The organism is Dactylosporangium sp. NPDC050688 (assembly GCF_040654515.1).
Lineage (GTDB): Bacteria > Actinomycetota > Actinomycetes > Mycobacteriales > Micromonosporaceae > Dactylosporangium.
In genome coordinates this window covers 1-56,726 of sequence record NZ_JBFAIC010000034.1, presented here as the reverse complement: position 1 = coordinate 56,726, position 56,726 = coordinate 1, and the positions used below count along the sequence as shown (strand labels likewise).

General features: G+C 72.9%; 52 protein-coding genes (1 of these 52 running past the window's edge). 25 read left to right on the top strand and 27 right to left on the bottom strand.

Features of this window, described 5'->3' with window-relative positions; all coding sequences use genetic code 11:
• A protein-coding gene (locus tag AB0H83_RS28715; protein WP_360099803.1) for an aliphatic sulfonate ABC transporter substrate-binding protein crosses the window boundary here: on the bottom strand, nt 1-645 show its 5' portion. 321 nt of this gene lie to the left of the window's left edge; only the first 645 of its 966 coding nucleotides appear in the window; the start codon lies at nt 643-645; its stop codon lies off the left edge, out of view.
• A gap of 109 nt (nt 646-754) precedes the next feature.
• On the opposite strand from AB0H83_RS28715, the gene AB0H83_RS28710 reads away from it, so the two are divergent.
• The 3 genes from AB0H83_RS28710 (at nt 755) to AB0H83_RS28700 (ending at nt 2,661) form a co-directional block, all read left to right on the top strand.
• A complete protein-coding gene (locus AB0H83_RS28710) occupies nt 755-1,537 on the top strand; it encodes a hypothetical protein (RefSeq protein ID WP_360099801.1) in 783 nt (260 codons plus the stop codon).
• Between the two features lie 2 nt (nt 1,538-1,539).
• Complete coding sequence (locus AB0H83_RS28705; protein ID WP_360099799.1) at nt 1,540-2,283, top strand: DUF5995 family protein; 744 nt, start codon at nt 1,540-1,542, stop codon at nt 2,281-2,283.
• Between the two features lie 81 nt (nt 2,284-2,364).
• Nucleotides 2,365-2,661 (top strand): peptidoglycan-binding domain-containing protein, encoded by a 297-nt coding sequence (locus AB0H83_RS28700; RefSeq protein ID WP_360099797.1) that lies wholly within the window; start codon nt 2,365-2,367, stop codon nt 2,659-2,661.
• Between the two features lie 21 nt (nt 2,662-2,682).
• On the opposite strand, the gene corA is transcribed toward AB0H83_RS28700, so the two are convergent.
• Nucleotides 2,683-3,699, bottom strand: coding sequence for a magnesium/cobalt transporter CorA (gene corA / locus AB0H83_RS28695; protein ID WP_360099795.1), 1,017 nt, complete (start codon nt 3,697-3,699; stop codon nt 2,683-2,685).
• A gap of 215 nt (nt 3,700-3,914) precedes the next feature.
• On the opposite strand from corA, the gene AB0H83_RS28690 reads away from it, so the two are divergent.
• The gene (locus AB0H83_RS28690; RefSeq protein ID WP_360099793.1) at nt 3,915-4,343 is read left to right on the top strand and encodes an STAS domain-containing protein; all 429 of its coding nucleotides are present in this window, start codon (nt 3,915-3,917) and stop codon (nt 4,341-4,343) included.
• A gap of 18 nt (nt 4,344-4,361) precedes the next feature.
• On the opposite strand, the gene AB0H83_RS28685 is transcribed toward AB0H83_RS28690, so the two are convergent.
• From AB0H83_RS28685 to AB0H83_RS28665, 5 genes are all read right to left on the bottom strand, one after another.
• Nucleotides 4,362-4,796: a VOC family protein gene (locus AB0H83_RS28685; protein WP_360099791.1), complete on the bottom strand. Its 435-nt coding sequence runs from the start codon at nt 4,794-4,796 to the stop codon at nt 4,362-4,364.
• Entirely contained in the window at nt 4,793-5,644 is an 852-nt protein-coding gene (locus AB0H83_RS28680; protein ID WP_360099789.1) for a helix-turn-helix domain-containing protein, read from the bottom strand. The genes AB0H83_RS28685 and AB0H83_RS28680 overlap by 4 nt, the downstream gene beginning before the upstream one ends.
• Before the next feature lie 16 nt (nt 5,645-5,660).
• Entirely contained in the window at nt 5,661-5,984 is a 324-nt protein-coding gene (locus tag AB0H83_RS28675; protein WP_360099787.1) for a plasmid stabilization protein, read from the bottom strand.
• 17 nt (nt 5,985-6,001) lie between these two features.
• Complete coding sequence (locus AB0H83_RS28670; protein ID WP_360099785.1) at nt 6,002-6,940, bottom strand: TIGR03557 family F420-dependent LLM class oxidoreductase; 939 nt, start codon at nt 6,938-6,940, stop codon at nt 6,002-6,004.
• Between the two features lie 116 nt (nt 6,941-7,056).
• Nucleotides 7,057-8,157: a glycosyltransferase gene (locus AB0H83_RS28665; RefSeq protein ID WP_360099783.1), complete on the bottom strand. Its 1,101-nt coding sequence runs from the start codon at nt 8,155-8,157 to the stop codon at nt 7,057-7,059.
• A 79-nt stretch (nt 8,158-8,236) separates the two neighbouring features.
• On the opposite strand from AB0H83_RS28665, the gene AB0H83_RS28660 reads away from it, so the two are divergent.
• Together AB0H83_RS28660 and AB0H83_RS28655 are read left to right on the top strand one after the other, a co-directional pair.
• The gene (locus tag AB0H83_RS28660; protein WP_360099781.1) at nt 8,237-8,425 is read left to right on the top strand and encodes a hypothetical protein; all 189 of its coding nucleotides are present in this window, start codon (nt 8,237-8,239) and stop codon (nt 8,423-8,425) included.
• Nucleotides 8,422-9,666 (top strand): multidrug effflux MFS transporter, encoded by a 1,245-nt coding sequence (locus AB0H83_RS28655; protein WP_360099779.1) that lies wholly within the window; start codon nt 8,422-8,424, stop codon nt 9,664-9,666. The genes AB0H83_RS28660 and AB0H83_RS28655 overlap by 4 nt, the downstream gene beginning before the upstream one ends.
• 95 nt (nt 9,667-9,761) lie before the next feature.
• Here AB0H83_RS28655 and AB0H83_RS28650 read toward each other — a convergent pair whose 3' ends face one another.
• Nucleotides 9,762-10,115, bottom strand: coding sequence for an Lsr2 family protein (locus AB0H83_RS28650; protein ID WP_360099777.1), 354 nt, complete (start codon nt 10,113-10,115; stop codon nt 9,762-9,764).
• A gap of 194 nt (nt 10,116-10,309) precedes the next feature.
• Here AB0H83_RS28650 and AB0H83_RS28645 point away from each other — a divergent pair, with 194 nt between their 5' ends.
• Entirely contained in the window at nt 10,310-10,915 is a 606-nt protein-coding gene (locus AB0H83_RS28645; protein WP_360099775.1) for a DinB family protein, read from the top strand.
• Between the two features lie 72 nt (nt 10,916-10,987).
• Complete coding sequence (locus tag AB0H83_RS28640) at nt 10,988-12,232, top strand: AMP-binding protein (RefSeq protein WP_360099773.1); 1,245 nt, start codon at nt 10,988-10,990, stop codon at nt 12,230-12,232.
• A 77-nt stretch (nt 12,233-12,309) separates the two neighbouring features.
• Here the strand turns inward: AB0H83_RS28640 and AB0H83_RS28635 are convergent, their stop codons facing one another.
• From AB0H83_RS28635 to AB0H83_RS28605, 7 genes are read right to left on the bottom strand one after another with little or no spacing between them, the layout of a single operon-like run.
• Nucleotides 12,310-13,335: a hypothetical protein gene (locus AB0H83_RS28635; protein WP_360099771.1), complete on the bottom strand. Its 1,026-nt coding sequence runs from the start codon at nt 13,333-13,335 to the stop codon at nt 12,310-12,312.
• 16 nt (nt 13,336-13,351) lie between these two features.
• Nucleotides 13,352-14,362 (bottom strand): hypothetical protein, encoded by a 1,011-nt coding sequence (locus AB0H83_RS28630; RefSeq protein ID WP_360099769.1) that lies wholly within the window; start codon nt 14,360-14,362, stop codon nt 13,352-13,354.
• Nucleotides 14,363-14,379: 17 nt separating this feature from the next.
• Nucleotides 14,380-15,690, bottom strand: a complete 1,311-nt coding sequence (locus AB0H83_RS28625; protein WP_360099767.1) for a hypothetical protein — start codon at nt 15,688-15,690, stop codon at nt 14,380-14,382.
• Complete coding sequence (locus AB0H83_RS28620; protein ID WP_360099765.1) at nt 15,665-16,339, bottom strand: hypothetical protein; 675 nt, start codon at nt 16,337-16,339, stop codon at nt 15,665-15,667. The genes AB0H83_RS28625 and AB0H83_RS28620 overlap by 26 nt, the downstream gene beginning before the upstream one ends.
• Nucleotides 16,336-17,520 (bottom strand): ATP-grasp domain-containing protein, encoded by a 1,185-nt coding sequence (locus AB0H83_RS28615; RefSeq protein WP_360099763.1) that lies wholly within the window; start codon nt 17,518-17,520, stop codon nt 16,336-16,338. The genes AB0H83_RS28620 and AB0H83_RS28615 overlap by 4 nt, the downstream gene beginning before the upstream one ends.
• Nucleotides 17,517-18,491 carry a glycosyltransferase family 2 protein gene (locus AB0H83_RS28610; RefSeq protein ID WP_360099761.1) on the bottom strand — a complete coding sequence of 325 codons (975 nt, stop codon included), beginning with the start codon at nt 18,489-18,491 and terminating at the stop codon, nt 17,517-17,519. Before AB0H83_RS28610 ends, AB0H83_RS28615 begins: the two co-directional genes overlap by 4 nt.
• Nucleotides 18,492-18,505: 14 nt before the next feature.
• Nucleotides 18,506-19,474, bottom strand: coding sequence for an NAD-dependent epimerase/dehydratase family protein (locus tag AB0H83_RS28605; RefSeq protein ID WP_360099759.1), 969 nt, complete (start codon nt 19,472-19,474; stop codon nt 18,506-18,508).
• 431 nt (nt 19,475-19,905) lie between these two features.
• On the opposite strand from AB0H83_RS28605, the gene AB0H83_RS28600 reads away from it, so the two are divergent.
• The 6 genes from AB0H83_RS28600 to AB0H83_RS28575 all read left to right on the top strand — a co-directional run bounded on the left by AB0H83_RS28600 (nt 19,906) and on the right by AB0H83_RS28575 (nt 28,512).
• Nucleotides 19,906-20,502 (top strand): helix-turn-helix domain-containing protein, encoded by a 597-nt coding sequence (locus AB0H83_RS28600; protein WP_360099757.1) that lies wholly within the window; start codon nt 19,906-19,908, stop codon nt 20,500-20,502.
• Entirely contained in the window at nt 20,499-21,734 is a 1,236-nt protein-coding gene (locus AB0H83_RS28595) for a nucleotide disphospho-sugar-binding domain-containing protein (protein WP_360099755.1), read from the top strand. The genes AB0H83_RS28600 and AB0H83_RS28595 overlap by 4 nt, the downstream gene beginning before the upstream one ends.
• Nucleotides 21,735-21,866: 132 nt before the next feature.
• Nucleotides 21,867-23,177, top strand: coding sequence for an RICIN domain-containing protein (locus AB0H83_RS28590; RefSeq protein WP_360099753.1), 1,311 nt, complete (start codon nt 21,867-21,869; stop codon nt 23,175-23,177).
• A 203-nt stretch (nt 23,178-23,380) separates the two neighbouring features.
• Nucleotides 23,381-25,561 (top strand): cellulose binding domain-containing protein, encoded by a 2,181-nt coding sequence (locus AB0H83_RS28585; RefSeq protein ID WP_360099909.1) that lies wholly within the window; start codon nt 23,381-23,383, stop codon nt 25,559-25,561.
• Between the two features lie 63 nt (nt 25,562-25,624).
• Nucleotides 25,625-27,829 (top strand): discoidin domain-containing protein, encoded by a 2,205-nt coding sequence (locus AB0H83_RS28580; protein ID WP_360099751.1) that lies wholly within the window; start codon nt 25,625-25,627, stop codon nt 27,827-27,829.
• A gap of 239 nt (nt 27,830-28,068) precedes the next feature.
• Nucleotides 28,069-28,512 (top strand): DUF5990 family protein, encoded by a 444-nt coding sequence (locus AB0H83_RS28575; protein WP_360099749.1) that lies wholly within the window; start codon nt 28,069-28,071, stop codon nt 28,510-28,512.
• 121 nt (nt 28,513-28,633) lie between these two features.
• Here AB0H83_RS28575 and AB0H83_RS28570 read toward each other — a convergent pair whose 3' ends face one another.
• On the bottom strand, nt 28,634-29,260 hold the full coding sequence (locus tag AB0H83_RS28570; RefSeq protein ID WP_360099747.1) for a maleylpyruvate isomerase N-terminal domain-containing protein: 627 nt from the start codon (nt 29,258-29,260) through the stop codon (nt 28,634-28,636).
• A 61-nt stretch (nt 29,261-29,321) separates the two neighbouring features.
• Here AB0H83_RS28570 and AB0H83_RS28565 point away from each other — a divergent pair, with 61 nt between their 5' ends.
• Both AB0H83_RS28565 and AB0H83_RS28560 read left to right on the top strand, forming a co-directional pair.
• Nucleotides 29,322-30,284 carry an NAD(P)-dependent oxidoreductase gene (locus AB0H83_RS28565; RefSeq protein ID WP_360099745.1) on the top strand — a complete coding sequence of 321 codons (963 nt, stop codon included), beginning with the start codon at nt 29,322-29,324 and terminating at the stop codon, nt 30,282-30,284.
• Entirely contained in the window at nt 30,281-31,198 is a 918-nt protein-coding gene (locus AB0H83_RS28560) for an RNA polymerase sigma-70 factor (RefSeq protein ID WP_360099743.1), read from the top strand. Before AB0H83_RS28565 ends, AB0H83_RS28560 begins: the two co-directional genes overlap by 4 nt.
• A gap of 99 nt (nt 31,199-31,297) precedes the next feature.
• Here the strand turns inward: AB0H83_RS28560 and mmsB are convergent, their stop codons facing one another.
• From mmsB to chvE, 3 genes are read right to left on the bottom strand one after another with little or no spacing between them, the layout of a single operon-like run.
• Nucleotides 31,298-32,521, bottom strand: a complete 1,224-nt coding sequence (mmsB, locus tag AB0H83_RS28555; RefSeq protein WP_360099741.1) for a multiple monosaccharide ABC transporter permease — start codon at nt 32,519-32,521, stop codon at nt 31,298-31,300.
• Nucleotides 32,518-34,038, bottom strand: coding sequence for a multiple monosaccharide ABC transporter ATP-binding protein (gene mmsA / locus AB0H83_RS28550; RefSeq protein WP_360099739.1), 1,521 nt, complete (start codon nt 34,036-34,038; stop codon nt 32,518-32,520). The genes mmsB and mmsA overlap by 4 nt, the downstream gene beginning before the upstream one ends.
• A gap of 35 nt (nt 34,039-34,073) precedes the next feature.
• Complete coding sequence (chvE, locus tag AB0H83_RS28545; RefSeq protein WP_360099737.1) at nt 34,074-35,201, bottom strand: multiple monosaccharide ABC transporter substrate-binding protein; 1,128 nt, start codon at nt 35,199-35,201, stop codon at nt 34,074-34,076.
• Between the two features lie 220 nt (nt 35,202-35,421).
• Between chvE and AB0H83_RS28540 the strand changes: the two genes are divergently transcribed.
• From AB0H83_RS28540 to AB0H83_RS28530, 3 genes are read left to right on the top strand one after another with little or no spacing between them, the layout of a single operon-like run.
• Complete coding sequence (locus tag AB0H83_RS28540) at nt 35,422-36,768, top strand: AMP-binding protein (protein ID WP_360099735.1); 1,347 nt, start codon at nt 35,422-35,424, stop codon at nt 36,766-36,768.
• Between the two features lie 46 nt (nt 36,769-36,814).
• On the top strand, nt 36,815-37,249 hold the full coding sequence (locus AB0H83_RS28535) for a cold shock domain-containing protein (RefSeq protein WP_360099907.1): 435 nt from the start codon (nt 36,815-36,817) through the stop codon (nt 37,247-37,249).
• 1 nt (nt 37,250) lies between these two features.
• The gene (locus AB0H83_RS28530) at nt 37,251-38,231 is read left to right on the top strand and encodes an SDR family oxidoreductase (RefSeq protein WP_360099733.1); all 981 of its coding nucleotides are present in this window, start codon (nt 37,251-37,253) and stop codon (nt 38,229-38,231) included.
• Between the two features lie 38 nt (nt 38,232-38,269).
• Here the strand turns inward: AB0H83_RS28530 and AB0H83_RS28525 are convergent, their stop codons facing one another.
• Nucleotides 38,270-39,586, bottom strand: a complete 1,317-nt coding sequence (locus AB0H83_RS28525; protein WP_360099731.1) for a HAMP domain-containing sensor histidine kinase — start codon at nt 39,584-39,586, stop codon at nt 38,270-38,272.
• Entirely contained in the window at nt 39,583-40,296 is a 714-nt protein-coding gene (locus tag AB0H83_RS28520) for a response regulator transcription factor (RefSeq protein WP_360099729.1), read from the bottom strand. Before AB0H83_RS28520 ends, AB0H83_RS28525 begins: the two co-directional genes overlap by 4 nt.
• A 41-nt stretch (nt 40,297-40,337) precedes the next feature.
• On the opposite strand from AB0H83_RS28520, the gene AB0H83_RS28515 reads away from it, so the two are divergent.
• From AB0H83_RS28515 to AB0H83_RS28505, 3 genes are all read left to right on the top strand, one after another.
• A complete protein-coding gene (locus tag AB0H83_RS28515; RefSeq protein ID WP_360099727.1) occupies nt 40,338-40,946 on the top strand; it encodes a DNA mismatch repair protein MutL in 609 nt (202 codons plus the stop codon).
• Nucleotides 40,947-41,295: 349 nt separating this feature from the next.
• Complete coding sequence (locus tag AB0H83_RS28510; protein WP_360099725.1) at nt 41,296-42,114, top strand: hypothetical protein; 819 nt, start codon at nt 41,296-41,298, stop codon at nt 42,112-42,114.
• Between the two features lie 189 nt (nt 42,115-42,303).
• Nucleotides 42,304-43,890, top strand: coding sequence for a cellulase family glycosylhydrolase (locus AB0H83_RS28505; RefSeq protein WP_360099905.1), 1,587 nt, complete (start codon nt 42,304-42,306; stop codon nt 43,888-43,890).
• A 91-nt stretch (nt 43,891-43,981) separates the two neighbouring features.
• Here AB0H83_RS28505 and AB0H83_RS28500 read toward each other — a convergent pair whose 3' ends face one another.
• On the bottom strand, nt 43,982-44,884 hold the full coding sequence (locus AB0H83_RS28500) for a LysR family transcriptional regulator (protein WP_360099723.1): 903 nt from the start codon (nt 44,882-44,884) through the stop codon (nt 43,982-43,984).
• 71 nt (nt 44,885-44,955) lie between these two features.
• Here AB0H83_RS28500 and AB0H83_RS28495 point away from each other — a divergent pair, with 71 nt between their 5' ends.
• A complete protein-coding gene (locus AB0H83_RS28495) occupies nt 44,956-46,173 on the top strand; it encodes an MFS transporter (RefSeq protein WP_360099721.1) in 1,218 nt (405 codons plus the stop codon).
• On the opposite strand, the gene AB0H83_RS28490 is transcribed toward AB0H83_RS28495, so the two are convergent.
• From AB0H83_RS28490 to AB0H83_RS28475, 4 genes are all read right to left on the bottom strand, one after another.
• Nucleotides 46,148-46,771 (bottom strand): DUF305 domain-containing protein, encoded by a 624-nt coding sequence (locus AB0H83_RS28490; RefSeq protein WP_360099719.1) that lies wholly within the window; start codon nt 46,769-46,771, stop codon nt 46,148-46,150. The two genes, AB0H83_RS28495 and AB0H83_RS28490, sit on opposite strands and share 26 nt — an antisense overlap.
• A gap of 831 nt (nt 46,772-47,602) precedes the next feature.
• Complete coding sequence (locus tag AB0H83_RS28485; RefSeq protein WP_360099717.1) at nt 47,603-48,487, bottom strand: aminoglycoside phosphotransferase family protein; 885 nt, start codon at nt 48,485-48,487, stop codon at nt 47,603-47,605.
• A 257-nt stretch (nt 48,488-48,744) separates the two neighbouring features.
• On the bottom strand, nt 48,745-49,788 hold the full coding sequence (locus AB0H83_RS28480; protein WP_360099715.1) for a LacI family DNA-binding transcriptional regulator: 1,044 nt from the start codon (nt 49,786-49,788) through the stop codon (nt 48,745-48,747).
• A gap of 115 nt (nt 49,789-49,903) precedes the next feature.
• Complete coding sequence (locus AB0H83_RS28475; protein WP_360099713.1) at nt 49,904-53,371, bottom strand: discoidin domain-containing protein; 3,468 nt, start codon at nt 53,369-53,371, stop codon at nt 49,904-49,906.
• 258 nt (nt 53,372-53,629) lie between these two features.
• Between AB0H83_RS28475 and AB0H83_RS28470 the strand changes: the two genes are divergently transcribed.
• Nucleotides 53,630-55,033, top strand: a complete 1,404-nt coding sequence (locus tag AB0H83_RS28470) for a GH1 family beta-glucosidase (RefSeq protein WP_360099711.1) — start codon at nt 53,630-53,632, stop codon at nt 55,031-55,033.
• 75 nt (nt 55,034-55,108) lie between these two features.
• On the opposite strand, the gene AB0H83_RS28465 is transcribed toward AB0H83_RS28470, so the two are convergent.
• Nucleotides 55,109-55,564: a response regulator gene (locus tag AB0H83_RS28465; RefSeq protein ID WP_360099708.1), complete on the bottom strand. Its 456-nt coding sequence runs from the start codon at nt 55,562-55,564 to the stop codon at nt 55,109-55,111.
• Nucleotides 55,565-55,661: 97 nt separating this feature from the next.
• Between AB0H83_RS28465 and AB0H83_RS28460 the strand changes: the two genes are divergently transcribed.
• A complete protein-coding gene (locus AB0H83_RS28460) occupies nt 55,662-55,997 on the top strand; it encodes an STAS domain-containing protein (RefSeq protein WP_360099706.1) in 336 nt (111 codons plus the stop codon).
• The last annotated feature ends 729 nt before the right edge of the window (nt 55,998-56,726 follow it).

The window sequence follows — 56,726 nt, the reverse complement described above, 5'->3', positions numbered from 1 at the left end:
CTCGCGGTTGTTGGCCAGGCCGGTGGCGTCGACGAGCACCTTCACGCCCGGGGTCTCGGCCAGGGAGAAGTACGGGTCCCAGATGATCCACGCGTCGACCTGGTCGTTGTCGAACGCGGGCCGGGCGTCGGCGGGCTTGAGGTACTGCACGTCGATGTCCTTGATGGTCATGCCGTTCGCCTCGAGCAGGCGCACGAGCAGCCAGTTGACGTTCGAGCCCTTGTTCAGGGCGACCTTCTTGCCCTTGAGGTCCTTGAAGGAGGTGTACCCCTTGCTCGCCTTGACCAGCACGGCTTCACCCTTGGGCACGGGCTTGGAGGTACCGATGATCCTGAAGTCGATCTTCCCGGCCGCGGCGAAGATCGGCGGGGCCTCACCCACCTGGCCGATGTCGATCGCGCCGGCCTTGATGCCCTCGGTCAGCGCCGGGCCGCTCTCGAACAGCGACCACGTGGTGCCGGCCGCCTCGGCCTTGCGCGCCTTGACCAGGCTCAGCCCGCCGAAGCGCTGGTACCCGACGCGCAGCGACTCCTCGGCGGCGCCGGGCTTCGCGGCGGCCGGCTCCTTGTCGGTGGCACAACCTGCGGCCAGGGTGGTGCCGAGCAGGACCAGGACACCGGTCAGGACGACCGAGAGCCGACGCATCGATGACGCTCCTCATAGACGGGATGTGCGCGGACACTATACCCATAAGACCTACCGCTTAACTAGGATTCGAGTTGTCGGTCTTGCGCTGGTCCCGCACACTGCGACGGTGACCTCACTCACAGCGCCCGCCGCCGCGCGGCCAGGACGGGCCGGCACGGTCTACCTGGCGGTCATGGCGCCGCTGGTCCTGGCGTGGCTCGCCGCGGTCCTGCTGCGGCACGGCGACCCGTCCGCGGACCGGACGCTCGACACCGGCCTGACGTTCGTGCTGCCGCTGGCGCTGCTCGCGGTCGCGCACGCCTGGTATTGGTGGCTCCGCACCCGGTCGCGGCCGGTGGCGCTCGATGTCCGCGACGGCGCCTTCATCGCACCGGCCGACGACCGGCTGCTGTCGGCGTTCGCGGTGACGGCGTTCGCCGGCATCGCCGTGCCGAGCGGCAGCCTGTTGATGCCGGCGCTGCGGGATGTGTCGCGCTCGACATCCGTCACGGGGTGGGTCGGCGTCGGCTGCGCGCTGGCCGCATTCCTGGTGTCCCTGTGGGCGTTCGTCCGCGGTGCCGGGCGGATCGAGCTGCGCCCAGAAGGGCTGCGGATGACGTACATGTACGGCCGGCGCGACGTGCCGTGGGACGCCGTGGCCGCCGGCCCGCCGCGACGCGAGACGCTGTGGGAGCCGGCGATGCGCATCGGCCGGCCGGACCTCGTGCGCTCCGCCGGCCTCGCCCGCCGCCGACCCCGCCGGGCGTTCCTGCCGGTGAGCTGGAGCCGGGTCCGGCGCGAGTTCCTGGCCGACGCGGTCAACTACTACCTCGCCACGCCGGCCGCCCGGCCCACCATCGGCACCGCAGACGGGTACGTCCACCTGCGCCGGATCCTGCGGGCCGGCTGAGCATGGATGACGCCGTCGCCGCGATCGTCGCCCGCATGGAGGACGGCCTGGCCCGCCTCGCACCCACCGACGCCCGCCGGCATTTCCACGGCACGTACCTGCGCACCACGTACGCCGTCGCCGCCGAGATCGACCGCGGCGGGTTCCTGGACGCGGCCTGGCTGAACCGGTGGGACGTGGCGTTCGCGGAGCTGTACCTCGACGCGTTCGACGCCGACCTCGCCGGCGGCACCGTGCCGCAGCCGTGGCGGATCGCGTTCGACACCGCCCGGGACCGGCCCGACCTGCCGGCCCTGCGGCACGTGCTGCTCGGCATGAACGCGCACATCAACTACGACCTGCCGCAGTCACTGATCGCGGTCATCTCCCCCGCCGAGTTCGACGACCCCGCGGTGCGCGCCGCGCGGGAACGCGACCACACCCACATCGACACGGTCCTGCTGGCGCGGGTCGGCGCCGAGGAGGCCGAGGGCCGCGCCGTGGCCCGGCCGGGCCTGGTGGACCGGATCCTGGCGCCGGCCAACCGGGCCGCGACCCGCCGGCTGCTCACCGAGGCGCGGGCGAAGGTGTGGCGCAACACCGCCGTGCTGGACGCGGCCCGCCGGGAGAGCGCCGCGTCGTACACCGAAGGCGTCCGCCACCTCGAGGAGGCCGCCGCGGCGAAGCTCGCCACGCTCACCGCGCCGGGGCAGGTCCTGCTGCGACTGGCCCGCACCGGCTTCGGCGTCCTCATCCCCGGCGCGTAGGGCCGGGTCAGGGACAACTCAGGGTCGGTCGGCAGGAAAGCCCTGACGCGGCGGGAGGTCCGGCGGGCCACACTGGAGCACATGACAGTCCGCCGTACCTTGCAGGCCGTCGGCGCCGCGCTCGCCGGAGCGGTCACCGCGCCCGAGGCCGCCGCGCCGCCCGCCGACCCGCGCGCCGTGCGCGACCTCCTCGCCGAGATCGGCCTGCTGCACCCGCGGGCACCCGAGTCCGAGGTGCCGCTCGAGCTGTGCCGCTTCCAGGCCCGCGCCGGGCTCGCCGTCGACGGCGTCGCCGGGCCGCGCACCGTGCAGGCCCTGGTCCGGGCCGCCCGCGAGGCCCGCCACATCCGCTCCCTGGGTCTGCCGCTCGCGGCGTAGCTCCCACCGCCGCGCCGGCTGCTACAGCCAGCCGTTGCGGCGCAGCGCCCGGTGCAGCAGCAGCCCGCTGCCGAACATCAGGGCGAGCGCGTAGAAGTACCCGTACCGCCAGTGCAGTTCCGGCATGAACACGAAGTTCATGCCGTACACGCCCGCAATCGCCGTCTGCAACGCGGCGAGCGCCGCCCACGAGGCAATCTTGCGCATGTCGTTGTTCTGGTCGATCGTGACCTGTGCCAGGCGGGCCTGCAGGATCGAGTTGAGGATGTCGTCGTGGTTGGCGACCTGCTCCACGACCCTGGTCTGATGGTCGTTGACGTCGCGGAAGTAGCGGCGGATCTCCTTCGCCAGCGCGAAGGACTGCCTGTCCAGCAGCGTCTGCAGCGGCCGCTGCAAGGGCACCGCCGCCGTGCGGAACTCCATCAGCTCCCGTTTGAGCTGGTACACGTGCTCGATGGTGGTCCCGCTGTCCCGGCGGAACACGTCCGCCTCCAGGGCCTGCACGTCGGTGTCGATCGCGGCGACGATGTCGAGGTACGCGTCGACGATCCGGTCCAGGATCGCGTGCAGCACCGCCCACGGGCCGGCCGCGAGCTGCGCCGGGTTCGCCTCCAGATCCAGCCGGGCGGACCGGAGCTCACCCGCCTCGCCGTGACGGACGGTGATGATGAAGTGGGCCCCGAGGAACATCCGGACCGAGCCTGTGTCGATCACCTCGCTGGTCTCGGTCAGCCGCGCGTGCGGCAGGTACCGGGCGGTCCGCACGACGAAGAACGTGACGTCCTCGTACCGCTCGACCTTCGGCCGCTGCGGCGCCGCCTTCAACGCGTCCTCCACCGCGAGCGGATGCAGTCCGAACACCTTCTCGATCTCGGCGAACTGGTCCGGATCCGGTTCGTGCAGCCCGATCCAGACGAACGCGTCCGGCCGGTCGCGGGCCCGCTCGTGCAGCTCGGCGAGGGGCAGGTCGTCCGCTTGGCGGACCCCGCCGACGTACAACGCGCAGTCGACGATCGTGGGCCGGGAGTCCAGTTGCACCGGAAAAGTACCTTTCGTCGGGGCCTGACGTATTGCATCGGCCCCTGGTTGCGTACCCACCCCGATTCGTCCATGAACACCCGCCCGACCAGTGCCACGCCCGCTTGTCGGATCACCCGCAGCGACGACCGGCTGCCCGGTCACCGGCCGGTCGGACGGTCCCTCCACCTGGACAGAGGTTCACGGACCGTCACGGCTGACCGTATCGTCGCAGCATGGCAGCCCTCACGTTCGCGGTGGACCGGCTCGCTGCCGCGACGGTGCTGACCTGTCAGGGCACGCTGGTCGCGGCCAGCGCCATGCAGCTGGAGACCGCGCTCTCGCAGTTGCTCCTGCGCCCCGAGCCCCGCATCGTCATCGACCTGTCGCTGGTCACCGCCATCGACTGCACCGGCCTCATGATGCTGCGCGTCACTGCGGGTATCGCCGTTGAGCAGGGTGGATCGCTCGTCCTCGCGGCGCCGGCCGTGCCGGTCGTCCACACGCTGCGTGAGAGCGGCACGCTCGCCACGATCGCGACGTACCGGACCCTGGACAGCGCCCTCACCGCCGACCCGCACGGCCTGGTCACCGACGCGGACGCCGCCGCCCAGTCCACCACCACCCCGTGGCCCGTGAACGCCGACCGCCGCCGCAGCGCCTGAGCCGGTCCCCCACTGCTCTTACGGCGCAGCCGCCGAGGAAGAAACAGCGACAGCCTCGCCGCGGTAGGTGCCGAAGGACCACAGGTTGCCTTCGGGGTCGCGGACGGCGAAGTCGCGCGAGCCGTAGTCGGTGTCGGTCAGGTCCATGTGCGGCACGGCGCCCGCGGCGAGTGCCCGGGCGTGCAGCGCGTCGGGGTCGTCGGTCACCACGTAGGCGCCGAACGTGCCCGGGCGCAGCGGCCAGTTGTCGCCCTCCTCGGCGCGGACGCTGCCCAGCATGATGCCGCCGCCGAGGGGCCAGGCGAGCTGGGCGTGGTCGACGCGGTCGCCGTCGCCGTACACGACGACCTCCTGGAAGCCGAACGCGTCGACGAGGAACCGGATCAGCGCGCGGGCGTCGGTGGCACGCAGCGTCGGCCACACCTGCGGCACGGGAATCTTGTCATCACTCATGCCGCCCAGTCTGCCCACGGCGCGGCGTCGGGGTCTTGGACGTTTCGGAACGCCGGGAGCTGCTCCTCGGCGAGCCACCGCGCCGGCGGGCAGCCCGCGAACCCGGAGAACTCGCGGGTCAGGTGCGCCTGGTCGTAGTAGCCGCAGGCGACCGCGAGCGCGGCGAGGGACGGCGCGCCGTCCTGCAGGCGCCGCCGGGTGACGTCGAAGCGGGCGACGCGGGCCGCGGCCTTCGGCGACAGGCCGATCTCGACGTTGAAGCGGCGGCTGAGGTACCGGCCGCTCCAGCCGACCTCCCGGGCGAGCTCGGCGGTGCTGACGGTGCCGCCCGAGGACTGCAGCAGCCGCCAGGCGTGCACGACCTCCGGCGGTGGCAGCACCGCCGCGGCACACCGCGACGCGAGCAGCTCATCGACGATCCGGAAGCGCTCCGCCCAGGTGGGCACCGAGCAGACCCGGTCGCGCAGCTCGTCGGCGAACGGGCCGAGCACGTCGGAGGCGCTGACGTCGACGTTGGCGAGCGCACCGGCGGGCAGGCCGAGCAGGGTCCGGGCGCCCAGCGGCGACAGCCCGACCTGGATGCCGGACTGCCGCCCGTCGTGCACGATCGTCGCCGGCGTGGTGTGCAGCCCGCCGAGCAGTGTGTCGTACCGCCCGGGCGGCGCCGCCGGGTCGGGGTGCGCCGCGACCTGCAGCGGGTCGTCGAGGGTGACGATGAGCGTCAGGTAGGGCGACGGCAGCCCGCGGTGCACGGCGGGCGCGACGCCGATGTCGCGGTAGCCGCTGTACCAGCCCGCGAACGGCCGCACCCGCACCCCCGCGGGCCGGCGCACGTACTCCGACAGCACCCCGTCACCGTAACGCTCAGCCGACGGCCTTCTCCAGCTCCGCCTTCGTCATCTTCGAGCGGCCCTTGATGTTCTTGCGCTTGGCCTCCTCGTACAGCTGGTCCCGGGTGCGGCCGCCGGGGCCCTTGTGGGAGCGCAGCCCGCCGCGGCGGCTGGAGGAGATGTCCTTCGTCGAGGTGCGGCTCGACGTGCGGGCCTCGCCGGCGCGGGCCCGCTCCTTGTTCACGGTGCGCGCCGCGATCTCCTCGGCGACGTCCTCGGACCGGCCCTGGGCCTTGACACTGCCCTTGATGTGCTCGTACTGCCGTTCACGCTTGTTGCTCCATGCCTGCTGCGGCATGCCCCACCTCCTGACGGCTACAGAAACTCGCGCTTGTACAGATCGATGAGCCCGGCGTAGTCCGGCCCGATGTTGGCGACGTACACCTCGTCGAAACCGGCGTCCTCGTACTGCTTGAGCCGGGCCGCCTGCTTGGCCGGGTCGGGGCCGCACGCGACCGCCTTCCGGGTCATGTCCGGCGTGACCAGCTCCGCCGCCTGCTCGAAGTGCTTCGGTGACGGCAGGACCTGCGACAGCTCGCCGGGGACGCTCGCGTTGGCCCACAGCTTGTGCGCGATCTCCACGCCCGCGTCCTCGGTCTCGGCGTAGCAGGCCTTGAAGCCGCCCTGCACCGGCTTGCCCCCGCCGCCGCCCTTGCGGAACGCCTCGACGTGCTCGGCGACCGGCGCCACGGACATGAACCCGTCCGCGATCCGCCCGGCCAGCTCGATGGCCTTCGGGCCGAACGCCGACATGTACACCTTCGGCGGGGTCTGCGGCCGGGTGTACACCTGCGCCTGCTCCACCGTGTAGTGCTTGCCGCGGTGGTTGACGAACCCGCCGTCCCACAGCTCCCGCATCACGTGGACGGCCTCCTCGAGCATCTCGAGGCGCTCGGCCGCGCTCGGCCAGGCGTCGCCGTGGATGTGCTCGTTGAGCGCCTCACCGGTGCCGACGCCGAGGACGAAGCGGCCCTCGTGCATGACCGCGCTGGTGGCCGCGGCCTGCGCCACGATCGTCGGGTGGATGCGCATGATCGGGCAGGTCACCGCCGTCGTGACGGGGATGGTGACGACCTGGCTCAGGGCCCCGATCAGCGACCAGACGTGCGGGCCCTGCCCCTGCGCGTCGTTCCACGGATGGTAATGGTCCGAGATCCACAGCGCGGAGAAACCGGCGTCCTGGGCGAGCCTGGCCTGCTCGATCAGCTGCGCCGAGGTGTACTCCTCGGTGGACAGGAAGTAACCGATTCGCATGCCGTCATCCATACCCACCCACGCGGCAGCGATGCGCCCCGGCGGCGAAGTCGGCGGCGGACGCCCAGTCCTCGCCCGCCGCCTGCGCCCCGGCGGGAAAAGTCGGCGGCGGACGCTCAGCCCTCGCCCGACGCGGCCGACATCCCGTGCAGCCGGTCCACGAGGCGTTTCAGCTCCGCGAGGTGCTCCGGCGGATACACCCGGCCCGCCGGGTCCACCACCCGCTGCACCGGTTGCAGCAGCCGCCACGCCTCGGCGACGTCACCGAGCTGGGCGAGGGCCTGCGCGTCGAGCCAGTCGCAGTAGTCGCGGGCCACCCCGGCACCGCGCAGCTGCGCGGTCAGCACCAGCACCGCCTCGTCCATGCCGGCGCCGAGCAGCAGCCGGGCCAGGGCGTCGGTGCCGAGGATCCACTGCCGGGTGCCGGGCGCCAGCTCCCGCAGGGTCTCGAACGCGTCGACGGCGTCCTGGGTGCGGCCCGCCCCGACCAGGCTGCGCCCCAGGTCCAGCAGGGTGTCGGCGACGTGCGAGGAGTCCGTGGAGCCGTCGGCGATGCCGTCGAGGACCGCCTGGGCCAGCTCGACGTTGCGTTCGGCCTTGCTGCGCCGCTCGTGCGGATCCGCGTACCCCTGGTGCTCCAGGTGGATCGCCTCGCGCGGCGCCGACGGCCACTCCGCGATCCCGATCCCCTGTACCGTGCCGGTCCCGTGGCCGGTGCCGACGCCGGTGCCGTGGCCGCGGTCGGCGAACACGTCCGGGGTGCCGTCGCCGGCGATGCGGACCAGGTGCTCGTGGACGCGGCCCTGCCACCGCAGGTGCGCCGGGCGGAACAGCCGCGCGGTGCGGAACGTGTACGGCAGCTCGTCGTGCGCGTTGTCGATGTCGACCAGCAGCGCGTCGGTGGTGGTGGCGGCGAGGACCTCGCGCAGCTTGCCGGGCGCGGCGACCGCCCGGTCGTCGTCGTCGATGCTGAGCACCCAGTCGGCGGGCGTCCACGGGGTGCCCCGCGCCGCGGCCGCCGCCGTGAGCGCCGCGTTGCGGGCGGCGGCGAAGTCACCGGTCCAGGTGCCGTGACTGACCACGGCGCCGAGCTCGCGGGCCAGGGCCGGGGTGCCGTCCTTCGAGCCGGTGTCGTGGACGTGGATCGTGTCGACGACCCCGCTCAGCGACGTCAGGCACCGCGACAGCATGGTGGCCGAGTCACGCACGATCAGCACGGCGGCAAGGTTCACCTCCGCCCGATCGGCGGCCGTTCGGCCGACCTGAGCGTTTGTCGGGGCGCGGCACCATAGACACATGGCGATCGAAGCCGACCCGGCGGACGAGCTCGCGGTCCCGTACCGGCTCACGGCCACCGCCGAGGCCGCGTCGTTCGGGCAGGTGGTGCGCCGGCTGCCGGGGCTGCTGTCGCAGGCGACCGCGTACCAGAACGCCGCCGGGACCGGGAATGTTCTCGGTGACCAAACGCTTGACCACAAGATGTGACCGCAAATCCCGTCCGCCTGGTGTTGGTGCTCGGCTCGCTCATCGCCATCGGCCCGCTGACCATCGACATGTACCTGCCGGCTCTGCCGAGCATCACCGACGACCTGCACACCACGTCGACCGCGGTGCAGCTCACCCTCACCGGCACCCTGGCCGGCCTCGCGCTCGGCCAGCTGGCGATCGGTCCCTGGTCCGACGCCGTCGGCCGGCGCGTGCCGCTGCTGGCCGGGCTCGTCCTGCACGTGCTCGCATCCGTCTGCTGCGTGTTCGCCCCCGACGTCACCGTCCTCGGCGCGCTGCGCGTCCTGCAGGGCCTCGGCGTCGCCGCCTCCTCCGTCGTCGCCATGGCGATCGTGCGGGACCTGTTCAGCGGCGCCGCGTTCGCCCGGCTGTTCTCCCGGCTGATGCTGGTCATGGGCGCCGCGCCGATCCTCGCGCCCACCCTCGGCAGCGCCGTGCTGCGCTGGACCGAGTGGCGGGGCGTGTTCGTCGTGCTCGCCGCGTTCGGGGTCCTGCTCTCCATCCTCGCCGCGCTCGCGCTGCCCGAGACGCTGCCGCCCGCACGCCGCCGATCCGGCGGGGTCGTGGCCACCCTCGGCGTCTACGGCTCCCTGCTGCGCGACCGCGTGTTCGTCGGGCTGGTCCTGGTCGCGGGCCTGGCCATGGCGGCGCTCTTCGCCTACGTCGGCGGCTCCTCGTTCGTGCTGCAGGAGGTGTACGGCCTCACGGAAGCCCAGTTCGGGCTGGCCTTCGGCGCCGGGGCGGTCGGACTGATCGGCGGCACCCAGTACAACGTGCGGCTGCTGCGCCGCTTCACCCCGCAGCGCATCCTCTTCTCGGCCCTGACCGCCGGCACGGTCGCCGGGGCGGTCCTGGTCACCCTCGCCGCCACCGGCCTCGGCGGGCTGCCGGCGCTGCTCGCCGCGCTGTGGGCGGTGCTGACCTCCGCCGGCCTGGCCCTGCCGAACGCGCCGGCCCTGGCGATGTCCCGCCACGGCGAGGCGGCGGGCACCGCGGCGGCGATGCTCGGCGCGGTGCAGTTCGGCGTCGGCGCGGTGGCCGCCCCGCTGGTCGGCGTGCTGGGCACCGGCGCGACGGCGATGTCGGTGGTGATCGCGGGCGGCATGCTCGCCGCGACCGTCACCCTGCTGGTGGTGGTGCGGCCCGGCTCCCTGGTCACCGCGCCCGAGGACGCCACGGAGCCGGCCCCCGCCGAGGTCGCCGCCCCGGCGACCGCCTGAACGGCTCCGCACGGCCCCTGCACGGCAGCGGCTCCGGTCCCGAGGACCGGAGCCGCTGATGCTTCACTACGGGTGGGCGACGCCCGCGACGGCGCTCAGCGACCCACGGCGGCGTGGTACTGGTCGACGATCTCCTGCTTGATCCGGCCGCGGTCGGAGACCTGGTAGCCGGCGCCCTGCGCCCATTCGCGGATGGCCCGGTTCTGGTCGCGGTCGCCGCGGCTGGAGCTCCTGCCGCGCGATCCCGATCGGGCCGCCGCGACGACCGCGCCCCGGCCGACCTTCGTGCCGGCGGAAACATAGGGCTTCAACGCGGCGCGCAGTTTCTCGGCGTTCTTCTTCGACAGGTCGATCGCATACTGCACGCCGTCGAGACCGAACTGGACGCTCTCGTCGGCCGGCTTGCCGTCCAAGTCGTCGATCAGTTCTTGAATGACGCGCTTGGCCATGACGGCGCCTCCTCGGTAACGGTACGGGTGACGGCGGCGACCCAACGGGCCGACCATCGCAGAAATAGTATCGCCCATTTCCAGGATTTGAAGTGCACTCTGTTTCAAAAAGGCACCATCACCGATCGTGGCGGTTCAATTACGACCCGATCGGGTGGGCTGCGCATGATCGCACCATCGGCGAGACTCTACCCATGGCGAACACTTCCACACCCACCTGGGGCGACCTGCTCATCGGCCAGTTGGCGTTCTACTGGGACGCCCACCTGCGGCCCCGGCTGGACGGGCTCACCGATGAGGAATACTTCTGGGAACCGGTCCCCGGCTGCCTGACGGTCCGGCCCGGCGCCGACGGGAATTACCGCGCCGACAGCGGCGCACGCACCGGCCCGCAGCCGGTCACCACGATCGCGTGGCGCATGATGCACATCGCGGTCGGTTGTTTCGTGACCCGGAGCAGCACGTTCTTCGGCGACGGAAGTGTCGGCGACGACGCGGACATGTTCGACCCGCGGCACGTGCCGGCCGATCTGCCGCACACGGCCGCGGAAGGCATCGCGTTCCTCGACGACAGTTACCGAGCGTGGCACGGGCACGTTTCCGCGCTCGGCGACGCCGCACTGCAAGCGCCATTGGGACCGAAGGGCGCCTATTTCTCGGACGAGCCGATGGCGGCGCTGATCGTGCACGTCAACCGCGAGACGATGCACCACGGCGGCGAGATCGGGCTGCTGCGGGATCTGTTCGCCGCGACCGGCGCGGCGCGGCGCACCGACCACCTCGCCACATCGGCAACCTGACATCGATCGACGCCACCGTCTGCAAGACTTGCTGCCATGTCGAGCATCGGTGGCCTTCTTTCCGTACGAGCCGTGATCCGGGCGCAGCATCTTGACCGCGACAGGCTGGACCAGCTGACCCTGGCCGGGCTCCGGGACGCGCTGCGGCACGCCCGGGCCCGGGTGGCCGCGTACGGCGACGACCGGTACGACCTCGGCACGCCGCGCGACCTGGCCGACTTCGCGCGGCTGCCGCTGCTGCGCAAGGCCGACGTGCTCGCCGAAGGCGAGGACCGGTTCCGCGACCCGGCGTTCACCCGCGACCAGGTCACCGTGTACACGACCAGCGGCACCAGCGGGCAGATCCTCGAGGCGTGGCACGACCCGGCCAACTACGCCCACGACCGGGCCTGCAACATCCGCCGCTTCGCCGCCGCGGGCGGGCGCTACCGGCCCTGGTCGCGGCTGGTGCACTTCAAGCCCTTCCCGCTGGACACCGTCTGGTACCAGCGGCTCGGCATCTTCCGCCGGTCGGTCGTGTACAGCGCGCTGCCGGTGCGCGACAGGGCCGAGCAGCTGCTGCGGGAGCGGCCACACGCGATGATCGGCTACCCGGTGATGCTGCGGGACCTGCTGCGCGGCATGCGCCCCGAGGAGCTGGCGACGCTGCGGCGCACCCTGCGGGCGGTCTTCACCGAGTCGGAGCTGCTCACCCCGGAGGTCCGCGGCCAGCTCACCGAGGGCTTCGGCGTGCCGGTCTTCAACGAGTACTCCGCCTACGAGGTGATGCACATCGCGTACGACTGCGCCGAGGGCCAGTTGCACATCGCCGAGGACCGGGTCCACGTCGAGATCGTCGACCCCGACGGCCACCCCGTGCCGGACGGCACCGAGGGCCACGTCGTGGTCACCGGCTGGCGCGAACGGGCGATGCCGCTGCTGCGGTACTGGCTCGGCGACCGCGCGACCCGGCACACCGGCCGGTGCGCGTGCGGCCGGACGTTCGCCCGCCTGGAGCTGACCAAGGGCCGCGCCGACGACTACGTGGTCCTCCCCGACGGCGAGCGCATCTACGCCGGCACCTTCATCGGCATGGCGATCAGCACACCGGGCGTCGCGGAGTGCATGGTCCGCCAGGACCCGGCCGGCAACATCACCGTCTGGCTGGTCCCGGACACCCGTACCGGCCGCGGCTTCGACGACCTGGCCCGCGAGGCCCGCGAGTGGCTGCACGGCAGCGCCGGCCGCCCGTTCGACCTCGACGTGCGGCGCGCGGACACCCTGGAGCTGACCAAGGGCGGCAAGGGCCGCTTCGTCGTGTCCGAGTTCCGCCGCTGACCCCTGCCGCGGCAGGGCGCGGCGCGGCCGTCGCCCTGTCGCGGGGGTCGCCGCGGCGCGCCGCCGCGGGCGGGTCGTTACAGCGTCACGGCGGCGTGCTGGGGCAGCAGGCGGGCGCCGAGGTCGGCCTTGAGGTCCGGCATGCCCTTGCCGAGGATCATGCCGGCCGCCCTGCGCTCCACGACCCGGTCGACCAGGCGCCAGAACAGGTCGAAGTACAGGTGCCGGCGGCCGCCGTCGTCCACCGGCAGCGCGCCCCAGGACAGCCAGATCGGCCACGCCGGGTGGTCGAGGATCGTGCCGGCACCGAGCAGGCGGCCGGTGGCGTCCCGGTACGCCACGGCGTGCACGTCCTCGCGGCCGGCGACCGCCTCCTGCCACAGCGGCGACTGGTGGCCGCTGTGCGGCGCCGCGCCGCCCGTGTGCTTGGCGAGGTTGAGCCGGGCCAGGCGGGCCAGCTCCGCCGGGCTGACCACGTCGCCGACCGGGCCGGCGCGCACCTGCAGGTCCGGGTCGGCGGCGATCAGCTTGCGGATGTGCCGCATGCTCGACCGGCGTTTCTTGCGCAGCCCGGCCAGCCACGCGTCCACCGACGCCGGCGCGTCCAGGACCGCGAGGGGTTCGGTGCGGCGCGCGTACCGTGGCCGCGGCAGCCACGCCGGGTCGCCGTCGCCGAGCTGGCGCCACAGCACCCCCTCGACGCCCGGTCCGAGCGCCCGCCGGGCCGCTCGCCGGAAGGCCCGCGCCAGCTCCCGCCGGTCGTCCACTGTGGACGGCGCGAACCACCACCCGGGCAGCGCGCTGCTCTGGGGTGCCTGCACGTGGAGGTATCCCAGCCGCGGCCACCGCCCGGAGACGTCCCTGCGGCGGGGTGGCACCACCGACGCGGCCACGAGCCCGACGGGCGCCTTCACGTCCGACAGCACGGCCAGCAGCAGCGGGCCGGCGCCGGAGCGGACCCCGGCCCGCATCACCGGCCACGCCCAGTTGGCCCGCAGCCCGGCCCGGCAGCGCAGCGCCTCCCAGCCGGCCGGCTCCGGGTCGACGGCCGGGTTGTGCAGCCGGACCGTCAGCCCGCCGGTCATCACCGCTGTCTCGGTCATCGGGAGCCCGGGGTGGTCAGAACGTCACCGCGGCGTGCTGCGGCATCAGCCGGGCGCCGAGGTCCGTCTTCAGCTCCGCCATGCCCTTGCCGAGGATCATGCCCGCCGTCCTGCGCTCCACGACCCGCTCGACGAGCCGGCGGAACAGGTCGAAGTACAGGTGCCGGCGGCCGCCCTCCTCGGCCGGCAGCGCGCCCCACGACAGCCAGATCGGCCAGGCCGGGTGGTCGAGGATCGTGGCGGCACCGAGCAGGAGGCCGGCATTGTCGCGGTACGCCACCACGTGGACGTCGTCGCGACCGGCGACCGCCTCCTGCCACCGCGCCGACCGGGGGCCGCTGCGCAGTTCGAGGTCGCTGGCCTTGTGCTTGGCGAAGTTGCGCCGGGTCAGGCCGGCCAGCTCCGCCGGGCCGACCACGTCGCCGACCGGGCCGGCGCGCACCTGCAGGTCCGGGTCGCGGGCGACGAGGCGCTGGGTGCGCCGGACACTGGCGCGGCGTTTGGTGCCCAGCCCGGCCAGCCAGGCGTCCACCGACGCCGGCGCGTCCAGGATCGCGAGGGGTTCGGTGCGTCGGGTGTACCGCGGCCGCGGCAGCCACGCGTCGTCGGCCGGACCGACCTGCCGCCACAGGACCCCCTCGACGCCCGGGCCGAGCGCCCGCCGGGCCGCCCGCCGGAAGGCCCGCATCAGCTCCCGCCGCTCGTCCACTGTGGACGGCCCGAGCCACCACCCGGGCAGCGCGCTGCTCTGGGGTGCCTGCACGTGCAGGTACCCCAGCCGCGGCCACCGCAGCGTGCCCTCCCGGCGGCGTGGTGGCACCACCGACGCGGCGAAGAGCCCGACCGGCCCCTCGACGCCCGACAGCACCGCCAGCAGCAGCGGGTCGGCGCCGGAGCGGACCCCCGCCCGCATCACCGGCCACGCCCAGTTGGCCCGCAGCCCGGCCCGGCAGCGCAGCGCCTCCCAACCGGCCGGCTCCGGGTCGACGGCCGGGTTGTGCAGCCGGACCGTCAACCCCTCCGTCATCACAGCCATCTCCACCATCAGGTTCCCCCGTGCCGCTGCGAACCGTCCCCGGGACCCGGCGGCAGGGTCCGCACAGGGCGACGCCACCTTCCGCTGAGGCCTACGTCGAGACTGAGCGCGCTCGCCGCGGCCGACAGCAGCAGCGCCGTCATCGCCCCGGACGACGCGGCGTGGGGCACCAGCACCGCCGCCGCGGCCGCCACGACGACCAGACCGACGGTAGCCGATGTCGCGGTCAGCCGGGGGGACCGCCCGTCGGTGTTCTCCACCAGGTAGCCGGCGTACGCGACCAGGGCGAACAGCGGCGTCTCCAGGCAGGTCAGCAACACCAGCAGCAGCGTCCCCGCCGGCAGGACCAGCACGAGCAGCAGGCCGGGCAGGCACAGCAGCATCGCGATGCGCAGGATCCGCCGCGCCTTCGTCCTGCCCTCCCGGCCGGCCGGTCCGCGCAGCCGCAGCGACGTGGCCGGCTGGCGCAGGCGCAGCAGGTAGGTCAGCGCCGCGGAGCAGAACCCGGACAGCGTGACCGCGACGTAGAACGGGCCGCTCTCGGTGCCGTGCCCGACGATGCCGAGGACCAGGTAACACACGGCCAGGCACAGGCTGGCGACGAGCTCCGGCAGGCCGAGCAGCGCGCAGGTCCGCAGCACCAGCCACGCCACCCGCCGCCGCCGCCGGGCCCGCCCGACCACGCGACCGGCGGCGGCCGTGCCGGGCAGCGCGGCGAGGGACCAACCGGGCGGCAGCCGCCACAGCAGGACCACCGAGGCGGCCAGCGCCGTCGCGGCGAACAGGTGCAGCTGCCGCAGCGGCGACCAGGCGAAGTGGAACGTCAGCGCCGAGACGACCAGCAGCGTGCCGGTCACCGCGGCGAACGTCACCACGTCGGTGCCGGGGCGCCCACGCACCCGGTGCAGACCGACCGCGAGCTGCAGCATGCCCAGCGCCGCGCACCACAGCAGCGCCGCGGCCAGCACCTGCCCGCGGTCCAGGGCGGTGGCGGCCACGAACGCGGCCACGGCGAGGAGCATCGGCACGGCCGCGACCCGCAGCACGACCCGGGCGATCGCGCCGCCGAGCCGGCGGGTCCGGGGCACCAGCTTCAGCGCGGCCTTCTCGCCGCTGGACGCGACGAACACGGTCCACGCCGAGACGCCGACGGCACCGGCGTACTCGGCGAAGCGGTCCGCGCCCCACGGCACGGCGAGCACCAGCGGCGCCAGCGCGATCGTGGCGCGGAACGCGCCGCGGCCGGCGAACAGCGCCAGCAGCAGCCCGCCGCGGGGCGCGCCTGTGCGGAGCTCAGCCTCCGGCGTGAGCAGAGCCATGACCGGCCGTCGAGGGCTCCGCCGCGGGGTCCGGGCCCGGGCCGGTGGCGGCGGTGGCGCCGCGGCGGGAGCGGGACGGCCAGCACAGCACCGCCAGGGCGGCGATGAGGTGCGCGGCGATGAACACGTACGCCTCGGTGCGGCTGGCGACGTGCCCGAGCCGCACCGTCATGTGGTCGGCCCAGTCCCACCGCTGCGGGACCGGCTGCCCCCGCCACAGCCAGAACGACAGGTCCTCCAGCCCCGACAGCATGACGAGGATGCTGGCGTAGCTGATCCGCCGTACCGTGGCCGCGGCGGAACCACCGAGCCGCTGATGCAGCGCGAACGCCAGGATCAGCAACGGCGCGAGGACCCGCACCAGGGAGTAGAAGCCGTCGAAGTCGTCGGCGATGACCCGGTCGAACATGCGCGGCACGAACCCGCAGAACACGGCCGTGAACGTGAGCACCCCGACCACCTCGGGCAGCCGCCAGCGGCGCAGCCATTCCGGGTCCAGCGCGGCGATCGTCTCCGCGGCGAGGACGAACGGCACCAGGTACGCCAGGAACAGCCACAACGAGTCGAGCTGCTTGCCGCCCGGGGCGAGCGCCACCAGCAGCACCCCCGAGACGAGGGTGGCCAGGACGAGGGTGAAGAAGCGTTTCACGGGCGCACCTCGAACCGCACGGTGGACAGCAGGCGGTCGGCGGCCGCGCGCAGCTGCGCGGGGGTGTCCGCGGCCAGCAGGGCGTAGCCGAGCTTGCTGGTCAGGTCGATGGTGGAGGTGACGGCCCGGCCCGGCTCGGTGAGCAGGGCGATCCGGATCACCTCCGGCCAGGCGCGGGCCTCCTCCACGCCGTGGATCGCGGTCAGGATGCCGGTGTCGGCGGCGTTGAGCAGTTGCACCATCACCGGGTGCGGCACGCCCTGGGACGGGATCGCCGGCAGCGGCGCGCCGACCGCGACGCTGATCGACGCCTCGATCGGGTCGACGCCGTAGCAGTGCCGGGCGAGCTCGCCGAGCGGGTCGCCGCCGGTGCGGGCGCCCATCTCGATGAGGCACGGCCGGCCGTCGGCGTCCACGACCAGGTCGAGGTTGAGCGGGCCGCGGCGGTAGCCGAGCCGGGCGCACAGCGCGTCGACGGCGGCCACGATCCGCTCGTGGGTGCCGTCGGGCACGGCGGCGGGCAGCAGGTGCGCGGTGGTCGTCGCCTGCGGCGGCGGGGTGATGCGCCGCTCGGTGAGGGCCATGAACACGACCCGCCCGTCGTCGATGACGCACTCACAGCCGCAGTGCTGGCCCTGCACCTCCTCCTCGATGACGACGCCGGCGCTGTAGGAGTGCTGCAGTGCCTCCGCGACCGCGGCATCCATTGTGGACTCGTCCGGGCAGCGGGTCACGCCGCGGCTGCTCTGCGCGTCGACGGGTTTGACGACGAGCGGGAAGCGCAGCCCGGCACCGCGCCAGTCGGTGCCCTGGATCCAGCGGTACCCGGGCAGCCCCAGCTCGTCGCAGAGGGCCCGGAAGCGCCGCTTGTCCACGGACGCCTCGACCGTGGCCTCGGTCAGCCCGCAGGGCAGCCCGAACCGTTCGGTGAGCGCGAACTGGGTCGGTAACGCGATGTCGCTGCTGGGCGCGAGGATGCCGGCGATGTCGTTGCGCCCGCGCAGGATCTCGCTCAGCGCGGGCACGTCGCGGGTGCTGATGGGCAGCAGCTCGTCGGCGAGGGCGACCGCCGGGGCGGTGTCGCGCAGGTCGACGGCGACGGTGCGGTAGCCCAGCGCCCGGGCGGTGCGGTAGGTGGCCATCGCGCCGTCGGCGGCGCCGAGGATGAGCAGGCTCTTCATGCGGCGTCTCCACGCTGGGCCGGGATGAACGGCGCCGGTCTGGCGCCGGGGAACAGTTCGTCGGCGGGCTCGACCGGGATCGACGCCTCACGGACGTAGAACATGGCGGGGCGCGGCTGCGCGTCGGCGATGAGCACCGTGTACCGCAGCAGGACCGCCGCGCCGCCGAGCGCGAAGCTCTGCGCCACGAGCCCGGCGCCGACCGCGACCCCGGCGCCGAGCAGGCCGGCGAACGCGGCGACGGCCAGGCCGGTGCTGACCAGTGCGGCGAGCAGCAGGACGATCGCGACCCAGTGCACGGCGCGGCGGGAGAACGCGACGTAGAGCTCCAGGGCGTGGCCGATGAGCCGGCCGAGCCGGAACTTCGACGTGCCGCGGGTGCGGGGCCGGTGCTCGACCGGGACCGTGGCGATCCTGGAGGTGAGCAGCGGCACCGTGGCCAGGAAGTACGGGGTGCCGAGGCGCAGCTCGACGACCCGCCTGGCCAGCTCGGTGCGCAGCACCCGGAACGTGGTCGCGCCGGGCGGGATCCGGATCCGCAGGCGGCGGCCGAGCCAGTGGTAGCAGGCCGCGCCCCACCGGCGGTGCCACGGGTCGTGCCGGGTGCGGCGCACGCCGAACACCGCGTCGTAGCCTTCCAGGGCCCGCGCGACCAGGTGGTGCACCTCGGCCGGCGGGAACTGCAGGTCCGCGTCGAGGTGCACGAGCCAGGGCTTGCGGGCGTACTTGTAGCCGGCCGAGAACGCCGCCTCGAACCCGAAGTTGCGGCTGAACGACAGGTACTGCACGCGGGGGTCCTCGGCGGCGAGCCGCTGGATCTCCGCGAGGGTGCCGTCGGCGCTGCCGTCGTCGACGAACAGGATCTCCAGGTCGTAGTCGCCGAGCGCGGCCACGATCTCGGCGTGCGTCTGCGCGACGCTGTCCGCCTCGTCGTAGCAGGGCACGACGGCGGTGAGGCCTAACGGGTGCATGGTTGCGCGGCGCCTCAGCGGGTGGCGAGCGCGAGCGGCTCGGGAGCGGTCCAGTGCTCGCCCTGGGTCGCGATGAACCAGTCGACCGTGCGCTCGAGGCCCGTTTCGAGGGACACGAGGTCGGCCGGGTCGATGCCGACGGCGCGCAGCGTCTCTGCGTTGGCGCTGACGACGGCGCCGGCCTGCTCGCCCGGGCGCATCGGCAGGTCCACGATCTCCACCCGCGGGTAGCCCTTGGCCTCGCACTGGTCGATGACGATCTCGGCGACGCGGCGGATCGTGGCCGACGCGACCGGCCCGCACTCCACGACGTGGTCCAGCACGGTGCCGGCCTCGGCCGCCTCGAACGCGGACACCAGCGCCTTGGCGACATCGCCGACCCACACCATGTCGGAGATCTGGTGGCCGCCGCCGTAGAGCTCGACCGGCATCCCGCACAGCGCCCGGCAGACGACCGCCGGGGTGATCTTGCGGACCTTGCCGGGGCCGAACGGCGCGGCGGCGAGCTGGCGCGGCCCGTAGGCGTTGACGGCGCGCACGACGTTGACCCGGCTGCCGCGGTCGGCGTTGAACATCGACACGAAGCGCTCGACGGCGGTCTTGGAGATCGAGTAGCTGTTGTTCATCCAGTGGTTGCCCACGCCGATGTAGACGCCCGGCAGCTGGTACTGGGTGACCGCCTCGAGGAAGTTGAGCCCGCCGATGAGGTTCGTCTCGGCGGCCGGGCGCGGGTTGAGGATGGTCTCCTGGGTGCCCAGCACGGCGGCGAGGTGGATGATGCCGTCGCAGTGGGCCGCGAGCTCGACCATGGCGGTCGCGTCGCGGATGTCGCCGAGCATCACCTCGCGCTCCGGCGCGGCGTGCGGTCCACGCCGACCGTGGGCGTGGTGGTCGAACACGAGCGCCTCGTGGCCTCTGGCCTCGATCTCCTCACAGACGTACCGCCCGATGAACCCGTTGCCCCCGGTCACGCCGATCTTCATTGGTGGTTTCCTATTCACTCGATGGGCGGGTCCTCGCCCACGGACAGCTTCCGGCAGCCCTTTCCCCAGGGGGGTTCCCTGCGTCAAAGAAGCCGTTGAACAGTGCAAACACCGACACGACATCGATCTTCGTGTCCGGTGATCCGATCGACCCGTGCCGGTCGCAATCTACCTTCACCGCGCCAGTGATCACAGTCCGAGCGCAAAGATTTATTGACTTGGTCGTATGCGAGTCAGCGTTTTGCCGATGTTGTCCGCCATCCGCCAGAATTTACGTGAAGCGATGTGATTTGAGGACCGCCGCCGGCCGGCGGCCGGGCAGCTCGGGCACCCGATCGGCCGTCGTGGTGCGGGCGGCCGGCAGTTCCCGGCACCGGCCGCGTCGGGAACCTGACGGCGCGGTCCGCCAATTTGGCGGTAACGTCCTTACCGTGAATACGTCACCCCGGCCGTACCGGCAACGCGCCCGCGCCGAGAACGCCTCCGGCAACACCGAGCGGATTCTCGAGGCGGCCCTCGCGCTGTTCGTGGAGCGGCCGTTCGACCAGGTGACCCTCGCCGCCGTCGCCGAGCGGGCCGGGGTCGGCCTGCAGACGGTGATCCGCCGGGTCGGCACCAAGGACGGCTTGGTGGAGGCGGTCAACGCGTGGATCGCCCCGCAGGTGGCCGCCGGCCTCGGCGAGCCGCCCGGGCCCGACCCGGCGCTCGTCGCCGCCGCGTTCCGCCGGCACTACAGCCGCTGGGCGCCCGCACTGGAGCGCACCCTCGCCCAGGAGGACAGCTCCCCCGCGCTGAAGGCGTCCGCCGAGGCCGGCCGGGCCGGGCACCGCGGCTGGCTCGCCGCCGCGTTCCCGGATCTGCGCGACGACCCCGTCACGTTCGGCCGGCTCGTCGCCGTCACCGGCGTCGAGCTCTGGCTGGTCCTCACCAAGCACGAAGGCCTCCGCGTCGAGGACGCCGAGGCGACCGTCGCCCTGCTCATCCGCTCCGTCATCAGCACCGCCGATACCGAAGGACATCCCTCATGAACAAATATCTCGTGTACACACCACCGGCCGCCGGCCACGTCTTCCCGCTCGTGCCGGGGCTGCTGCGGCTGCGCGAGCGCGGCCACGCCGTGCACGTGCGGACCGCACCGGAGCTGGTCGAGCGGCTGCGGGCCGCCGGCCTGGACGCGGAGCCGGTCGACGGGCGGATCACCTCGTCCGTACGCCGGCCCGGTGGCCGCGACGGCGTCGACGGCATGGAGGACCTGCTCGCCCGCGGCGCCTGGGAGGCCGAGGACCTGCGCCGCGCGGTCGCCGAGGTCGCCCCGACCGCACTGCTGGTGGACACCAACACCTACGGCGCGGCGACCGCCGCCGAGACCACCGGGCTGCCCTGGGCAATCACAGTGCCGTCGATCCTCGCGATGCGGGGCAAGGGGATCCCGCCGTACGGCATCGGCCTCGCACCGAAGGCCGGCCCGCTCGGCGCGGTCCGCGACGCCGTGCTGTGGAAGCTCGTCGAGCGCGCGTTCGCCAGGACCATGCTGCCGGGCCTGAACGCGCTGCGCGCCGCGGCGGGCCTGCCGGTGCTGGACAGCCCGCTGGGCTACTACCGGCTGCCGGACCGGCTGATCGTGCTCACCGGCGCACCCCTGGAGTACCCGCGCACCGACCTGCCGGCGCACGTGCGGATGGTCGGCGGCCAGGTGTGGGATCCGCCGGCCGGCACACCGGACTGGCTGCTGGCGCCCGGCGACCCGTGGGTGCTGGTCACCTGCTCCACCCACTACCAGGGCGACGAGGACCTCGCCGCGCGGGCGGTCGAGGCGCTGCGCGACAAGCCGGTGCGGGTCCTGGTGACGCTCGCCGACGCGTACGACTCCCACCGCCTGCCGGCCGCGCCCAACGTCCGGATGGAGCGGTTCGTGCCGCACGGGCCGGTGCTGGCGCGGGCCGCGGCGGTGGTGTGCCCGGCGGGGATGGGCATCGTCACGAAGGCCGTCGCCGCCGGGGTGCCCGTCGTCGCCGTGCCGTGGGGCCGCGACCAGCCGGAGGTCGCGCGGCGGGTGCAGCAGGCGGGCACCGGTGTCGTCGTGCCGCCGAAGCGGCTCACCGCGGCCCGGCTCGCCGCGGCCGTCGACACCGCGCTCGCGCTACGCGACCGGGCGCGCACCGTCGCGGCGGGTATCGACCCCGGCCGGGCCGCCGAGCGGTTCGCCGACGCGGCCGAGGAGATCGCCGTACGGCGGCCGCAACCTGCACCGACGGCTTAATTGGCGACTTACTTTAACTATTAAGGTTCTTTACCTTGTGGCGTCGTCATCGATGGCTGATGATGCGAGTGGAGCGGATCCGCCCGACCCCTCCCGCCTACCGAAGGACCCCTCGTGCTCAAGAAGCTCCCCTTGAGCGCGCGACGCCTCGTGCTCGCCGCGCTCGCCCTGCTGACCGCGCTGGGGGCGGGTCTCGCCATCCGGCCCGCTCTCGGCGCCACCCCGTTCAAGGTGCTCGCCTTCTACAACGGCACCTACGACGCGGCGCACATCGACTTCGACAAGGAGGCCCGGGAGTGGTTCCCCACGGCCGCCGCGCAGAACGGCTTCACCTGGGAGGCGACCACCGACTGGAGCCGGCTCAACACCGGCAGCCTGGCCTCGTACAAGGTCATCATGTTCCTGGACGACGCGCCGCCGACCGGGGTGCGGGCCGCGTTCCAGCAGTACATGAACAACGGCGGCGCCTGGATGGGCTTCCACGTCAGCGCGTTCACCACTGACCCCGGGTCGTGGAGCTGGTACTACAACACGTTCCTGGGCTCCGGCGCGTTCCGGACCAACACGTGGGGGCCGACCAGCGTCACGCTGAAGGTCGAGGACCGTGCGCACCCGTCCACGGTACGGCTGCCCGCGACGTTCCGCTCCGCGGTCAGCGAGTGGTACTCGTGGAGCAACGACCTGCGGCAGAACCCGGCCATCGACATCCTCGCCTCGGTGGACCCGAGCAGCTTCCCGGTCGGCACCGACCCCAACCAGTCGTGGTACAGCGGCTACTACCCGATCCTGTGGACGAACCGCAACTACAAGATGCTGTACGCGAACTTCGGCCACAACGGCATGAACTACACGACCAACACCCGCACGTCGTCCACCTTCGCCAGCGCCGAGCAGAACCGGTGGCTGATCGACGGCATCCTGTGGCTCGCCGGCCAGAGCACCACGCCGCCATCGACCTCCCCCACGCCGTCGGCCTCGCCCACGCCCTCGCAGAGCACGGGGCCGATCTCGCCGACCGCGTGGTACAGCGTCGTCAACAAGAACTCGGCCAAGTGCGTGGACGCGCGGGCGGCCGGCACCACCAACGGCACGGCGATCCAGCAGTACACGTGCAACGCCTCCAACGCGCAGCAGTTCCAGTTCCAGCCGACCAGCGGCGGGTTCGTGCGCATCAACAACCGCGGCAACAGCGCCCAGGCCCTCGACGTCACCAACGTGTCGAGCGCCGACAACGCGCCGATCCAGACGTGGACGTACGGCGGCGGCAACAACCAGCAGTGGCAGCCGGTGTCCGAGGGCGGCGGCTGGTACCACTTCGTGAGCCGGCTGAGCGGCAAGTGCCTGGACGTGCCGGCCGCGTCCACCGTCAACAGCGTGCAGCTGGTCCAGTACACCTGCAACGGCACGGCGGCGCAGTCCTTCCGCCTGGCCCAGCAACCGTGAAAGTTTCGGCTTCCCCGGCACGTTCGCAGCATTGACGAACGGTGATGCATTGCCCGGCCCGGTGGGCGGGACTACGGTCTCGCCGTCCGGGCCGGGCAATTGTGGCAGTGTGACACCGCCACATGACATTGCCCGGCCGCCTTCCGCACAGCGAGGAGCGGATCGTGCGCTACTTCGAACCCCGACGGCGGGCCGTCGCCAGCATCGCCGTCGCCGCGGCCGCCGCCGCGGCCACCGCCGTCGGCGTGTCGGTCGCGGCAGCGGCCGCGTCCGGCTGTCGCGTCACGTACACCGTGACGAACGAATGGCAGGGCGGCTTCGGCGCCAACGTCGACGTGACGAACCTCGGCGACCCCGTCAACGGCTGGACCCTCACGTGGACCTTCCCGGCCGGGCAGGGCGTCACCCAGGCCTGGAACGCCACCGTGACGACCAGCGGCGGCCAGACCCGGGCCACGGACGCCGGATACAACGCGGCGATCGGCACCGGCGCCACCGTGTCGTTCGGGTTCAACGGATCGTGGACCGGCAGCAACCCGGCGCCGGCCTCGTTCGCCCTCAACGGTGTCACGTGCACCGGCGCCCCGACGTCCTCCTCCCCGCCCAGCTCCGCGTCGCCGTCCCCGTCCCCGTCGACCTCGACGACGCCGCCGCCCGCCGGCAACGCCAAGCAGATGGAGGACCTCGACCGCGGCCTCATCTCGGTGCGGTCCGGCAGCGGCAACCTCGTCTCCTGGCGGCTGCTCGGCACCGAGGCGCTGGCGACGCCCTTCAACCTGTACCGTGGCGGCACCCGCATCGCGACGGTCACGACCGGCACGAACTACCTGGACTCCGGCGCCGCCGCGGACGCCTCCTACACCGTGCGGGCGGTCGTCGGGGGCGTGGAGCAGGCGGCCTCGGGCGCGTCGCTGCGCTTCGCCGGCGGCGGTTACCTCGACGTGCCGATCTCCTCGCCCGGCTCCGGCTACACCGCCAACGACGCCTCGGTGGGCGACCTCGACGGCGACGGCCAGTACGAGATCGTCCTGAAATGGGATCCCGCCGACGCCAAGGACAACTCGCAGTCCGGCGTCACCGGCGTGGTGTACGTCGACGCCTACCGGCTCAACGGGCAGCGGCTGTGGCGGATCAACCTCGGCCGCAACATCCGCGCCGGTGCGCACTACACGCAGTTCCAGGTGTACGACTACGACGGCGACGGCCGCGCCGAGGTCGCCATGAAGACCGCGGACGCCACCGTCGACGGCACCGGCCGGGTCATCGGCAACGCGTCGGCGGACTACCGCAACAGCTCCGGCTACGTGCTCAGCGGCCCGGAGTTCCTGACGATGTTCAACGGCCTCACCGGCGCCGCGATGTCCACAGTGGACTACGTGCCGGCGCGGGGCACCGTGTCGTCGTGGGGCGACAGCTACGGCAACCGCGTCGACCGGTTCCTGGCCGGCACCGCGTACCTCGACGGCCAGCGCCCCAGCCTCATCATGGCCCGCGGCTACTACACCCGCTCGGTCATCGTCGCCTGGGACTTCCGCAACGGGACGCTGACGCGGCGGTGGACCTTCGACAGCAACAGCTCCGGCAACAGCGCCTACGCCGGGCAGGGCAACCACCAGCTCTCCGTCGCCGACGTCGATCTTGATGGTCGCGACGAGATCGTGTACGGGGCGATGGCCGTCGACGACAACGGCGCCCGGCTGTGGAACACCGGCAACGGCCACGGCGACGCGATGCACGTCGGCGACCTCGACCCGTCCCGCCCCGGCCTCGAGGAGTTCAAGGTCGACGAGGACGGCAGCAAGCCCTCGTCGTGGATGGCCGACGCCCGCACCGGGCAGATCCTGTGGAGCACCCCGGCCAACGGCGACAACGGCCGCGGCGTGTCCGGCGACATCTGGGCCGGCAGCGCCGGCGCCGAGTCGTGGTCCTCGGCCGCCGACGGCGTGCGCAACCCGCGCGGCACGGTCGTGTCCTCCCGCAAGCCCGGCTCGGCGAACTTCCTGGCCTGGTGGGACGGCGACACCACCCGCGAACTGCTGGACGGCACCCACGTCGACAAGTACGGCACCTCCGGCGACACCCGCCTGCTGACCGCCTCCGGCGTGCACTCCAACAACGGCACGAAGTCGACGCCGTCGCTGTCCGGCGACATCCTCGGCGACTGGCGCGAGGAGGTCATCTGGCCGACGACCGACAACACCGCGCTGCGCATCTACAGCACGCCCGACCCGACGTCGACGCGGCTGTTCACGCTGATGCACGACGCGCAGTACCGGTGCGCGATCGCCTGGCAGAACACCGCCTACAACCAGCCGCCGCACCCGTCGTACTTCATCGGCAGCGGCATGGCGACCCCGCCGGCACCGGTCATCTACGTCCGTTAGCTGGGCATTTGCCCGGGTCCGACGGGACTCGGAACTGTCATACGGGGGCGGTAGGTTGTCCGCATGACGTCGCCGGCGAGCTTGGGCCCCACCCGGAGGGTGGACCGGTGCCTGCTCGCCGGCGACGTGCCCGCCCTGCCGGTCGTGCCCGACGGGTGGCTGGCCGTCCTCGTCGCGCCCGACCTCGAGGTGACTGCCGCCGAGCTGGCCGGGCCTGTCCGCGCCGCGGTGGGCGACGACGACGTCCTGCTGCTCGCGCCCGGTCCGCTCGGTTCGCAGCTCGCCCTGCTGCTCGACCGGCCGGTCGTCGCCCCCGACGGGCCCGTCATCCAGACACCCGGCGGCATCCTGGTCACCGCCGACGTCGCGGGCGGCTGGTGGCGGCACCGCCCGGGCAGCCCGGCGGAGCCGCTCGGCCCGCGCTGGCCTGCGCCCGACTGGCAGGTTCTCGTGCCGGCCACGACCCCGTGGCCCGACACCGTCATCGCCCAGCCCGTCCCCGCGGGGTGGTTGCTGTCCCCCGGCCCGATCGGCGCCGCGGCCGCCTTCGACGGCGTCGAGTTCGCCGTCGCCGTCGACCCGGCCCGCCCCCGGCTGCTGCTCGACCCGGCGCTCACCGGCGAGCAGCTTGCCCAGGCCATGGCCGCGCTGCCCACCAGGGTCCGCCGCGTCGCCGACCTCGTGCCGCTGGGCGCGGGCCAGGGCGCGGGCCGCCCGCTGGCCGCCGCCGCGGCGATCCGCCTCGACGAGCCCGTCCACCTGGTCAACGGGGTGCCGTTGCACCCGCCCGCGGGGCCGATCACGGTCTTCGCCCTCGACGCGCACCGCCGGCCCGTCTGGGCCGAGCCCACCTGGCTGCTGCGGTTCACGCCCGACGGTGACGAGGAGGTGGTGGCGTCCTCGCCGCCGCACGCGTCGCTGCGGTCGATCGACCCGGCCACCTATGCGATGGACATGGGCTGGCAGGTGCGGCTGGGTGGGGGTGGCATCCACGCGTTCCCGGGGCCACCGCCGCCGCCGGCGAAGGGGCGCGCCTCCCTGCCGGTGGATCCTCCGTCGGGCGGTGACCGCCCGCCGTCTTCTGACGGTGACCGCCCGCCGTCTTCTGACGGCGGGCGGACGTTGTCGTTCGTCGTGTCGGTGCCTGCTGCGGCCGGGGACGGTGCGGCACTGCCTGCGCCCGGCGGGGACGGTGCGGCATCGCCTGTGCCGGGCGGCGATGGCGCGGCACTGCCTGCGCCGGGCGGCCGCAACGGGGGCTACCGGGTCGTGGTCGGCACCGCCGGAGAGGTCATCGACGACCTGGTGTGGCCGCCGCTGTCGGCGATGTTCACCGCGCTGCTGTCCGAGATCCCGGCCAGCGTCGACCTGGTCGTGCTGGGCAAGTCTTCCGCGTGGGGCGAGGCCGCCGAGCGGGAGCTGGCCGAGCGGCACCCCGGCAGCGGCGTCACCAGCGGCCAGGCCCGCGACTTCCAGCGCTGCGACCTGCTACCCATGCCACCGGTGCCGGCGCCGCCGGACCCGCCCGCCGTGGTCCGCCACGCCCGCAACGGGCTGGCGCTGCTGGCCGCCGCGGCCGTGGTCGTGCTGCTGCTCGCCGTCGCCGGGGCCGTCGCCTTCTGGCCCCGCGACGGCAACGGCACCGACCTCGACGCCCGCGGCGAGCCGCAGACCGCCACGATGCCAGGCACGCCCGCCCCGTCGGCAGCGGCGTCGGTGCGCGCGAGCGGCAGCACCTCACCGAAGCCCAGCGCGTCGGCCTCACCCCGCCCGAGCACGTCCGCCCAGTCCTCGCCCAGCCCCGGCGCGCCCTCCACGGTGCCGAGCACCCCGCCGCTGCCCCTGGACACCGGCGCCGACGTCGCCCTGGGCCGCCCCACCTCGGAGAGCAGCCACATCCAGGTCTACAGCTCCGGCCGGGTCACCGACGGCGACCCGATGAGCTACTGGGAGAGCCGCAACAACGCGCTGCCCCAGTGGGTCCAGGTCGACCTCGGCACCCCGGTCCCGGTCCGCCGCGTCGTGCTGCGCCTGCCACAGTCCGCGGCCTGGCCGGCCAGGACCCAGACGGTCACGATCCTCAGCAGCATCGACGGCGCCAGCTTCGCCACCATCTCGGGCGCCTCGTGCCGCTTCGACGCCGCCAACGGCCAGCGCGCCACCCTCGGTGTCGCCGCAGGCCAGCACCGCTACATCCGCGTCGTCATCACGTCCAACTCGGTCCTGCCCGCCGGCCAGCTGTCATCGGTCGAGATCTACCGCAGCTGACCCGCCACACCTCCGGGCAGCGCGCGGAGCGCGTGGCGATCGTTGCCGGGCGCCTCCGGCTCTGTGCCAATGCCTGCGAGCCGCCGTGCCCCTGCCCGCCTCCCCCGCCTCCGCCGGCGCTGGGCGATGTCTTGTCCCGGCCGGCCATCCATGCTCTTGCTTCGCCGCTCCAACGGGGTGGTCCGGCGTTTCGCTGTCGGTGCGGCTCGCGGGTACGGCTGGCGCCTACAGTCGGTGCAATGCGGATCCGGATCGAGGGCAGTGACCTGCCGGGGCGGCGCGGCGGGGCGCAGGCCGGCGCGCTGCGGCTGGGCAACGTGCACGTCGGCGTCCAGCGCAAGGCGGAGGTGGTCGACCGGGTGGCGGCCGACGCGGACGGGGCGGCCTGGTCGCTCGACGTGACCAGCAAGGAGGTCGACGGGCTGCTGGACGTCGGCGGGCCGTGGGTGCACGGGCGGCCAGGGTCCAGGTTCCTGTACCTGAGCTGGGGTGCGGTGACCGGCGAGGAGTTCGCGATGTTCCGCCGGGCGAAGCTGATGTTCGGCGACGTCCCGACCGGCCTGCTCAGAGCCGCCCACGACGGGGACGGGACGCTGGTCGGGCGGCTCGGGCTGACCGACGCGGCGGGCGAGCCGGTGTGTGCCCGGGTCCGCCCGCCGGCCATCACCTGGTCTGTCGAGTAGAGGCCCGTCGAACAGGCCCGCCGGCCGCCCACCAAGAGCCCGCCGAGCCCGGCGAGCGGGCCGCCGGGCACGGGCCGCCGGGCACGGGCCGCCAGGCACGGGCCGCCGGCGAGCAATGGCCTCAGAGTGCGGCGATCGAGTCGGGGGCGCGCTCACGGCGGGACAGGGCGCGCAGCACCGGCAGCGGGCCGTGCCGCCACACGGCGAGCCGGGCGAGGATCTCGACCGATGCCTGCGTCGCGGCGGCGGGCAGGTCGGGCGTCGGCACGTCCAGGCTGACCGCGAGGTCGTCGGTGTGCACGACCAGCTCCAGCACCCGGGTCAGCAGGAAGTCGTCGACGGCGAGGCCCCACCGGCCGAGGTCGACGACGCGGTCGGGGTGCTGCGCCGGCACGACGGTGCGCAGCTCGGCCAGGGCGGCGTCGACCTCGGCGGCCAGGGCGGCGGCGGTGGTGCCGGCGGCGGCGGACTCGCTGCGCTGCAGGATGGTGGCGTTGTAGGCGCTGCCGGCGCCGGAGGCCACCCAGCCGGCGCCGGTGAAGTGGTCCAGCACCGGGATCGCCGACTCGCCGGGCGGGTCGGACAGCGCCGTGAGAGTGCGGGTCACCTGGTTGGCGAGGTGCCGGGCCAGGCCGCCGACGGTGAAGCCGGGCAGTGCGCTCGGCGAGGACCACCGCTCGTCCACCGCGGGCAAGCGCACCAGCGCCGCGGCGACCTCGGCGGACTCCAGAAAGGCGGGTCGGATCATCCGGCAACTCTAGAGGGATGTCACAGCCGGCGGCGCTGTCTCGTCCCGGTACCGCAGACACGTGACGACGGAAGCGGTGATGGCGATGCGGGTGTTCGTGGCGGGCGGCAGCGGGGTGCTGGGCCGGCGGCTGGTGCCCCAGTTGGTGGCGGCGGGGCACGAGGTGACGGCGACGACGACGGACCCCGGCAGGCGCGGGCTGCTGGAAGGGCTGGGCGCGACCGGGGTGGTCATGGACGGGCTCGACGGGGCGTCGGTCGGCGTCGCGGTGGCGGCCGCCCGGCCCGACGCGATCGTGCACCAGATGACCGCGATCTCGGCGGTGCACGCCGGCAAGCCGGACATCAGGCACCCGGACCGGTGGTTCGCCAAGACCAACCGGCTGCGGACCGAGGGCACCGACCACCTGCTGGCCGCGGCGCGGGCGACGGGTGTGCCGCACGTCGTGGCGCAGGGGTACGCCTCCTGGAACGGCATCCGGCAGGGCGGCTGGGTCAAGACCGAGGACGACCCGCTGGACACGCTGGAGGGCACGGCCGCGCACGCGGGGATGCTGGCGATGCGGCACGTCGAGGAGGCCGTCGCCGGCTTCGGCGGCGCGGTCCTGCGCTACGGTGCGTTCTACGGGCCCGGCGCCACCGACGACCAGGTGCAGCTGGTGCGCAAGCGGCAGTATCCGCTGGTCGGGCGGGGCACGGGGTACAGCTCCTGGGTGCACCTCGACGACGCGGCGAGCGCAACCGTCCTGGCCGTGGAGCAGCGGGCGACGGGGGTGTTCAACATCGTCGACGACGAGCCGGCACCCGCGAGTGAGTGGCTGCCGCACCTGGCGGCGTGCGCGGGGGCGAAGCCGCCGCTGCGGGTGCCCGCGTGGCTGGCCCGCCTGCTGGCCGGCGACCAGGCGGTCACGATGATGACCGAGGGTCGCGGCTTCTCCAACGCCAAGGCGAAGCGGGAGCTCGGCTGGCGGCTGCGGTACCCGTCGTGGCGGCAGGGCTTCCAGCAGGAGCTCGGGCCCCGATGAGCCGCGTCGAGGAGTTCGAGGGGCTCCGGCCGCTGCTGTTCTCCATCGCGTACCGGATCCTCGGCAGCGTCAGCGAGGCCGAGGACGCGGTGCAGGAGACGTGGCTGCGGTTCGAAACCTCGCCGGCCCGGCCGGAGTCGGCGAAGGCGTTCCTGTCCGCCGTGGTCACCCGGGTCTCGATCGACGTGCTGCGCTCGGCGCGGGTGCGGCGGGAGGCGTACGTCGGGCCGTGGTTCCCGGAGCCGCTGCTCGCCGACCCGTACCAGGATCCGGAGCGCTCGGCCGAGCTGGCCGACTCGCTGTCCACGGCGGCCCTGCTGTTGCTGGAGCGGCTGTCGCCGCTGGAGCGGGCGGTGTTCGTGCTGCGGGAGGTGTTCGCCTTCGACTTCGGCGAGGTCGCGGCGGCGGTCGGCCGGTCCGAGGCGGCGTGCCGGCAGCTCGCGGTGCGGGCGCGCCGGCACATGGACGAGGGCCGGCCGCGCTTCGACGCCGACCGCCGGGGGCGGCAGGAGCTGGCCGCCCGGTTCTTCGACGCGTTCCGCGACGGCGACGTCGACGGGTTGCGGGCGCTGCTCGCCGCCGACGTGCACATGGCCGGCGACGCCGGCGGCAAGGCCCCGCAGTGGGGCGGCATCGTGGGCGCCGAGCGGGTGGCCCGGGTCCTGGCCGCGATCGCGCCGCCGTTCCTGCGCATCGGCGGCGTCGTCGAGCCGCGCGAGCTCAACGGCGAGCCCGGCGCGATCCTGCGCGACCGAGGCGGCCGGGTCGTCAACACGCTGACCCTGGACGTCCTCGACGGCCGGGTCCAGGCGATCCGCACGGTCCTCAATCCCGACAAGCTCGCGCACGTGGGCCCGGTCGCGGACGCGTGGGCGGTGACCCGCGAGGCGTACCGGACCCGGCGGCCCGGCTGACGGCACATGGCGAGGCCCAGGGGCCATCAGCGCCCCTGGGCCTCTCCCCTTCCGCCGATCCGTGTCCCGCCCAGGCCACGAACCGGAGTCCGCCGTCCCTCAGCGGGAGCGGCCGGCGCGGCGCTTCGCCCACACGTCGAAGGCGACCGCGGCCAGCAGTACCAGACCCTTGACCAGCATGACGCGTTCGCTGGGCGAGCCGATGAGGGACATGCCGTTGTTGATGACGGCCATGATGAGGCCGCCGGTGATGGCGCCGACGACCTTGCCGACGCCGCCCTGCACGGCGGCACCGCCGATGAACGCGGCGGCGATGGCGTCGAGCTCGAAGGCGTTGCCGGCGGTCGGGCCGGCCTGGTTGAGCCGGCCGGCGAAGATGATGCCGGCGATCGAGGCGAGCAGCCCCATGTTCACGAAGATCCAGAACGTGACCGACTTGACCTTCACGCCCGACAGGCTCGCGGCCTGCAGGTTGCCGCCCACGGCGTAGATGTGCCGGCCGAAGACGGTGCGCTGGCTGATCAGTGTGTACGCGAGGACCAGCGCCGCCAGCAGCACCAGTACCCAGGGCAGGTTCTTGAAGCGGGCCAGCTGCACGATGATGAACATGAGCACGAGCGCGGCGCCGGCGATCTTCGCCACGAAGATCGGCAGGCTGTCGACGGCCTGGCCGTAGCCGATGCGGGCGCGGCGGGCCCGCCACTGCACCACGACGATGCCGGCGACCGCGGCCAGGCCGACGAGCAGGGTGAAGAGGTCCGCGCCGCCGAGCACGCCGAGGCCGACGTTGTTGAGGAAGCCAGGCGTGAAGCCGTTGGCGAGGGTGCGCACGTCGTCGGGGAACGGGCCGATGCCCTGGTTGCCGAGGACCGTCATGGTGAGGGCCCGGAAGACCAGCATGCCGGCGAGGGTGACGATGAACGCCGGGATCCCGAAGTACGCGATCCAGAAGCCCTGCCACGCGCCGATGAGCGCGCCCGCGAGCAGCGTGACCAGGACGGCCACGGGCCACGCGATGTCCAGGTCGACCATGAGGACCGCGGAGATGGCGCCGGTGACGGCGACGACGGAGCCCGCGGACAGGTCGATGTGCCCGGCGATGATGATGAGGATCATGCCGATGGCGAGGATCAGGATGTACGAGTTCTGCACGACGATGTTCGAGATGTTCTGCGGCTCCAGCAGCGAGCCGGACGTCAGGATCTCGAACAGGACCACGATCGCCGCGAACGCGATGTAGATGCCGCTCTGGCGCAGGTTGACCGAGAAGCGGGTCGGCGCCGCGACCACCGGGTCGGTCTCGACCTCCACGACCGTCGTCATGAGAACTCCTTCACTGAACGAGCCGTCATGAGTTGCATGAGCCGCTCGGGGGTCGCGTCGGCGCGGGGCAGCTCGCCGGTGACCCGGCCCGCCGACAGTGCGTAGATGCGGTCGCAGATGCCGAGCAGCTCCGGCAGCTCGGAGGAGATGACCAGGATCGCCTTGCCCTCGTCGGCGAGCCGGTTGATGATCGTGTAGATCTCGTACTTGGCGCCGATGTCGATGCCGCGGGTGGGCTCGTCGAGGATCAGTACGTCAGGATCGGTGAAGATCCACTTGGCGAGGACGACCTTCTGCTGGTTGCCGCCGCTGAGCGTGCCGGTGACGGTGCCGACGCCGGGCGCCTTGATGTTGAGGCTGTGCCGGTAGTCCTCGGCGACACGGAACTCGTGGTTGTCGTCGACCCAGCCGCCCTTGGCGATGCGGGCCAGCGCGGCGCCGGAGACGTTGCGCTGGATGTCCTCGATGAGGTTGAGGCCGTAGCGTTTGCGGTCCTCGGTGGCGTACGCGATGCCGTGCGCGATCGCCTCGCCGACGGTCCGCAGCTGGACCGGCACCCCGTCCCGGTACACCTGGCCGGTGATGCCGGTGCCGTAGCTGCGGCCGAAGACGCTCATCGCCAGTTCGGTGCGGCCGGCGCCCATGAGCCCGGCGAGACCGACGATCTCGCCGCGGCGCAGGGTCAGGTTGGCCCGGTCGACGACGACCCGGCCGTGCTGGGTGGGGCTGTGCACGGTCCAGTCCTCGATGCGCAGCGCCTCCTCGCCGATGCGCGGCTCGTGCGGCGGGAAGCGGTGCTCGAGGTCCCGGCCGACCATGCCGGAGATGATGCGGTCCTCCGACACGCCCTTCCCCCGCATGTCGAGCGTCTCGATGGTGCGCCCGTCACGCAGGATCGTGGTGGTGTCGGCGACCGCCTCGATCTCATTGAGCTTGTGCGAGATGATCACGCAGGTGATGCCCCGCTGCCGGAACTCCAGCAGCAGGTCGAGCAGGTGCCGGGAGTCGCTCTCGTTGAGGGCCGCGGTCGGCTCGTCGAGGATGAGCAGCTTCACCTCCTTCGACAGCGCCTTGGCGATCTCGACCAGCTGCTGCTTGCCGACGCCCAGGTCCATCGCCGGCGTGACCGGGTTGTCCCGCAGGCCGACCCGGCGCAGGAGCGCGCCGGCGTCGGCGTTGGTGCGGTTCCAGTCGATCAGTCCCCGGTGGACGCGCTCGTTGCCGAGAAAGATGTTCTCCGCGATCGACAGGTGCGGGATCAGCGCCAGCTCCTGGTGGATGATGACGATCCCGCGCCGCTCACTGTCGCGGATCCCGCCGAAGTGGCAGGGCTCCCCGTCGAATTCGATGTCGCCGGTGTACGAGCCGTGCGGGTACACCCCGGACAGCACCTTCATGAGGGTCGACTTCCCGGCGCCGTTCTCGCCGCAGATCGCGTGGATCTCCCCGCGGCGCACCTCGAGGTTCACGTCCTGCAGCGCGGCAACGCCGGGAAAGGTCTTGGTGATGCCGCGCATCCGCAGAATGACGTCCGACTGAGCCTGGGACATGGTTACTTGAGGTCGCTCTCGGTGTAGTACCCCGAGTCGACGAGGACCGCCTTGTAGTTGGACTTGTAGACCACGACCGGGTCGAGCAGGTACGACGGCACGACCTTCACGCCGTTGTCGTAGTCCTTGGTGTTGTTGGTCTCCGGCTTGCCGCCCTTGAGCACCGCGTCGGCCATCTTCACCGTGACGTCGGCGAGCTTGCGGGTGTCCTTGTAGATCGTGGCGTACTGCTCGCCGGCGATGATGGACTTGACCGACGCCTTCTCCGCGTCCTGGCCGGTGACGATCGGGTAGGGCTGGCCGGCGGTGCCGTAGCCGCTGCTCTTCAGCGCGGACAGGATGCCGATCGACAGGCCGTCGTACGGGGACAGCACGCCCTGGACCTTGGTGCCGCCGACGTACGTCTTGGTGATGATGTCCTCCATGCGCTTCTGCGCCGTGGCGGGGTCCCACCGCAGGATCGCGACGGTCTTGAAGTCGGTCTGGCCGGACTTCACGACGAGCGTGCCCTTGTCGATGTACGGCTTGAGCGTGTCCATCGCGCCGTTGAAGAAGAACGTGGCGTTGTTGTCGTCCGGCGATCCGGCGAACAGCTCGATGTTGAACGGCCCGGTGGCGGTGCCGTCGGAGCCGTCCTCCTTCTTCAGGCCCAGCCCCACCAGCAGCGACGTGGCCTGCTGCACGCCGACCTTGTAGTTGTCGAAGGTGGCGTAGTAGTCGACGTTGGGCGAGTTGCGGATCAGCCGGTCGTACGCGATGACCGGGATCTTCTTGTCCGCCGCCTGCTTCAGCTGCGTGGTGATCGCGGTGCCGTCGATCGAGGCGACGATGAGCAGCTTCGCGCCCTTGGTGATCTGGTTCTCGATCTGGTTCACCTGCGTCGGGATGTCGTTCTCCGCGTACTGCAGGTCGACCTTGTAGCCGAGCTTCTCCAGGGCCGCCTTGACGTTGTTGCCGTCGGCGATCCACCGCTCGGAGGACTTCGTCGGCATCGTCACGCCGATCAGGCTGCCGGCGCCCGCGGCCGTCCCGGCCTCCTTGTCGGCGGTCTTCTCGCTCGACCCGCACGCGGTGACGCTGAGCGCCACGGCGACGCCGAGACCGGCGAGCAGTGCTCTGGGGAATTTCATGGGGTGTCCTCCACCTAGGGCAGGGTGCAGCGACCGGTGACGGCGCGGTGTGAGCGTTATCAGCGGCGCTGGCAGAAATCTGTGGGTGTCGTGGCGATGGGGTGATTTGAAAGCGGGGGAAGGTTTCAAGTGGGTAGCAGGAGTGTTGCTCGGCACAGTGTTAACGCTCACAAAAGGAGGTGTCAAGACGGCGCCACATCACGAATGGGAGGATGTCTGCATGCGTCTGCTCGCCGGCACCACCGGCCCGGGATCCGCCGACCGGCCCGACGCCGTGACCGTCGCCGGCCGGGCACTGTCCACCGAAGCCCTGCTCGGCGCGGCCCTCGCCGTGGCCGGTGACGTGCGCGGCGCGACCGCCGTCGCCGTGGACGCGACCCCGTCGCTGGAGACCGTCGTGGCGGTGCTCGGCGGCCTGCTGGCCGGCGCCGCGGTGGTGCCGGTGCCCTCCGACGCCGGCCCCGCCGAGCGCGGGCACATCCTGCGCGACTCGGGCGCCGAGCTCGTCCTGGGCGCCGGGGCGACCCCGGTCGACGTGACCCGCCGCTCCTCCGCCAGCCTCCCCGTGCCCGCCCCCGACGACGCGGCGCTCATCATGTACACCTCGGGCACCACCGGCGCGCCCAAGGGCGTCGTGCACACGCACGCGTCGCTGGAGGCCGGCGTCGACGCGGTCGCCGAGGCGTGGGACTGGACCGCCGAGGACCGTCTCGTGCACGGACTGCCGCTGTTCCACGTACACGGGCTCGTCCTCGGCGTGCTGGGCGCGCTGCGGGCCGGCTCGCCACTGGTACACACGGCGAAACCACAACCCGAGCGCTACGCGGCCGCCGGCGGGACGCTCTACTTCGGGGTGCCGACCGTCTGGTCCCGGATCTGCGCGCAGCCCGCCGCGGCCCGGGCCCTGTCCCGCGCGCGGCTGCTCGTGTCGGGCAGCGCGGCCCTGCCCGTGCCGGTCTTCGAGCGGCTGCTCGCGCTGACCGGGCACCGGCCCGTCGAGCGCTACGGCATGACCGAAACCCTGATCACGATCAGCAGCCGCGCCGACGGCCCGCGCCGCCCCGGCCACGTCGGCGTCCCCGTCCAGGGCGTGCAGACCCGCGTCGACGCCGAGGACGGCGGCATCGGTGAGCTGTGGGTGCGCGGCCCGATGGTGCTGCGGCGGTACGTCCATCAGCCCGCCGAACTGGTCGACGGCTGGTTCCGTACCGGCGACATCGCCCGCAAGGACGCGGACGGCTGGCACCGCATCGTCGGGCGCGCCTCCACCGACCTCATCAAGTCCGGCGGCTACCGCATCGGCGCCGGCGAGGTCGAGGACGCGCTGCTGGCCCACCCGGCAGTGCGGGAGGCGGCCGTCATCGGCACCCCGCACGCCGACCTGGGCGAGGCCGTCACCGCCTACGTGGTGGTCTCCGCCGGCGTCGGCGAGCGCGAGCTGCAGGACTTCGTCGCCGGTCACCTGTCGGTGCACAAACGACCCCGCATCGTGCACCTGGTCGACGCGCTGCCACGCAATGCGATGGGCAAGGTGCAGAAGAAGCGCCTCGGTGGTCCTATGCTCTGAGTGCCGGCCCAGCGGACGCCGGCCGGTGCGATGGCTGGTGGTGGTCGTGGTGGAGACAGGAAGAATCCTGCGGTTCGACGAGGTGCGTGGTTACGGGTTCATCGCCCCCAACGCGGGCGGCGAGGATGTGTTCGTCCATGCCAACGACTTCGGCGACCAGCGGCATCTCGTGCACCCCGGAATGCGCGTCGAGTACGAGGTCGAGGAGGGCGAGCGCGGGCTGAAGGTGGCGACGGTGCGCATCCTGGACGCCCCGGCCCGCCGCGAGCCCACCCGCCCCACCCGCCCCGTCCAGGAGCCCGGCGACGCCGAGCCCGGCGACGACGACGGCCTCTGCGACGTGCTGAGCAGCCGCGAGTTCTCCGCCGAGGTCACCGAGCTGCTCATCCAGCACGTCCCGTCACTGACCGGCAGCCAGATCGCACAGGCCCGCCAGCACCTGGTGAGCTTCGCGCGCACGCACGGATGGGTGGAGAGCTGAGTTGAAGGTCCTGTTCATCGGCGGCAGCGGCATCATCAGCTCCGCCTGCTCCAGCCTGGCCGTGCGGCGCGGCATCGACCTGCACGTGCTCAACCGGGGCACCAGCACCGCCCGCCCCCTCCCCGACGGCGTCACGGTCCTGCGCGGCGACATCCGCGACCCCGACTCGGCCCGCGCGGCCCTGGCCGGCCACACGTTCGACGCCGTCGTGGACTGGGTCGCCTTCACCACCGACCACGTGCAGGCGGACATCGAGCTGTTCCGCGGCCGCACCGGGCAGTACGTGTTCATCAGCTCCGCGTCGGCGTACCAGACCCCGCCCGCCCGCCTGCCCGTCGTCGAGTCCTCACCCCTGCGCAACCCCTTCTGGCAGTACAGCCGGGACAAGATCGCCTGCGAGGACCTGCTCGTGCGGCAGTACCGCGACGAGGGCTTCCCCGCCACGATCGTGCGCCCGTCCCACACGTACGACCGCACGCTCGTGCCCTTCGACGGCGGCTGGACCGCCATGGCCCGCATGCGCCAGGGCCGGGAGGTCGTCATCCACGGCGACGGCGCCTCGCTGTGGACCCTCACCCACCACGAGGACTTCGCCAAGGGCTTCGTGCCGCTGCTCGGCCACCCCCGCGCCGTCGGCGACGTCTTCCACATCACCAGCGACGACGTCCTGACCTGGAACCAGATCGCCGGGCACCTGGCCGCCGCGCTGGGCGTGCAGCCCAAGCTCGTGCACGTCCCCTCCGACGCGATCGCCGCCGCCGACCCGGAGTGGGGCGCCGGCCTGCTCGGCGACAAGACCCACTCGATGGTGTTCGACAACAGCAAGCTGCGCACCCTCGTCCCGGACTACGTCGCCACCATCCCGTTCCACGCGGGCGCCCGCGAGATCGTGGCGTGGTTCGACGAGGACCCGTCCCGCCAGGTCGTCGACGAACGCCTCGACAAGGTGATGGACGACCTGGTCGCCCGCTACCGCATCTGACGCGCCACCCCCGTACCGCCCCGCGCAAAGCGTGCGGTTTACCGCACGACGCGGCGCTGGGGGCGGGATGGTGGCGTGGTGGCCTGCGGCTCCAGCACGATGGCGACGCGGGCGCCGCGCAGCGGGCTGCGTTCCACGACGAGGCGGCCGCCGGCGGTCTCCGCGACGCGGCGCACGATGTCCAGGCCGAGGCCGGTCGAGCCGGCGCCGCTGGAGCCGCGGCGCAGGGCCTTCGCGGGGTCGGCGATGCCCGGGCCGGCGTCGTCGACGGTGAGGCCGCGCGGGGAGATGTACACCTCGAAACCGGTGCCTTCGGGGGTGTGCTGGAAGACGTTGCCCAGCATGCAGTCCACGGCCGAGACGAGGTCGGACTCGGTGACCGGCACCCACACCGGCTCGTGACCGCCGACGACCCGCCAGGGGCGCTGCTGGTCCTCGGCGAGGACCGACCAGAACGCGAGCCGGTCGGCGACGACCTCGACGAGGTCGGCGCTCTCGGGGACGCGGTCCGCAGCCGAACGGCGGGCGGTGGTGATGATCTGCTCGATCTCGTCGTCGAGGGCGTCGAACGCCTGCCGCATGCGCTCGCCGACCGGGCCGGGCGGCATGGCGTCGGCGTCGAGGCGCAGCGCGGTCAGCGGGGTGCGCAGCCGGTGCGACAGGTCCGCGGCGAGCTCGCGTTCGGCGTCGGCGAAGGCCACCATCTGGTCCGCCATGCGGTTGAAGCTGCGCGCCGCGTCCCGCAGCTCGGGCGGGCCGTCCGGCTCGACCCTGGCGTGCAGGTCGCCGTCGCCGAACGCCCGCGCGCCGTCGGCGAGCCGTTTCGTGGAGCGCACGATCTGCGCGCCGAGCCGGTCCGCGACGAGGGTGGAGCCGCCGACGAGGACGACGGCGAGCCCGGCCAGGGCCAGCCACGCCGCGCCGACGCCCCGGCTGAGGTCGGCGTCGGAGACGTACACCTCGACCACGGCGGTGCGGTCACCGTCCAGCACCACGGTCTGCAGGTACGCCACGCCGCCGGGCGCCGGCACGGTCGCTGACCGGCCCTGGGCGGCGGCGCGGTCGACGTCCGCGGCGGCCGCGTGGCTGGTGCCGACGGTCGGCTCGCCCAGCAGGTGCACGGCGAGGCGCCCGCTCTGCCCGGCCGGCACCGTGGCCACCGCCCGGTCCAGGGCGCCCGACCCGTTGCCGGAGGCGGAGGCGAGCGCGGCCACCATGGCGTCGGCCTGGTACCGCGCCTCGGCCAGGGCCCGGTCGTGCGCGATCTCGTTGGTCACGTACGCCAGCGGCACCAGGAACGCCAGCGCGATCATCGAGGTGATCGCGAACGACAGGCGCATCAGCGCGTTTCTCATCGCTGTGCGGGGGGCTGCGCCGGGTCGACGAGCATGACCCCGACACCGCGGAACGTGCGCAGGTACCGCGGTGCCGTCGCGCTCTCGCCGAGCTTGCGGCGCAGCCACGACACGTGCACATCGATCGTCTGGTCCTCGCCGGAGCTGTCCGGCCGCTGCCACACCTCGGTCAGCAGCTCCCGGCGGCTCACCACCCGCCCGGCCCGCTGCGCCAGGTACGCCAGCAGGTCGAACTCCTTCTTCGTCAGCTGCAGCGGCTGCCCGCCGATGGAGGCGAAGCGCTGCTGCGGATTGACGTGCAGCGCACCGACCGTCACCCCGGCCGGGACGGCGGCCGGCCCGGGGGTGCCCTGGCCGCGGCGCAGGACCGCGTTGATCCGCGCCGACATCTGCGCGGAGGAGAACGGCTTCGTCACGTAGTCGTCGGCGCCGGCGTCGAGCAGCCGGATGATGTCGCGCTCGGAACGCCGGGCCGTGGCGACGATGACGGGGGCGTTGGAGATGCCACGCAGCATCCGCAGCACGTCCAGACCGTCCATGTCGGGCAGCCCGAGGTCGAGGATGACCAGGTCGGGCGGGTCGGTCGCGATGACCCGCAGCGCCGACCCGGCGTTGCCGACCGGGCGCACGACGTGACCGGCGTCGGTCAACGCCCGGGAGAGTGCGCCGGAGACGGCGACGTCGTCCTCGACGAGCAGGATCAGCGGCATGGCAACACGGTAACGCCGGGATTGCCGCCGGGGCGGCGCGGGTGACGACCCGGGGTGAGAGCATCTACGTCGTGCGGGTGAGACGGGCGGCGGTGCCGGTGCTGTTGTGGTGCATGGCGACCGCGGCGAGCATCGCCGTGGCGTCGCTGGCGCTGCGCCCCGTGCTGCGCACCGCGGTGCCGTCGGACTCGCTGCCGGTGCCGGCCGCCGAGGCGCGCGGACCGGGCGACCTGATCCGGCAGCCCGGCCTGCCCCCGCCGTCCTCGCCCGCCGGGTCCTTCCCCACGCCGAGCCCGTCGCCGGCCGCGCCGCGCACGTCGGCGGCGCCGACGCCGAGCGCGAAGGTCACCACCGCCGCGCCGGCCCGCGTCGTGGACGGCTGGACGGTGACCACGGGCGGCGACGGCGTCGACACGTACCTGCGCTCGTTCCGCTCCGAGGGCGGCGACGCGGTCATCCGCATCCGCGACGGCGTCGTCTCCGTCGTCACCGCCACGCCCCGCGACGGCTACTCGGTGTCCCGGGCGCAGACGGAGCCGACCCGCCTGGTCGTGCAGTTCATCTCCGACAGCGGTGACGCCGCGTACCTCGTCGATGCGATGTGGTGGCAGGGCACTCCGCACGGCACGGTGACCCGCATCGGTTCGTAGGTCCCGGGTGGGGCACGGTTCCGGAAAAGGTGTTATCGGCGCACGCCGAAAACGTCGGTGCCACCTGGGAAAATCTTAAGATTCGTCTAATGCGCCCCGCAGGTCCGTGCGCTTACCGTCGATGCGTGACCACCGCCCGGACGGTTGCGGGACCGCTCCCCGTCACCATGCTGCCGCTCGCCCACGGGGCGCGCGGCGCGGGCGTCGTGCGCACGGGTTCCCTCGGGGGTCAACCGCCCCGTGGGGACCGCACCGCGGCTGTGCCCAGCGCCGCGGCGTCGCCGGCCGGGGCCGCCACCCCGTCCGCGGCGGACAACGTTGCGCGGGCCGCCCGAGGAGGTGCGCCGCGATGAGCGACGACAAGCCGGCCGCCACCGCCGAAACGCCGATCGAGACCCGCGAAACCACCGCGCCGACCGAGACCATCGCAACTCCTGGGGCCGCGGAAGCGGCGCCGGACCAGACCCAGCCGCCCGCCAGGTCCCGCCGCAACGTCAAGCAGCGCAGCGACGCCCCGCCGCCGGCCGCCGAGACGGAAGCCGAGGCCCCGGACGGCGAAGACACCGAAGACGACCATGGCCGGGACGTCTGGCGGCGGGTCGGGGCGGTCGCGATCGTCCTCGTCGCCGCGTTCGCCGTCGTCGTGCTGTGGGCGCGCCCCGCGCACGAGCCCGCCCCGCCCGCACCGACCGGGGCGCAGGGCGGCGGCGCACCGCCGGCGGTCACGGTGCTCAACCCGACCGACATCGCGTACCTGCAGCTGATGATCTCGCTGGACACGAGCGCGGCGCAGCTGTTCGACCACATCGTCGCCGGCGGCGACCCGGTGCTGGGGCCGATCGCGCGTACCGCCGCCGAAGGCCACAAGACCGAGCTCGCCGCGCTGCGCAAGGCGCTCACCGACGGCGGGGCGGTCGAGGACTCCAGCATCCACGCGGGCCACGACCTGCCGGGCATGGTCGTCGAGGCCGACATGGCCGCGATCCGGGCGCTGCCCCCGGCGCAGCAGCCGGCGAAAGCCCTCGAGGTGCTGCGCGACCACCTGACCGGCACGACCGCCCTGTGCGGCTCGGAGGCGAAGAACGGCGCCGACCCGGCGACGAAGGCCGCCGCGCAGCAGATCCTCGACGCGCACGGCAAGCTCCTCGCGCAGCTGCCGGCGATGTAACTTTCGCCCGCAACAAGCGGTTGACCTGCACTGATGCGCAACATCACGGCGGACGGTGGCCCGTGCCACAGCCCGCTCCTAGCGTCGGCTCGCACTCGCCGCCGGCGCCACGGAAACCCACCGGCGGTGGCAGTGCACCGACTGGAGGGTGTGGTGAGAAGACTCTGGGCCGCCATCGCGGCCAGCAGCATGGCCGTCGTCGGCGCGGTCACCGTGATCGGGCTCAACAGCTCGGCCGAGGCGGCCGTCGGCGGCACCGGCACCGGTTACCTGAGCACGCGCGGCAACCAGCTCATCGACGCCGGCGGCAACCCGGTGCGGCTGACCGGCATCAACTGGTTCGGGATGGAGACCGACAACAAGACGTTCCACGGGCTGTGGGCCCGGCCCTGGCGCGACCACATCGACCAGATGGCCAGCCTCGGCTACAACACGCTGCGGGTACCGTTCTCCGAGGATGCCCTGAAGCCGGGCGCGACCGCCAACAGCGTGGACGGCTACACCAACCCGGACCTGCAGGGCCTGACGCCGCTGCAGATCCTGGACAAGGTCGTCGCGTACGCGGGCACCAAGGGCATGCGCATCCTGCTGGACCGGCACCGCCCGACCAGCGCCGGGCAGAGCGCGCTGTGGTACGTCGCGGCGACGCCCGAGTCGGCCTGGATCAGCAACTGGCGCTCGCTCGCCCAGCACTACGCGAACAACCCGACCGTCATCGGTGCGGACCTGCACAACGAGCCGCACGCGGACGGCACCGACCCCGACGGCACCGGCGCGTGCTGGGGCTGCGGCGACGTGAACCGGGACTGGCGCCTGGCGGCCGAGCGGGCCGGCAACGCCATCCTCGAGGTGAACCCGAACTGGCTCATCGTCGTGGAGGGCGTCAGCTGCCCCAGCGGCGGCAACGCCAACGCCTGGGACAACATCCCCGACGAGCCGTGCGGCTGGTGGGGCGGCAACCTGTCGAAGGCCGGGCAGTACCCGGTCCGGCTCAACAAGCCGAACAAGCTCGTCTACTCCGCGCACGAGTACGCGAACTCGGTGTTCCACCAGGCGTGGTTCGACGACCCGACGTTCCCGAACAACCTGCCGGGGATCTGGGACCAGTTCTGGGGCTACCTCGAGAAGCAGAACATCGCCCCGGTGCTGCTGGGCGAGTTCGGCTCGACGCTGCAGAACCCGCAGGACGTCGTGTGGCTGAAGAAGCTCATGGAGTACACAGGCACCGGCGTCACCGGCATGGACTTCACGTACTGGTCGTGGAACCCGAACTCCGGTGACACGGGCGGCATCGTCGCCGACGACTGGAAGACCGTCAACCAGCAGAAGCAGTCGATCCTGCAGCCGTACCTCATCCCGCCCGTCGGCGGGACCAACCCGACCGGCTCGGTGTCGGCATCGGTGTCGGCATCGGTGTCGGTGTCGGCGTCGGTCTCGACGTCCCCGTCGGGCAACACGGGCACCGGCGCCTGCACCGCGACGGTCCGCATCGACAACGCGTGGCAGGGCGGCTACCAGGCGGCGGTGACGGTGAAGAACACCGGCACCTCGGCCGCGAACCCGTTCTCCATCACCTGGACCGTGCCGTCCGGGGTGACGCTGAGCAGCGGCTGGAACGCCACCGTCACGCAGTCCGGCACCACGTTCACCGCGGCCGGGCCGACCTGGGCGCCGTCCCTGGCGGCGGGCGCGTCGGTGACGATCGGGTACACCGCCAACGGGCCGTCGACACCGGGCCCGAGCGCGTTCAAGCTCAACGGCACCGCCTGCTCGTAGAGGGGGAAAGGCGCGCCCCGCGGGGGATCCACCGCGGGGCGCGCCGCCGTCTGCAGAGGGTCACACCCACCCGCCGCCCTGATCACCGTGATCAGCGCCAACCGGGTGTTTCGATCCGATAGGCGTCGACCAGGTCGAGCAGGGCGCGGAGCGCGGCGCTGGCCCGGCGCGCCGAGCCGGTCGCCACCCCGAACGTCCAGCGCAGCGGCGCCCCGGTGACCTGCAGCGCGCGCACGCCGTCCACCTCCCCGGCAGCGAACCGCGGGAGGAGGGCGACGCCGAGGCCGTTGCGCACGTACTGGGCGACGGTGGCGATGTCGGCGACCTCCAGCGCGACCCGCCGCCGCAGACCCGCGGCGGCGAAGCCCCGGTCGACCTCGGTGCGGTTGCCGTAGCCGGGCGGCGAGTCGACGAACGGCTCGTCGGCCAGGTCATCGAGGGTCACCGCGTGCCGGCTGGCGAGCGGGTGCCCGGCCGGCAGCACCGCGACGATCGGCTCCGCCGCGAGGACCCGCAGCGACAGGCCCGCCGGCGGGCGTCCGGCCAGGGACAGGAACGCCACGTCGAGCTCGCCCTCCAGCAGCGACCGGGCCAGGCCCGCCGAGCCGGACGGGGCGGCCCGCAGCCGCAGGTCGACGGCCGGGTGCTCGGCGCGGAACTGCCCGAGCAACCCGGGCAGGTCGACGAACCCGACCGAGATCAGCGTGCCGATGCGCAGCGTGCCACGCAGCCCGCCGCGGACCTCGTCGACCACGTCCCGGGCGGCCTGGGCGGCGTCGATCGTGGCCCGGGCCGCGGGCAGCAGCGCGGCGCCGGCGTCGGTGAGCGCGACCCGCTGCGAGGTGCGCTCGAACAGCGGCACCCCCAGCTCCCGCTCCAGCGACCGGATCGCGGCGGAGACGCCGGACTGCACCACCCGCAGCCGCGCCGCCGCCCGGGAGAAGTTGCGCTCCTCGGCGACCGTCACGAAGTACACCAGATGCCGCAGCTCCATCACGATTGATGATAGAGGCCAGCACGAACATTCGTCGCCGATGCTGATCCGCGCGCGGCACGGTCGGAGGCATGACCAGCGTGCTGACCCGCCCCGCTCCGCAGGGGCTCCGCTCCGCCCGGCACGAGCGGGGGTTCTGGACGATCGCGGCCGCGTTCGCGGTGTCCCTGGCGTTCACCGTCGTGCCGACCCCGCTGTGGGCGATCTACCAGCGCCACGACGGCTACTCGACGATCGCGGTCACGGTCGCCTTCGCCGCGTACGCGGTCGGGGTCATCGTCAGCCTCTTCCTCGCCGGCCACCTGTCGGACCGCTGGGGGCGGCGGCGGGTGCTGGTGCCGGCGATCCTGCTCGAGGCGGCCGCCGCGGTGCTGTTCCTGACCTCCACGTCGCTCGGCGTGGTGATCGTCGCCCGGGTCCTGTCCGGCCTCGGCGTCGGCATGCTCACCGCGACGGCGACCGCGCACCTGGCGGAGCTGCACGCCACGGCCCGCCCGGGCACCGGCCGCGGCCGCGCCGACCTGGTGGCGACCGTGGCGAACCTCGGCGGGTTCGCGTTCGGGCCGCTCGTCGCGGGCCTGCTCGCCCAGTACCTCACCGCCCCGCTGCGCACCTCCTACGCCGTGTTCCTGGTGCTGCTGCTGGCAGCCGCCGGCGCGGTCTCCCGGGTCCCCGAGACGGTCACGGTGCTGCCGCAGCGGCAGCGGTACCGCCCGCAGCGCGTCGCCGTGCCCACCGCGGCCCGTCCCCGCTACTTCGCCGCCGGCGGTAGCGCGTTCGCGGCGCTGTCGGTGCTGGGGCTGTTCACGTCGCTCGCGCCGGCCTTCGTCGGCGGCACCCTGCACCACCCGTCCCGGGCCCTCGCCGGGCTGGTCGCCTCGATGGTGTTCGCCAGCGGTGCGATCGCGCAGGTGCTGCTGCGCCGCGAGCCCGTCCGCCGCCAGGCGGCCGGTGGCCTGGTGCTGATGACCGCGGGCCTGCTCACCCTGACCGCCGGGGTGTGGGCGGCGAGCCTGCCGGTCTTCCTGCTCGGCGGCGTGGTCGCCGGCGGCGGCGCGGGCGTCCTGCTCAAGGGCGCCGTGTCCACGGTCGCCGACCTGGCGCCGCCGGCCACCCGCGGCGAGGCCGTCGCCGGGGTGTTCCTCGGCGGATACCTGGGGCTGACCGTGCCCGTCCTCGGCCTGGGCGTGGCGACGCAGTACCTGCCGGCAAGGGTGGCGCTGCTCGGCTTCGCCGCCGCCGTCATCCTGGTGATCGGCGCGGTCAGCCGCCGCCTGCTGCGCCGCTAGGGCCGACGCTGTGCGACGGCAGGACCGCCAGGCCGGCGCTTCGGGAGTCGGCGACCTGCCGGGCGAGGTCCTTCACCGGCGCGCTGGTGCCGTTGCTCAGTTCCGAGCGGGCCAGGCTCGCCAGTTGTTCGAGGTGCTCGCGCAGGCACGCGGCGGCCTTCCGGTCGAACTCCGCGCCCGCGGCCGCGCCGATCGCGGCGAGGGTGTCGGCGTCGACCAGCCCCGGCATCCGGTGCCCCGCGTACGGGTTGGTGGCGTCCAGACCGGCCTTCGCCCGCAGCGCCTTGAGCTGCTCGATCTCGCTGGTGTACCGGGAGCGCAGCTGCGCGGCGAGCCGGGTCAGCGCGGGGTCGGCCGAGCGCTGCGACACCAGGTCGAGCACCGGCAGCAACTGCTCGTCCATCGGGATCATCAACTGGACCCAGGCGATGTCCGTGCCGCCGAAGTCGCCGGCCGCGGCGGGCGCGCCCGTCGCGGCCGCCGGCGGGCCCGGGTCCGCCGGGTCCGCGGCACAGCCGGCGGCGGCGAGGATGACGGCCGCCGCGAGCAGCACCGTCCAGGGCAGCCGCCTGGCGGGGCGGCGGGGTCTGTCGGGCACGGCTGCTGACTCCTTCCGAGGGCGCGTCCGTCGTGCCGCGCGGCGGCGGGCGGAGCCCGCCCGGCCGCGGTCCCGCAGTTGCGGCGGTCAGGGCGCCCAGAGCCCTCGGCGACCGCCGCAACTGCGGTATCGGTGCACGGGACGGTCGCTGCCGCGCTCGTCCCGCCGGCGGCGACCCCAACCCGGTCGCCGTCGTGACGTGCTGGTGGAGCCTCCGGTCATGCCCGGACGCCACACCCGGCCGGCGCGGTGGGCGCGGTCCGCGGGCCGTGGGAACGGCCTCAGCGCACCCCGCGCCCACCGGACAAGTCGTTTCGAGCAGCCCCCGCCTGGATGACCAACCCGAACGGCCGGTCCTGCGGCGTCGGTCGGGTGACCCAGCCCACCCCGTCGACCCGCGCCCGGATCGTGTGGCCGTCCACCCCGGCGCTGCTCCCCACCGGCACCCGACCGGTTGGAGAGCGCTCTCCGTAAGGGAAGTTTCCCGCTCACCCCGGCGGGTGTCAACACCCACCTGAGCACGGCTGGCCAGTTGACGAACCGCCCGCCAGGAGGCAAACTCTTCCCGTCTGGGAGAGCGCTCTCCGAGATGCGAGCCCGCACATCCTTTCGCCATTCCGCAAGGCCGGCGCCATCAGCCAGCGCCGTCGCCCGGCACGAGACTGCCGGCGCGCGTCACTGACTCCAGGTCGCGGCGCGCGCCGGTTCGCCCAGCCGGGCCGCCCAGCCGGGCCGCCGCCCCGCCGCGGGACAGCGCCCCGAACCGCCCACGCGTCCCCGGCGCCCCACCCTCCACCACAGGGTCCGAGCCGCGCGAGGCGCGGCACCGGCTCAGATCGGCAGCAGCACCTGCGCCAAGGTGTGCGCGCCGATCGCCGCCATCGCCGGGTGGTCCGCCGAGCTCGCCGCGATCGCCGAACCGATGCTCAGCGCCCACCCCCGCGCCCGCCGCCAGGTCGCCGCGTCGACCGGCACGAGGGCGGACAGCGCCGTGCGGAAGGCAGCACGGCCCGGCGGGTCGAACACGGTCCAGGCGGCCGCGAGGTCGGTCGCCGGGTCGCCGGCGGTCAGGTCGCCGAAGTCGATGAGTGCGGCGAGGCGCCCGTCGTCGCCGACGAGGAGGTTCGCCGGGTGCGAGTCGGCGTGCAGCCACACCGGCGGGCCCGTCCACGGCGGCGCGGCGAGGGCCTCGGACCAGACCCGGTGCAGCCCCGCCCGGTCGGCGGCGGCGAGGGTGTCGAGGCGCTGCCGTACCGCGGCCGCCCGGGACGCCAGGGGCACTCCCCGGAACGCGTTGCCCGGCGCGGACGGCGGGGCCGGGACGTGCAGGGCGGCGAGGCAGCAGGCCAGGTCGGCGGCGAAGGCGGCGCGCCGCGGGACCGGGACCGTGCCGGCGGGGCGGCCGGGCAGCCACGGGTTGATGCTCCACGGCCACGGGTACGCCCCGGCCGGCGCGCCCACCGCCACCGGGACGGGCACGGGCACCGGCAGCAGGGCCGCCAGGTGCGGCAGCCAGCACTGCTCGTTGACCAGCAGCGGCACCGCGACGGCGCGCCGGGGCAGGCGCACCGACCACGACGAGCCGAGCCGGAACACGGCGTTGTCCCAGCCGCTGGCGGCCAGGCGCAGCGGTCCGGCGTAGGTCGGGTGCTGTGCGCGTACCAGCGACGCCACCATCGACTCGGTGACCGCCACCTCGGCGGGCGGCGTCGTCACGCCGTCACCTCCGCTGCGCTCCGGCGCCGCCGCGAGCCAAGACTGCGCCTCTGGTTCGCGGCCCGAGCCGCTCCGCTGGCCGCTCACGTCGTCACCTCCGCTGCGCTCCGGCGCCGCCGCGAGCCAAGACTGCGCCCATGGTTCGCGGCCCGAGCCGCTCCGCTGGCCGCTCACGTCGTCACCTCCGCTGCGCTCCGGCGCCGCCGCGAGCCAAGACTGCGCCTCTGGTTCGCGGCCCGAGCCGCTCCGCTGGCCGCTCACGCCGACTGGCGCACGACGAGCTTCGGGTCGAAGATGACCGACTCCACCCGCAGCGACGGTTCGTCGATGCGGGCGAGCACCAGCCGGGCCGCCTCAGCCGCCATGTCCTCCAGGGGGTGCCGGACGGTGGTGAGCTGCGGGCGGGCGTCCAGCGCGGCGCTGCTGTCGTCGAAGCCGACGACCGCCACGTCGTCGGGGACCCGCAGCTCGCGGCCGCGCAGCGCCATGACGGCGGCCTGGGCCATGACGTCGTTGGCGACGAACACCCCGTCGAGCTCCGGCTGGCGCTCGATGAGCTCCAGCATCGCGGTCTCGCCCGACTCGTAGGTGAACCCGCCCTCGACCGTCGGGAACCAGGCGTGGCCGTGCCGGGCGAGGGCCTGCCGGAAGCCGGTGAGCCGGTCCTGGCTGGCGGGCACGTGCGCGGGGCCGGTGATCATGCCGAGGCGGGTGCAGCCGCGGCCGATGAGGTGCTCGGCGGCCAGGCCGCCGCCGGCGTCGTTGGCGAGGTCCACATAGCTGATCGGCACCGGCTGGGCCGGCCGGCCGACGAGCGCCGCGGCGATGCCACCCTCGTAGAGCTGCTGCGGCAGCGTGTCGTCGGGGTGCAGCGACAGCACGACCGCGCCGTCGGCCTGGCCCTGGCCGAGGTCGCCGACGAGCCGGGTCCGGGCCTCGTCGGTGCCGACGATCTGCAGCGCCAGCTGGATGCCCTTGGGGCGCAGCACCGACATGACGCCGCCGACGATCCGGCCGAAGAACGGGTCGGCGAAGAAGCGCCGCATGAAGGGGTCGTCGTCGTGGCTGACGGCGTCGGACACGACGAGGGCGACCGTGCCGCTGCGGCGGGTCACGAGCGAGCGAGCCGCGCGGTTGGGCACGTAGCCGGTGGCGTCGACGGCCTGCCACACGATGGCGTGCAGCTTCGGGTCGACGTTGCGAACACCGTTGATGACGCGCGACACCGTGGCCCGGGAGACGCCGGCGGCTTCCGCGACGTCCTCAAGGGTGGGTTTGCGGGCCGAACGTGGATCGCTCATGGCCGGTTTTATAGCACGGAGCATGGAGAGCGCTCTCCACTACATAGCATGAAATTCATTGAAAAATACAGACGAAAGGGCGGGCGGCCGGAGCCGCCCGCCCGAGTCGCGATACTTACCGGTACACCCCGAACTCCCACAGTGAGTAGCCGTAGGTGGTGGCCCGTGCGGTGCCGTTCATGCGCACGTAGCGGGCGTTGCCGTTGACGTTGATCTCGTCGAAGCCGCCGTTGCCGGTGGTCGTCGAGTAGATCGTCGTCCAGTTGTTGTTGTCGTCGGACGTCTGGATCTGGTAACCGGTCGCGTACGCCGCCTCCCAGGCCAGGAAGACCTTGTTGAAGGTCTGCTTGCTGCCCAGGTCGACCGTGCACCACGCGGTGGCGACCCACTCCGACGCCCAGCGGGTGCCGTAGTTGTTGTCGGTCGCGTAGGACGGCAGCTGCGGGCCGTTGGTGCCGGTCGGCTGGTAGGTCGACGCGGTCACGGTCTTGCCCTGCGCGATGTTGGTGCCGGCGATGACCGGCGGCACCACCCGGAACGACTTCGTCTCGATGCCGACGTTGCCCTGGCCGTCGAAGGCGTAGACGTAGACCTTCCACACGCCGAGGGTCTCCGGAGCGGTCACCGTGAAGGTGGAGCCGTTCTCGGTGAACCTGACGTTGCGGAAGCCGGTGTTCCCGGTGATGTGCTTGTCGCTGATCATCACGTTGTACCGGATGGTGTCGTTGTTCGGGTCGGTCGCGGCGACGTTCACGGTGAACGTGCCACCGGCGGGCACGGCGGTCTGGTTGCCGACCGTCATGCTGGTGATCTCCGGTGCCGTGTTCGCCAGCGGCGTGCCGGTGTATGCCTGCTTCAGCGCACCGTACCCGAGCCGGCGCCAGCCGCCGGGGTACGTGTTGAGCCAGACGCCGCCGAAGTCGTTCTCCAGGCCGTAGTGGAACTCGGTCGCGCCGAGCGCCACGCCGGGGTGGCTCTTGATGGCGTTCCAGCTGGCCGTGTAGCCCGCCCGCTTCTGCAGGTCGGTCGGCTCGGTCGGCACGCCGTTGACGTCGTTCGGGACCTCCCACTCACCGGCCGGGCCGGCCTCGGTGACCACGTACGGCTTGGTGTAGCCGCCGGCGATCCAGTCCGGCTTGATGTTGCCGATCGCGCCGTACGAGTTCACCGCGAGCAGGTCCAGCGCCGGGGAGTTGTTCTTGTAGTAGGGCCAGGCGCCGGTGTACGCGTCGGTCGAGGTGACCGGGTGGTTCGGGTCGGCGGCGTGGATCGCGATCGCCAGCTCGTTGACGTACTGGGCGTACGCCACGCGGCGGGCCTCGACCTCGGCGGCGGACAGGCCGTGGTCCTGCATGGTGAGGATGACCTCGTTGCCGACGTCCCACATCAGCACGCCCGGGTGGTTCTTGAGCGCGTTGACCCGGTTCACGATCTCGGTCTTGGTGTTGTTCTTGTACGCGGTGTCGTTGACGTAGTCGGCGCCCTGGTTGAGCCAGTGCCCGACGATCACCTTGATGCCCTGCTGCGCGGCCCGGTTGAGCAGCGTCGGGGTGTTCGCGTCGTCCACGCCCCAGGTGCGGATCGTGTTGACGCCCATGTTCTTCAGGTCGCGCATGTACCCGTCGGCGGCGGCCTGCGGCGGGCCGTAGGTGAGGCCCTTGACCTCGTACGGCTGGCCGTTGACCTGCAGCTGCCAGTTGCCCTGCGAGCCGGTGACCCGCACGACGCTCGGGCCGGCCGGGGTGGCCGGGTCGGTCATCGCGGCCGGGGTGGTGCCGGTCTGCTTGGCCACCGTGACCGAGTCGACGGACAGGATGCCGCCGGACGTGGTCTGCGGGGTCGGCACGGTGTAGCCGGCGACGGCGTTCGGCCACGCGCCGCCGATGGCCAGGTCGAGGCGCAGGTAGAAGCCGTGGTTGACGGCCGCGTTCCACGCGGTGACGCCGACCTGGCTCTTGCGCACGATCCACGACTGCTTGCCGTCGAGGTAGAAGCGGATCTCCTCGTCGGTCTTCGTGCGGTCGATGACCTGGGTGTACTCGTGGTAGCCGGTCTGGCAGCCGGTGCAGCTGGCCAGGCCCGAGGTGCGGCCGTTGTACTCGCCGCAGGGCCCGTCGGGCGCGGTGCCGCAGTGCAGGGTCTGCGACAGCTGGCTGCGGCCGTTGGCGTCGGTCATGATGTCGGTCTCGCCGACGCTCGGCCAGTTGTTGTAGTTGCCGCGGTAAGCGGCGCCGGTGGCCCGGAAGCCCGGCCAGTAGCCGTCACCGTTGGCGACGTCCGGCTGCTTGAGCACGGCGGTGAACTTGACCAGCTCGCCGGCCGCGGCCTGGAAGTCGGTCCGCTGGGTCTCGATGCGGCCCGACGTCCACGCGCCGGCGCCGTCCCGGATGGCCCTGATGTTGAGCTTGCCGGTGCCGTCGAGGTAGACGTTGGCGGTCGACGCGCTGGCCGTCTCGACCGAGCCGGTGCCCCAGTTCGCCGCGCCGCCCGGGTACTGCGTGCCGGTGCGCAGCAGCCAGTTGGCCGCGCTCGGCGAGGTGTTGGCCGGGCCGTCGAACGTGTCGGTCCAGACGGTGGTCCAGTTGGGGTCCGGCGACGGCGACGTGCTCGGCGTCGGGCTGCTGCTGGTCGGCGGGGTGGTCGTGGTGCCGCCGCCGGTGGAGATCTTGAACTCCCACAGCGAGTACCCGTAGCCGCCGGGGCGGGCGGTGCCGTACATGCGCACGTACCGGCCGGCGCCCGTCACCGGGATGGTCTGGGTGCCGCCCGTGCCGGTGCTGGTGGCGTAGACGTCGGTCCAGCTGGTGGCGTTGTCGGAGAGCTGGATCTGGAAGGCCTTGCCGTAGGCGCCCTCCCACTGCAGCACGACCTGGCAGATGTTCTGCTTGCTGCCCAGGTCCACCTGCAGCCACTGCGGGTCGCTGAACTGGCTGCTCCACCGGGTGCCGGCGTCGCCGTCGACCGCGGCGGAGGCCGACAGGCCGGCGCCCTCGATGCTGGAGGCGGTGGCGGTCTTGCCCTGCGCGGCGTTGGTGGCGGTGTCGCACGTGCCCGGGTTGGTGGTGCCGTCGAGCGAGCCGTACACCTTGAACTCGAACAGCGAGTAGCCGTAGCCGGTGCCGCGCTCGGTGCCGCTCATGCGCACGTAGCGGCCGGAGCCGGAGACGTTGAGCGTCTGCGTGCCGCCGGCGCCCGTCGTGGTGGTGTAGATGTCGGTCCAGGTGGAGTCGTTCGTCGACGTCTGGATCTTGAAGGACTTGCCGTAGGCGCCCTCCCACTGCAGCACGACCTGGCTGATAGTGGCGGGACCACCCAGGTCGATGCGGATCCACTGCGGGTCACTCCACTGGCTGCTCCAGCGGGTGCCGTCGTTGCCGTCGTTGACGAAGCTGGCGGCCACGTCGGGCGCCTGGTCCGACGACGACGTGACGGGCTTGCCCTGCGAGATCAGGCTGTCCGCGGCGCGCGCGAACGGCGCGACGACGACAGCGATGGCGGCGACGACGGCGAGGACCAGGGCAATACGCCATCGCGAACTGAGCAATCTCCGCCAGGCGGGGGCGGAAGCGTGTGCCGGATGCACGTGAGCTCCTTGCTGAGGGGTGAGGAGGCGCGGCGGGCGGTTTTGGAGAGCGCTCTCCAATTGGTCGCAGTGTTGCCCCGCTGTTTCCCGCGTGTCAAGAGTCCTGAATTTCTTTGGTGGCATTTTGTCCGGTACGCCCGGAAGCGCGCCCGGCGGCACCTTGACACCCGGACACGCCACGTCGCAGTCTGGTCACACGGCTTGGAGAGCGCTCTCCAAGCCTCCTATCTGTTGACGTACGGGGAAGTGGTGGTGGGTGTGAGCACGACAGCGGTGCAGACCGCGAGGGGTGTCCTGACGTTCCCCTCGGACTTCTGGTGGGGCGCGGCGACCGCGGCCTACCAGATCGAGGGATCCGTGGACGCCGACGGCCGCACCCCGTCGATCTGGGACACCTTCTCCGCCCAGCCCGGCCGCATCGACAACGGCGACACCGGCGCCCGCACCACCGGGCACTACCTGCGCTACCGCGACGACGTCGCGCTGATGCGGCAGTTGGGGCTGTCGGCGTACCGGTTCTCGATCGCGTGGCCGCGCGTGCGCCCCGCCGGCGGCACCGGCGTCAACGAGGCCGGCCTCGGCTTCTACGACCGCCTCGTCGACGAACTGCTCGCCGCCGGCGTGCGACCGACCGCGACGCTGTACCACTGGGACCTGCCGCAGGAACTGGAGGACGCCGGCGGGTGGACCAACCGGGACACCGCGCTGCGCTTCGGCGACTACGCGGCGGCCGTCGCGGCCCGGCTCGGCGACCGCGTCGCGCTGTGGAACACGCTGAACGAGCCCTGGTGCTCGGCGTTCCTCGGGTACGGCACCGGCGCGCACGCCCCCGGGCGGCACGGCCACCTCAACGCCCTGGTCGCCACGCACCACCTGCTGCTGGCGCACGGCCTGGGCGTGGCGGCGCTGCGCTCGGCCGGCGTGACCGGCCAGGTGTCGGTGGCCCTGAACGCGGGGGCCGTCCGTCCCTTCACCGACGCCCCGGCGGACCTGGACGCCGCTCGGCGCATCGACGGCCTGCTCAACCGCATCTTCTTCGACCCGATCCTGCGCGGCTCATACCCCGCCGACACCGTCGCCGACATTGCCGACATTACTGATATGTCGTATGTGCGCCCTGGCGACCTGGAGGTGGTGGCGCAGCCGATCGACGCGGTGTGCGTGAACTACTACCAGCCCGACCTGGTCAGCGCCGCCACCGGCGGCACCCTCGACGAGGGCACCCCCTACCCGACCGCGCAGCACGTACGCTTCCACCCGACCCCGGGGCCCGTCACGCACATGGGCTGGTCGGTGGACCCGACCGGGCTGCGCGACCTGCTCCTGCGCATCCGCCGCGACTACGGCGACCGCCCTCTCTACGTCACCGAGAACGGCGCCGCCTACGACGACCGGCTCACCCCCGACGGCGCGATCCACGACCCCGAGCGCATCGCCTACCTGCAGGGGCACCTGGCCGCCGTGCACGAGGCCATCACCGCCGGGGTGGACCTGCGCGGGTACTTCGCCTGGTCGCTGCTGGACAACTTCGAGTGGGCGTTCGGCTTCAGCCGCCGCTTCGGCCTGATCCACGTGGACTACGACTCGCTCGCCCGCACGGTGAAGTCCTCGGGGCACTGGTTCGCCGCGGCCATTGCCCGCAACGCCATCGACGCTCCATGACCTGACGTCGTCGGCTCCGGCCACTTCGTGCTGCGCGGCCCCGACCGCCCCCGGCGGTCGGGGCCTCTTGCCGGCTCAGGCGGGGACCGTGCGCCGCACGCTGATGAAAAATGTCTCGATCCGCCGCACCACGTGCATCAGGCTGTCGAAGTCGACCGGCTTGGTGATGTACGTGTCCACCCGCAGCTCACGGCTGCGCAGGTAGTCCTCCTCCGTGGCGGAGCTGGTGAGGACCACCACGGGGATGTCGTTGAGCGCCGGGTCGGCGTGGATCGCGGCCAGGACCGCCCGGCCGTCGATGACCGGCAGGTTGAGGTCCAGCAGCACGATGTCGGGCCGGGCCGCGCCGGCATGAACCCCCTCCCGGCGCAGGAACCGCAGCGCGTCCGCCCCGTCGGTGCACACCGTCAGCCGGTTGGACACCTTATGCTCGGCAAACGCCTCCCGCGTGATGAGCACGTCTCCCGGATCGTCCTCGACCAGCAGGATCTCGATCGGCACGCCGGACGGCGCGTCGTCTGCGGTGCTCATCGAGCGGCCTCCCAACAGCATGTTCCGGCCCAACGATAACGCCTGCCGCAAGACCGGCTACGGTCATACAGCGACCCATGAAGTGGAGATTTGTCGGATGGCGTTCACGATCTCGACGTTCGGTGGGCGCAGCGTGGTCCGGGCGGACGGCGAACTCGACGTCAGCACCGCACCAGCGCTGCGCCAGACGATCACCACCGCCCTCGACGAGGGCGACGGCAAGGTCGTCATCGACCTGACGGCGGTCACCTTCATGGACTCCACCACCCTCGGCGTACTCATCGGCGCCCACAACCGGGTCCGCGAGATCGGCGGCGCCCTCGGCCTGGTCTGCTCCGACGAACGGGTCCGCCGGGTCTTCAGCATCACCGGCCTGGACAAGGTCTTCACGCTGCACGACACGGTCCCGGACGCGGTGACCGCCCTGACCTGACCTCGGACCGGCACACCGTAGCGCCGCCTCCCCGCCCGGCTCGGCCGATCCTGCCGGTTGATCTTGCTCAGTTGATCGAAGTCGCCCCGTGGTCATCCAGACGGCCAGGACACGACCTCGATCCACCACGGAGGTCCGACTGGCGGTACAGTGCCCACCGGATACCGCACGCGCGAAAATGCCGCACGCCGGCGCAGGCAGTGCCAACGGCAACGGGCATGGAAGGCTCCCGGGACGGGAACCCCTCTGCCGGCCCCCGGCGCCAACCACGCCGAAGCCAGCGCTGCGGCCAGTGACGTTGCCCACGGCAGGACAACGCCGGCAGCGCGAAGCCCAACAGGCAACGCTGGCAGCGCCACCGGCCGCCGACCGGCCGCCGACCGGCCGCCGACCGGCTCACTTGCGATCTTGCCCGCTTGATCGAAGTCGCGCCGTGGTCATCCCAGACGACCAGGACCATCCTTCGATCACAAGCAGCGGCGGAAGACCGCGGTCCGAGCACCGCGCCCGCCACACCGGACGACCGCGAGCGCCGCCGCCCATGATCGAAGCACCGCAATGGCCACCCCGACGACCAGGGCTGTCCTTCGATCACGAGCGGCAGCGGAAGATCGCGGTCCGGGCGCCGGCACTGCCGGTCCCGCAATCGACGGACTTGGCTTTGGAGCTAAACGCGGAGTGGCACCACCGAATGACGACCTCGACGGCGGCCGACCATGTGAGAGCGGC

Bases quoted from the DNA above. Each gene is read 5' to 3' on its own strand.
- AB0H83_RS28705 (WP_360099799.1), top strand. From the start codon at position 1,540: ATGGATGACGCCGTCGCCGCGATCGTCGCCCGCATGGAGGACGGCCTG.
- AB0H83_RS28700 (WP_360099797.1), top strand. From the start codon at position 2,365: ATGACAGTCCGCCGTACCTTGCAGGCCGTCGGCGCCGCGCTCGCCGGA.
- AB0H83_RS28690 (WP_360099793.1), top strand. From the start codon at position 3,915: ATGGCAGCCCTCACGTTCGCGGTGGACCGGCTCGCTGCCGCGACGGTG.
- AB0H83_RS28685 (WP_360099791.1), bottom strand. From the start codon at position 4,796: ATGAGTGATGACAAGATTCCCGTGCCGCAGGTGTGGCCGACGCTGCGT.
- AB0H83_RS28675 (WP_360099787.1), bottom strand. From the start codon at position 5,984: ATGCCGCAGCAGGCATGGAGCAACAAGCGTGAACGGCAGTACGAGCAC.
- AB0H83_RS28670 (WP_360099785.1), bottom strand. From the start codon at position 6,940: ATGCGAATCGGTTACTTCCTGTCCACCGAGGAGTACACCTCGGCGCAG.
- AB0H83_RS28660 (WP_360099781.1), top strand. From the start codon at position 8,237: ATGGCGATCGAAGCCGACCCGGCGGACGAGCTCGCGGTCCCGTACCGG.
- AB0H83_RS28650 (WP_360099777.1), bottom strand. From the start codon at position 10,115: ATGGCCAAGCGCGTCATTCAAGAACTGATCGACGACTTGGACGGCAAG.
- AB0H83_RS28645 (WP_360099775.1), top strand. From the start codon at position 10,310: ATGGCGAACACTTCCACACCCACCTGGGGCGACCTGCTCATCGGCCAG.
- AB0H83_RS28635 (WP_360099771.1), bottom strand. From the start codon at position 13,335: ATGACCGAGACAGCGGTGATGACCGGCGGGCTGACGGTCCGGCTGCAC.
- AB0H83_RS28630 (WP_360099769.1), bottom strand. From the start codon at position 14,362: ATGACGGAGGGGTTGACGGTCCGGCTGCACAACCCGGCCGTCGACCCG.
- AB0H83_RS28625 (WP_360099767.1), bottom strand. From the start codon at position 15,690: ATGGCTCTGCTCACGCCGGAGGCTGAGCTCCGCACAGGCGCGCCCCGC.
- AB0H83_RS28615 (WP_360099763.1), bottom strand. From the start codon at position 17,520: ATGAAGAGCCTGCTCATCCTCGGCGCCGCCGACGGCGCGATGGCCACC.
- AB0H83_RS28610 (WP_360099761.1), bottom strand. From the start codon at position 18,491: ATGCACCCGTTAGGCCTCACCGCCGTCGTGCCCTGCTACGACGAGGCG.
- AB0H83_RS28605 (WP_360099759.1), bottom strand. From the start codon at position 19,474: ATGAAGATCGGCGTGACCGGGGGCAACGGGTTCATCGGGCGGTACGTC.
- AB0H83_RS28595 (WP_360099755.1), top strand. From the start codon at position 20,499: ATGAACAAATATCTCGTGTACACACCACCGGCCGCCGGCCACGTCTTC.
- AB0H83_RS28580 (WP_360099751.1), top strand. From the start codon at position 25,625: ATGACGTCGCCGGCGAGCTTGGGCCCCACCCGGAGGGTGGACCGGTGC.
- AB0H83_RS28575 (WP_360099749.1), top strand. From the start codon at position 28,069: ATGCGGATCCGGATCGAGGGCAGTGACCTGCCGGGGCGGCGCGGCGGG.
- AB0H83_RS28570 (WP_360099747.1), bottom strand. From the start codon at position 29,260: ATGATCCGACCCGCCTTTCTGGAGTCCGCCGAGGTCGCCGCGGCGCTG.
- AB0H83_RS28560 (WP_360099743.1), top strand. From the start codon at position 30,281: ATGAGCCGCGTCGAGGAGTTCGAGGGGCTCCGGCCGCTGCTGTTCTCC.
- mmsB (WP_360099741.1), bottom strand. From the start codon at position 32,521: ATGACGACGGTCGTGGAGGTCGAGACCGACCCGGTGGTCGCGGCGCCG.
- mmsA (WP_360099739.1), bottom strand. From the start codon at position 34,038: ATGCGCGGCATCACCAAGACCTTTCCCGGCGTTGCCGCGCTGCAGGAC.
- chvE (WP_360099737.1), bottom strand. From the start codon at position 35,201: ATGAAATTCCCCAGAGCACTGCTCGCCGGTCTCGGCGTCGCCGTGGCG.
- AB0H83_RS28540 (WP_360099735.1), top strand. From the start codon at position 35,422: ATGCGTCTGCTCGCCGGCACCACCGGCCCGGGATCCGCCGACCGGCCC.
- AB0H83_RS28525 (WP_360099731.1), bottom strand. From the start codon at position 39,586: ATGAGAAACGCGCTGATGCGCCTGTCGTTCGCGATCACCTCGATGATC.
- AB0H83_RS28520 (WP_360099729.1), bottom strand. From the start codon at position 40,296: ATGCCGCTGATCCTGCTCGTCGAGGACGACGTCGCCGTCTCCGGCGCA.
- AB0H83_RS28510 (WP_360099725.1), top strand. From the start codon at position 41,296: ATGAGCGACGACAAGCCGGCCGCCACCGCCGAAACGCCGATCGAGACC.
- AB0H83_RS28505 (WP_360099905.1), top strand. From the start codon at position 42,304: ATGGCCGTCGTCGGCGCGGTCACCGTGATCGGGCTCAACAGCTCGGCC.
- AB0H83_RS28500 (WP_360099723.1), bottom strand. From the start codon at position 44,884: ATGGAGCTGCGGCATCTGGTGTACTTCGTGACGGTCGCCGAGGAGCGC.
- AB0H83_RS28495 (WP_360099721.1), top strand. From the start codon at position 44,956: ATGACCAGCGTGCTGACCCGCCCCGCTCCGCAGGGGCTCCGCTCCGCC.
- AB0H83_RS28480 (WP_360099715.1), bottom strand. From the start codon at position 49,788: ATGAGCGATCCACGTTCGGCCCGCAAACCCACCCTTGAGGACGTCGCG.
- AB0H83_RS28465 (WP_360099708.1), bottom strand. From the start codon at position 55,564: ATGAGCACCGCAGACGACGCGCCGTCCGGCGTGCCGATCGAGATCCTG.
- AB0H83_RS28460 (WP_360099706.1), top strand. From the start codon at position 55,662: ATGGCGTTCACGATCTCGACGTTCGGTGGGCGCAGCGTGGTCCGGGCG.